Source organism: Streptomyces endocoffeicus (genome assembly GCF_016741935.1).
GTDB classification, from domain to species: Bacteria; Actinomycetota; Actinomycetes; order Streptomycetales; family Streptomycetaceae; genus Streptomyces; species Streptomyces endocoffeicus.
Genome location: NZ_JAERRG010000014.1, coordinates 1 through 56,888 on the forward strand (window position 1 = coordinate 1; position 56,888 = coordinate 56,888).

A 56,888-nucleotide genomic window follows, 5' to 3' on the forward strand; every position below is an offset into this window, starting at 1 on the left:
GAGCGATCTCGAAGCCGAGTGGGCAGACCTGGAGGAGTGAGAGCCGCTCAGGGCCGGGGCGTGGCGGCCCGGGGCGCCACGCCCCGGCGTGCTACGGCCGCTCGAGCCGCCGAGCGACGACGGGGCCGATGTGATCCAGTGCCCGCCGCGTCATCAGGTGGTCGTGAGTACTGGGCACATCGTGGGTCCGGATATCTCCCTCGACGTAGGGCGCCCAGGAATCGGGCGTACGCCATGCGGCGCTCCGGTGGTCGGTGGGTTCCTCCGTCGCGATGAAGAGGTCCATCTCCCCGTGGAACCGCCGAGGCCGGTGTTCCTTGGCGGCTCGCTCATGCTGGGCGTGGCTGTGGCACAGCGCCGTCAGAATCTCCTCATCCAGGGAGTACGCCTCGTCCGCCAGGACGTCGAGGAACATGCCCCGGATGTCGCGGTCTCCCGCCTCTGGCAGCGATTCCGCCGCAGGCACGGCCGCCAGGGGGTAGGTGTCGAGCACCGCCAGCAAGGCCACCTCCTCACCCTCCTCCTGAAGCCGGGTCGCGATCGCGTGGGCGACGATGCCGCCGAAGGACCAGCCGAGGAGGTGGTACGGGCCGTGTGGCCGTACGGTCCGGATCTGGCGCAGATAGTCCGCCGCGATTTCCTCGACCGTGGCGTGCGGTGTCTCCGTACCGGCCAGCCCCCGGGCCTGGAGACCGTAGACGGGGTGGTCGGCGTCGATATGGCGCAGCAGTCCGGAATAGGGCCAGCTGATCCCGCCGGCCGGGTGGACGCAGAAGAGCGGTGCACGGCTGCCGTGTGGCCGCAGCGGTAGCAGGACGTCGAAGCCCTCCCCACCGTCGAGGCCCTTCCCACCGTTTCCGCTCTCCAGCCTGCTGGCCAGCGCGGCCACCGTCGGGTCCTCGAACACCGCCCCTACCGGCAGCTCCACCCCCAGCTCAGACCGCAACCGCGACACCAACCGCGTCGCCAACATCGCGGCGAGGGCAACGTTCTCGCAACGTGGCGAGGGGTTCGCTGGGCCGGACCTCTGACCGCTCGGTGAGCATGACCAGCATGACGGAGAGGGATCGCCCATGGACCGTATCGCGCTGACACCGGCCGCGGCCGAGCTGATCCGCAAGCTGCGGGCGGATCACGGGCCGCTGATGTTCCACCAGTCGGGCGGCTGCTGCGACGGCAGCGCGCCGATGTGCTATCCGCTCGGCGAGTTCCGTACGGGTGGGTCGGATGTGCTGCTCGGGGAGCTGGTGGTGGACGGGGTCGAGGAGCCGGTGGGCTTCTGGATGTCGGCCTCGCAGTTCGAGCTGTGGGCCCATACGCATCTCACGGTGGACGTGGTGCCGGGCCGTGGCAGCGGCTTCTCCCTGGAGGCGCCGGAGGGTGTGCGCTTCCTGATCCGCTCACGGCTGCTGAACGACACGGCTGGCTGAGCACGGCGAACCGCGCCCGGCGCGCCGCCGGATGGGCGCGAGGGGAACACCACCTCCTTGCGCCCTCAGCCGACCGCACCCTCAGCCCCGGCCGCACCCTCAGCCGGCCGAGCTCTCAGCCCCGGCCGCGCTGCTCTCAGCCGACCGTGCCCTCAGCTCGCGTCGGCCAGCGCCAGGGTGTGCAGCCGCTCGGGCGGGCCCGGCCGTGCGTAGTACCAGCCCTGGGCGGTGTCGCAGCCCAGCCCCCGCAGATGCTCGGCCTGTACGGCCGTCTCCACGCCCTCGACCGTCACCGCGAGGTCCAGCGTGTGCGCGAGCGAGACGATCCCCTCGACGATCTTGACGTCGACCGGATCGGCCGGGGCCCGCTGCATGCCCCGGGTGAAGGAACGGTCCAGTTTGAGCTGGGAGACCGGGAGCCGGCGCAGATACGACAGGTTGGAGTAGCCGGTGCCGAAGTCGTCCAGGGCGATGTCCACGCCGAGGTCGGCGAGTTGCCGCAGCGGCCGCAGGGCGGTCTCGTCGGCGCCGATGAGGTCGTTCTCGGTGACCTCCAGGCACAGCGCGCTGGGGCACAGCCCGGCGTTCTCCAGGACCGCCACCGTGTCGGAGACCAGCGTGGGATGGCTCAGCTGGCACGGCGAGAGGTTGACGTTGACGCGCAGCGACTCGTCGTCCTCGGCGGCGTCGCGCCACTCACGCGCCTGCCGGGCCGCCTGCTCCAGGACCCAGCGGCCGAGCGGGACGATCAGCCCGGTGTCCTCGGCGAGCGGGATGAACTGGTCGGGGCCGAGCACTCCGTGCAGCGGGTGCAGCCAGCGTACGAGCGCCTCGGCGCCGCGTACGGTGCCGTCGGTGAGCCGTACCAGCGGCTGGTACTCGATGAAGAACTCGCCCTTCTCCAGGGCGGAGGGCAGGCCGTTGGTGAGGCTGTGACGGGCGATCACCCGGGCGTTGGAGTCGGCGTCGGCGATCTCAAAGCGATTGCCGCCCGCGGCCTTGGCCCGGTACATGGTGATGTCGGCGCTGCGCAGCACCTCGGCCCGGCCGATCTCCCCGGCCCGGCCGTCGACCACGCCGATGCTGGCCCGTACCCGCAGCTCACGGCCCTCGATCCGGACGGGTTCGGCGAGCGCGGCGAGCATCCGGCGGGCCAGCCCGGCGCCGTCGGTCTGCGCGGCGGGGCCGGTGACCAGGGCGAGGAACTCGTCGCCGCCGACCCGGGCGAGCAGCTCGGTGGGAGCCTTCACACAGCGCTGGAGGCGTTCGGCCACGGCCGTGAGCAGCCGGTCGCCGACGACGTGCCCGAGGCTGTCGTTGACGGCCTTGAAACCGTCCAGGTCCAGGTAGCACACGCCGAACCGCTCGGCGTCGGCGTCGGCGGCCAGCACCTGGTCCAGCCGCTCCAGGAACAGGGTGCGGTTGGGCAGTCCGGTCAGCTCGTCGTGGGTGGCCTCGTAGCGCAGCCGTTCCCGGAGCTGCCGGTGCTCGGTGATGTCCTCGGCGAGGGCGAGCTGGTACTGCGGGGCGCCGCTGGAGTCGCGCAGCAGGGTGACCGTCAGATTGGTCCACAGCTCGCTGCCGTCGTCGCGGTAGTGCGGCTTCTCGATGCGGAAGTGGTCGCGCTCCCCGTTGACCAGCTCGCGGTAGAGCTCATGGGCGCCGGGGACGTCGTCGGGGTGGACGAACTCGGTGACGTTGCGGCCGGGGCGGAAGAAGTCCATCCCGCCGAACATCCGGGCCATGGCGTCGTTGACGACGAGCACCTCGCCGTCGAGCCCGGCGATGCCCACGCCGATGACCGCGCCCTCGAAGACGGCCTGGAACTTGGCCTCGCTCGCGTGCAGCGCCTTCTCGGCCTCGGTCCGGGCGGCCATCGCGGCCCGCGAGATGGCCTCCTGCTCATCGCGCTCACGCTCGCGCAGCTCGCGGACGAAGCCGGCGGCGAGGGCGTGCTGCAGCCGCACACAGCGGGCGCGCGCCTCCTCGTCGGCGAGGGGCTCGTGGGAGGGCTCGTCGGACGGGCCTGAGAACGATTCACCCGATGGCCCGGGGAATGATTCACCGGATGGCCCGGGGAACGATTCACCGGATGGCCGAGAGAAGGGCACTCCGGGCGACGAGCAGGACACCAGATGTGCGTCGATGACGCCCAGGATGGCGGGCAGCGCGTCGGGCTCGGTGCACTGGGCGTCCACCAGCGCGGCCCCGACCTCGTACGCGGCCTCGGTGTCGAAGGGGGAGGAACGCAGGGCGGCGCTCAACCGCTGGGCCAGCGGCAGCAGATAGCCCTCGAACTCCTCGGCGGTCATCGTGGTGGCGGCCAGCGGGTGGACGGCCCGGCACCAGATGCCCGCGAATCGCCTCAGCTGATCGTTTTCTCTGGGGGCGGGGTGCCCGGCGGCGTCCCCGGCGCCGCGGTCACATCTCGGCCCGCCCGATTCGGAAGTCATATCGTGCGCTCCCCGGGGCAGCCGCCATGGGCTGTGTCCCTGTAGCCTGCCGCGTCCTCGCCTGTGGCGTCGATGCCCTCCGGCCGCCAGTCCACGTCCTGCACTTCCTTCGCCCTCTTCCGGCTTCCGGGGCCGCCCTCGGGTCGTCCGCGTCCTCGGGGAAGTGGAGCACGACGAAGAGCGGCACGGCAACCCGCTGCTGAGGCGAGATTACTGATCAACCGTTCGATGAGGAAAGGAAAAACGGAAAACTTCAATCCGGATCTGATCATGGTGGCGGGCGCCGCCGGGGGCTGTCGAGCACCTGTCAGAGGCATCTGCCAGCGGCCCAAACCCCCTGCTGACCTCGGCCCTCCACAGGGCGGGCCTTTGAAAGCGCCTCGCCCAAACCCGTTCGGGAGAGCCCGTTCTGGCGGTGCGCCAACCCCGCGCGTGAGCAGTCGAATTAGGAAATCCCTCACGTCCGCCGCACGTGAACATCACACCGGGTCTCGGCGGCCGAGGCAGCCGTACCCGGGCCCGTACGCCCGCCCCCGCACCCCGCGGAACGAAATCGGGGCAGCCTTTTCGCCCCCATGCGGTGAATTGCCATGAATAGGGGTACTCGGCCGCCGGATCCCCACAAGGAGGCAAGCCGGATCTCCACAAGGAGGCAACGAGACACAAGGAGGTACGTCTCCTCGTGGAGGCACGACGACGCACCGGACACATAAGGACGCACGGAGTGACCCCATGGCCCCACCAGGTGTCGCCCAGGATCTGCTGCCGCACCGCTGTCTGACCCTGTTCACCGGCTTCGACGGGATCGACGGCGAGGACGAGGCGGGGATACTGCGCCGGGCGATGACCCAGGTCAGCACGGTCGGCACCGGCTGCGCCGAGGCGGGCTACCTACGGCTCGGCGAGGGCCTGGTCCGCTGTCCGTACGACGGTCAGCGGGCCGGGCTCGCGGCCGCCGCCGAGGACCGGTTCGGCAACCTCAGGGCCTGGGCGGGTCCGGGCCGCCCGGACCCCTACCCCAAGCCCGACCCGGAGCGGCGCGAGGAACTGCTGCGGGAGGCCGCCCGCCGGCCGCGTCCGGTGCGGGTGCGGGACCGGCTGGTCGCGGTGGCCGATCCGCGCGGTGAGGTGCTGGGCGCGCTGTCCCTGGTGGATCCGGAGGGCCGGGCCGATGAGCGGGCCGTTCGCGCGCTGGACCACGCCGCGACCTCGCTGGGCCTGGAGCTGGCCCACGTGCGCGAGCTGGCCGAGGTGGAGCTGCGGCTGCGGCGGGAGCTGGTGGACGATCTGCTCTCGGGCGCGGGCGACGGCAGTGCGGCGGCCGACACCAGTGCGGTGGGCGGCGGCAGCACGGCGGGCGACACCCGTGCCGCGGACGACGGCAGCGTGGCGATCAGGGTGGGCGCTTCCTGCGACACCCCGCACGAGGTGCCCCGCTCGTACCAGGAGGCGCTGCGGGCGCTGGAGGTGCGCCGCCGTTCGCCCAGCCCGTACGGCATGACGTGCTACGACGATCTGGGTCTTTGCCGGATCCTGCCCACCGGGAACGGGCACCGGGAGGTCGAGCGGTTCGTGCGGGAGCCGACGCGACGGCACCACACCACGAGGCGGGATGGGCAATGAGCGACAAGGACAGGAGTGTGGCGCGTGCCCTGCTCGACCAGCAGGGCACGACCTTCGCCGCCGAGGCAGGGATCAAGCTCCGCGACACCCCCGGCCCGCTCTACCAGCTGCTGGTGCTCGCGCATCTGCTGTCCGCGCGGATCGGTTCCGGCATCGCCGTCGCCGCCGCCCGCGCCCTGTTCGACGCCGGGATGCGCGACCCGCGGCGCATGGCGGAGGCCACTTGGCAGCAGCGGGTGGACGCGCTGGGCGAGGGCGGCTACCGGCGTTACGACGAGCGGACCTCCAGCCAGCTGGGCGAGGCGGCCGAGCTGGTGAACCGGGAGTACGGGGGCGATCTGCGGCGGATGCGCGAGGCCGGGGACGTGAAGAAGCTGCTGCGGGGGGTCAAGGGCATCGGGCCGGCCGGGGTGAACATCTTCCTGCGCGAGGTGCAGGGCGTCTGGCCCGAGTTCGCCCCGTACTTCGACGGCAAGGCGCTGGACGGCGCCGAGCGGGTCGGGCTGCCGAGGAGCGCGCGGTCGCTGGAGGGGCTGGTGGCCGAGAGGGACCTTCCCCGGCTGGCCGCCGCCCTGGTCCGGGTCGCGCTCCACGCGGACGCCGCGCGGGAGGTGCGCGCCGCGGCATGACGCGGTCGGGCGGCAACGCGGTCGGGCGGCAAGACGGTCAGGTGAGGCGGCGTAACGCGTTCACGTGAGGAACTGCGAGCACTGGTAGGGGCCGTACGTCCGCTCGCCGTCGTCCAGGGAGACCCGGACGTCGTCCGGCCGGATGGCCTCGTCCCGGTGCAGGAAGGACTGGGCGCGGGCCAGGGTGCACACCAGCTGGCCGTTGGGCAGCCGGTCGCTCGGGCTGTCGAAGGAGGCGCCGGGCGAGTGCAGGGTGATCCGGTGGCCCGTGCCGCTGGTCCAGTACGACCCGAGCCGGACGAGATTGACGAGCCCGCGCTCCTCGCCCCAGGCCGGCATGTCCGCCAGCAACTTGAGGGCACCGACGGGTTCCTCGATGGAGGTGTCGGGGCGGGTGACGCCCTGGAGCGCGGAGCCGCGGACGTAGTAGATCCGCAGATCCCTGGTGAGCCCCTTCGCGGGCTCGCCGCCGTCCACCACTCCGGTGGGCCGCACCCCGCAGCCGGCCGCCACCAGGGCGAGGAGCACGGCAACCGCCGCCGTACGCGGGCGGTTCATCCCACCCTTCATCGTGCCCCTCCGTCCGCCGCTACTGCCCGCGCGCCGAAGTCCTGCCCGGCGGAATCCCGCCCGGCGCGTTGCCGCGGGTGGCGGGGCAGCCTCAGGGTGAACACGGCGCCGCCGCCCTCCTCGGCGGGCCGGTTGGCCGCCTCGATCGTGCCGCCGTGCAGCCGTGCGTTCTCCAGCGCGATGGCGGTGCCGAGGCCGCTGCCCTCCGAGCGGGTCCGGGCGCTGTCCGCCTTGTAGAAGCGGTCGAAGACCTGGCCGACGGCGTCCGGTGGCAGCCCCGGCCCCCGGTCCGTGACCTCCACTGTCACCCGGTCCGCGTCGGCGGACAGCGTCACGGTCACCGGCCACTCACCGTGGCGGAGGGCGTTGCCCACGAGGTTGGCCACGGCCACGTCCACCCGCCGCCGGTCCACCACCGCCCGTATCCCCTCCGGGAGCCGCGCCGCCACCTGGCCGGTCCAGCCGCGCAGCTCCAGCGTGCCGTGGATGATGCGCGCGAGATCGGTCTCCGCCGCGTCGAGCCGGGCCGCCCCCGAGTCGAAGCGGGACATCTCCATCAGGTCCTCCACCAGCCGGGCCAGCCGCGCCGTCTCGTCGCTGACGGTACGGGCGGCGCGGGCGGCGTCCGTGGGCAGCTGCGCCGCGTCCTCGTCCAGCACGGTCGTCACCATCGTCATGGCGGTCAGCGGGGTGCGCAGCTCGTGCGAGACATCGGCGACGAACCGCCGTGCCCTGGCCTCCTGGTCCCGCAGGTCGGTCACCGAACGCTGCAGCGCGTCGGCCGTGGTGTTGAAGTCCGCGGCGAGCCGGGCGAGTTCATCACGGCCCCTGACCTCCACCCGTGAGTCGAGGTCGCCCTCGGCCAGCCGCCGGGTGGCCCGCCCCAGCTCGCGCACCGGCCGTAGCACGGTCCCGGCGGCGAGCAGGGCGAGCACCGCGGCGAGGCCGAGCACCGGGAGCAGTCCGCCGCGCACCGAGTCCAGCAGGGCGGCGGTGTGCTCCTCCTCCGCCCGCAGGGAGGTGACGGCGAACACCTCGAGCCCGGAGGCCCGGCCGCCCTCGTAGGAGACGGGGGTGCCGACCACCAGATACGGCCGGCCCCGGTACTCCACGCGCTGGAAGCGGGTACGGCCCGAGGAGCGGACCGAGGCGCGCAGTTCGGGGGTGATCCGGGTGCGGTCGGCCAGGCCGTCGGAGGACGCGGTGAGGTCCTGGTAGCGGGTGACGACGAGCGGGGCGCCGGAGAGCCCGGAGGAGACCGAGTCGGCCAGCGCGGTCAGCGTGCGCATGTCGGGGGGCATGTCGAAGTCGGGGGCGACGCTGTCGACGCGCTCGCGGAGGTCGGCCTGGAAGGCGTCCTGGGTGCGCTGGAGCACGGCGCTGCGGGATTCCCGGTAGGCGAGCGCGGTGGCAGTGACGGTGCTGATCAGCGCGACGAGGACGAAGGCGATGACCAGCCGGGTGCGCAAGCCCCCAAGACGCGGCCGGAAGCGTTTCATATCGGACCGAATCGATAGCCGAAGCCGCGCACGGTCTGGATATAGCGGGGCCGGGCGGGCACCTCCTCGATCTTCGCGCGCAGCCGTCCGACCGCGGCGTCGACCAGGCGCGAGTCCCCGAGGAAGGAGTGGTCCCACACCGAGGCGAGCAGCTGCTCCCGGCTGAAGACCCGGCCCGGCGAGGCGGACAGCTCCAGCAGCAGCCGCAGTTCGGTGGGTGGCAGCGGGACGGGGGCGCCGTCGCGGCTGACGGTGAGCCCCGCCCGGTCGATGAACAGCCCGGCGTAGACCTCGCCGGGCCGCCGGGGTACGGGGTCGGCGCGCCGCAGCGCCGCCTTGATCCGCGCCTCCAGGACGGGTGCGGTGACCGGCTTGACCACATAGTCATCGGCCCCGGCTTCCAGGCCGCCGACGATGTCCGGATCGTCGCCGCGCGCGGTCAGCATGATCACGGGCATGGTGGAGCGGGCCCGGATCCGGCGACAGACCTCGAAGCCGTCCATGCCGGGCAGCATCAGGTCGAGCACCGCGAGTTCGACGGCCGTCTCGGCGGGGGCGTCGAGCAGCGCGAGGGCCTCCTCGCCGGTGGCGGCGACCGACACCTGATAGCCGTGGCGGCGCAGCACGAGCTCCATGCCATCGCGTACGGAGGCGTCGTCCTCGATGAGCAGTACATGCGGCATACGGTCGAGTATTACCCATGAAATCGTCGGAATCTGCTGGTCAGGCCGAAGAATCAAAGGCAGACGGGCTTTGTTACACATCCATCATATGGTCATGGACGGACCATCATGTGATCGCCGAAAGGTGGTCGCCATGACACGGCACACCACTTCCCGCGCCTCCTTCAGGCGCACCCTGGCCGCCCTCGCCGCACTGCCCGTCCTGACCCTCGCGGTGGGCTGCGGCGGTGACGGCGACTCGGCCCGGGTGGAGGGGGTCGCCTCCGCGCCGGGCGAGAACACCGGGGGCTCCGGCGGCTCGGACGACTCCGGCGGCTCCGGCGGCTCCTCGAAGGACACCGGCGGCGGTTCCGGCAAGGGCAAGAGCGCCTTCTACGACGCGCAGATGGACTATGTGCGCTGTATGCGCGCCAAGGGCGGGGCCAAGGACTTCCCCGACCCCAAGCTCAGCGGCTATCTCGACTGGGACAAGATCAATCAGCTGGAGGACCCCAGCGGCACGGGCGAGGTGACGAAGGGCGGCAAGGACGGGGCCTGTGCCGATGAGCTGCGGAAGGCGATGACGCTCGAGCCCGAGCGGGACGCCCAGAAGGACTACGAATCGATGCTCGCGCACGCCACGTGCATGCGCGACCACGGCGTATCGGAGTTCCAGAACCCCACCATGTCCGCGGGCAACGCGGTGCCCGGCGGCGAGCCGGACCCGACGGACCCCCATATCGACCCCGACTCCTCGGTGTACAAGCAGGCCCGTGAGGCGTGCGAGGGCAAGCTGCTCGACGGTCTGGACGGTATGCAGTGAGGCGGAGCACCGCGTGGATCGCGGGTGGCGCGCTTGCCGCCGCCGCGACCGGGGCCGGGGTGGCGGCCCTGGTCCTGGGCGGCGGGGACGGGGCGGACGCCTCGTCCCGGGACGGTGACCGGCCGCCCGCCACGGCCAAGGTCGTGCGCACCGATCTGGTCCAGAGCAAGACCGTCGACGGACAACTTGACTACGCCCAGCGGCGCACGGTGTCCTCCGCCGTCGACGGCACCGTGACCGTGGCGGCCGACGCGGGCGGCACGGTCACCCAGGGGCAGGCGCTGTACGAGCTGAACGACAAGCCCGTCACGCTGCTGTACGGGCAGATCCCGATGTTCCGCGCCATGAAGCCCGGGGACCGCGGCTCCGATGTCCTCCAGCTGGAGCGGAATCTGCGGGATTTGGGGTTCGGGGCCGGGCTGTACATCGATCCGCGCTACGACGCGGCCACCAAGGCGGCGGTCAAGAGCTGGCAGGAGTCGCTCAACCGCACCCCCACCGGCACGGTGGGCAAGGGGGACGTGGTCTTCCAGCCCGACCGAGTGAAGGTCGTCTCGGCGGACGCCGCGGCCGCGGACCAGGTGGGCCCGGACACCACGGTGCTCACCGTCGCCTCCACCAAGCCGGTGGTCCGGGCCCAGCTGGATCAGCAGGATGTGTCGCTCACCGCGAAGGGAACCACGGTGAAGGTGACACTGCCCGGCGGACGGACCGTACGGGGCGAGGTGTCGGGCACCGTCCGCCCGGAGTCCTCCGATGACGACCCGTCGGCCGCGGCGCGGGACGGCATCACCGTGGAGGTGACCCTGGACGGCGGCCGTTCGGCCGTGTCCGGGGAGGACGCCAAGGCGACGGTGAACGTGTCGTTCGTCAGCGAGAGCCGCCAGAACGTGCTGGCCGTCCCGGTCGAGGCGGTGGTGGCGCTGCGCGGTGAGCACGGCGGCTACGGCCTGGAGCTGGTGAAGGGCGACACCACCCGGATGGTGCGGGTGGAGACCGGGATGACGGCCGACGGGCGGATCGAGGTCAGCGGGGTGGGGCTGCGCGAGGGCATGACGGTGGGAGTGGCCGAGCGGTGATCGCCAGCGCACCACCGCCCCGCCCGGCGGCCGTGATCGAGCTGGTGGGGGCCACCAAGACCTATCCGGGCGCGGTCCATGCCCTGCGCGGGGTGGATCTGACCGTGGTCTCCGGTGAACTCCTGGCGATCGTCGGCCCGTCCGGTTCCGGGAAGTCGACCATGCTGAACATCATCGGCACCCTGGACCGCCCCACCACGGGCACGGTCCGGGTGGCCGGGCACGATGTGAACACGCTCTCCGACGCCCGGCTGTCCGCCCTCCGCGCCCGTCACATCGGCTTCGTCTTCCAGCACTTCCACCTCTCCCCCGGCCGGGACGCGGTGGACAACGTGGCGGACGGGCTGCTGTACGCGGGGGTGGGCGCGCGCGAGCGCCGGGCGCTGGCCCGTACGGCGCTGGAGCGAGTGCGCCTCGGCCACCGGCTGGACCACCGGCCGCATGAGCTGTCCGGCGGTGAGAAGCAGCGCGTGGCCATCGCGCGGGCACTGGTCGGCGAGCCCGATCTGCTGCTCGCGGACGAGCCGACCGGCGCACTGGACTCGGCGTCGGGCGAGGTGGTGATGGAACTGCTTCGGGAACTGAACGCGGCGGGCACCACGGTGTGCGTCATCACCCATGACCACGAGATCGCGGACGCGCTGCCACGGCGGGTCCGCTTCCGCGACGGCGAGGTCGTCGCCGACTCGAACGAGGTGAGGTCATGACCGAGCGGAAGACCGCGGCGGGGGCGCCCCCTGCCGGCCGCGGGCTGAAGCCCTCCCGGCTGACCGCCGGTGACATCCTCCGCGTGGGCGCCGTCGGGCTGCGGGCCCGCCGGACCCGGGTGGTGCTGTCCGCCCTCGGCATCGCGATCGGCATCGCCACGATGGTGGCGGTGGTGGGGCTCTCCACCTCCAGCCGGGCTGATCTGATGGCCCGGCTGGACCGGCTGGGCACCAATCTGCTCACCGCGGAGGCTGGTGAGGACGCGATGGGGAAGGACATCGTGCTGCCCAAGAACGCCGTCGCGATGGTCGAACGCATCGGCCCGGTGCGGCACGCCACGGCGACCGGCGAGGTGGACACCCGCATCCGGCGCAGCGATGTGGTGCCGGAGGAGCGGACTGCCGGGGTCACCACCCAGGCCGCCCGGCCCGATCTGCTGGAGACGCTCGGCGCCGAGGTGGACCGGGGCGTCTGGCTGAACCCCGCCAATGAGCGGCTGCCGGTGACCGTGCTGGGCTCGATCGCCGCGAAGCGGCTGGGGATCACCGAGCCCGGTGAGAAGATCATGGTCAATGACCGCTACGTGGTCGTCGTGGGCATTCTCCGGCCGATCGAGCTGGTGCCCACGCTGGACCGGGTGGCGATGGTCGGATTCCCGGCCGCCGAGCGGTACTTCGGCTTCAACGGCCACCCGACCACGATCTTCGAGCGCTCCACTGACGCGTCGGTGGAGGACGTGGCGGCGGTGCTGGCCCGCAGCGTCAACCCCGGCCAGGAGGGCACCGTCAAGGTCTCACGGCCGTCGGACGCCCTGGCGGCGAAGGCCACCACCGACGAGGGGCTGACGGCGCTGATGCTCGGGCTCGGGGCCGTGGCGCTCCTGGTGGGCGGGGTCGGCGTGGCCAACACCATGGTGATCTCGGTGTTGGAGCGCCGCCAGGAGATCGGTCTGCGGCGGGCGATCGGCGCCACCCGCAACGCCATCCGGCTGCAATTCCTCACCGAGTCACTGCTGTTGTCGGCCCTCGGCGGGTTGGCCGGGGTGGCTCTCGGCTCGGTGGCCACCTGGGCGTTCGCCCTGGCCCAGGGCTGGACGACGGTCATCCCGCCCCGGGCACTGGCCGGCGGCTTCGGCGCCACGCTGGGGATCGGCATGCTCGCGGGGCTCTACCCGGCCATCCGCGCCTCTCGCCTCCACCCCACCGTGGCGCTCAACGCCTCCTGAGCCCTCTCAACGGATGCCGAGCTCCTTCAGCACCCGCCGCTGGGCGGCGGTGGGCTTGGCCGGGAAGTAGAGGTAGCAGACGCCGCCGGTGCCCGAGACCACCTTGCCGTCGGCGTTGTACCGCTTCGTCCGCAGCCAGATGTTCTCCCACTGCCGTCGCTTGTAGACGTGGCGGACCGCATCGTTGCTGGCCGAGGCCGGGTCGTTGGCGATGACGTCGCCGTCCGCCGTGAAGCCGATGACGGTCATCAGATGGCCCGAGGTGCCGTACCCCGCGCCGTCCAGCTCGGTCTTGAGGAAGGACTGCGAGGTGATCAGCGGAATGCCGACCTCGATCAGCTTCTCGGCGTCGGTGAGCGAGCCGAGCCGGGTGACCACGCCCTGGAGATCGCGGTAGGTGGCGGCGTAGGCGGCGTTGAACGGCCAGTTGCCGCAGCCCTCGTACTGGTAGTCGAAGGTGGACCGGGCGGCGTGGCAGACCTGCGGATCGGCGTAGTCCGGGTTGACCCAGGCGAGGTCCTTCGCGGAGGGCTTGCGGCCCCAGTACTCGATGATCATCTGCGAGGAGGTGGGGCTGCACCACGCCTCGCCGCCATTGTCGTACTCCGGGTACTGGCCCTTGTGGATCTCCTGCGAATAGCGCGGTACGACGAGTTCGCGCCCCTTGGCCAGGCTCGGCGTGGAGGCGGGCACCTCGAACCGGTCGGGGACGTCCGAGCCCATCGCGCCGACCCGCCACACCGTGGGGGTGAGCGTGGTGCCGGGCTTGCGGTGGAGGGTGAGCCGCACCTGGTACTTCGCGAGCCGCAGCCCGCTCGCCGGGTCGTCGATGGAGAAGGTGTCGGTCCACACCGAGCTCTTGTCGTCGCTCTGGTCGTCCACCGAGGTGCGCCGGATGGAGGAGGCGCCGTCGTCGGAGGCCCAGCGGCCCATCACGTACCAGGGGGTCGCGGAGCCGTCGGTGTAGGTGCCCTTGAGCTCGATCTGGACCCAGGTGCCGGCCGGGGTGCGGGCGTTCCAGGAGACGATGGCCTCGGTCGCGGGCACGGAGAGGGTGCGCACCGGGGAGGTCCAGGTGGCGTACTCCCAGGCGGCCTTGGTGCCGGTGTGCGGATCGGTGTAGTCCACGCTGCCCAGCGGGCGGGAGATGACGATGCCGGGGCGGGCCCCGGCATCGGCGCGGACGCCCTTGGCGGCACCGGCCAGCCAGTCGGCGTGGCTGGTCCAGCCGTGGTACTCCGCGATCGGCTCGGCCTTCGAGCCCGCCGGGGCCGCGGCGTCCTCAGGGGCTTGTTTCACGGCGGGGGCCGGGCGGGCCGTTCCGGCGGCCGCGACGGCTGTCGTGGTGACGGCGGCGGCGCCCGCGACGCCGAGTGCGGCGGCGAGCACGGAGCGGCGGGGCGTGGATCCAGATCTGGTCATGCGGGGTTCCCCCAGTCGTCGTCCGGTCCAGTGGGCGGCGGGTGCGCGACAGTCGCACAACTATGGCCGCTGCGGGTGGTCTCAGGCCAGTGATTCCCCCAGCGCCCGCTCCATCAATATTGGTGTGAACCAATGGAGTGAACGAGCCCAAAGGGCCGTATGGTGGTCCCCGATGCGAACTTACCGACCGCTTGGCGGCCTGGACGCGCTGGCGCGGCGCCTGCGTGCGCTGCCGCCGTCCTGCGGGCCGGTCCGGCTGGTCGCGGTGGACGGCCACGCGGGCTCCGGGAAGACCACCTTCGCCGGGCATCTGGCCGAGGCGCTCGGCGGCGCCCCCGTACTGCACACGGACGACTTCGCCACCCATGAGGAGCTCTTCGGCTGGGCCGGGCGGCTGCACACCCACGTCCTCGCCCCGCTGACCCGGGGCGCGGCCGCGGCTTACGCCCCGTACGACTGGGTGGAGCGCCGCTTCGCCACCGCCCGGCGGCGGCTGGACCCCGCGCCGGTGGTGCTGCTGGAGGGCGTGGGCAGCGGCCGCCGCGCGATGCGCCCGCGGCTGGCGCAGCTGTTGTGGATGGATCTGCCCGAGTGGGACTCCTGGCGGCGCGGACAGCTGCGGGACGGCCCGGGGATGTCCGCATTCTGGGACGGATGGCTGCCCGCCGAGCGTGCGCATTTCGCCGCCGACCCGTCCCGTCCGTACGCGGGAGCCTTGGTACAGCAGCGGAAGGAGGGGTATGAGGTGCTACCGGGATCCGCCGCGACCGGGGGAAACACCCCCTGGCCTCACACAGCGTGAGCCGATGCCCCCGACCGGACCTGACGCCGCCGCCCGAGGCATGACGCGTACCCCAACTCGGCTTGACCTGGGGCCCATACAGGTCTTACGTTCTCAATGTGCGACTCGTACGAGTCGTCCCACAACGCGAAGCCCCCGGTTGTTCCCCCGTGATCGGGGGCTTCGTCCTGTCTGGCGCCGGTTTTCCGCTGCTTTGCGCGGCCGCTTCATCACCCTGGGTGACGACCCGCCTCAGACCTTGTGCGCCCCCTACACGCCCCCGCGCACACCCGCCCGGCCTTGTGTGATTGCGACGAACAACAGTGCGGCACCCTCGGCCCATGCGAGTTGCGCAGGTACGATGCGAAAGGGGCAGTCGCCCCTGCGGCATCCACGGGGGCAGCGGTTGTGGGGGACGTGATGAATTTCGGCACGCAGGGTTCGCACGCCCCGGCCGACCTCGCCTGGCTGCGAGCCGTCGATGCCTACACGATGGGCGCGTACGCACAGGCCGAGGAGGAGTTCCGGGCCGCCACCCGGCTCGATCCGGGAATGGCCGACGCCTGGCTCGGGCTGCACGCGCTGCGGGCCGACACGGCGGCGGCGCTGCTGCGGATGTACCGGCACCGCGACCGCTTCGGCGAGCAGCGCTCCCGGCACCGCCGCACCCTCAACTCCTGGTACTGGCTGGGCTGGTGGGTCCAGCCGGTGCTGGAGACCAGCCGGGACCTGCTGCTCGCCCACGCCTCCCACTGGCTCGACGGCCGCCATGTGCCCGAGCTGGACCGGGCGCTGGCCGGCTGCCCCCCGGTCGAGGCCGATCCGCAGGCCCGCTTCCTGCATGCCTGCCGCGCCTATCTGGTCAAGGACTGGGAGCAGCTGGTGCGCCACACCGAGCCGCTGCTGGACGATCCGTTCCTGGGCATCGAGGCCGGTCTGTTCGCCGGGATGGCGCGGGTCCGGCTGGAGATGTACAGCCAGGCCGAGCCGCTGCTCGCCGCCGCCTTGATGCGCTGTCGCAGCGAACAGCCCCAGCGCAAGGAGCTGCGCTACTGGCTCGCCCGCGCCCATGAGGGCACCGGGCGCAGCGCCGCCGCGCTCCCCCTCTACCGCGCGGTGCACCGCATCGATTCCACCTTCATGGACACCTCGGCGCGGCTTGCGGCGATAGCCGAGTCCGACGGGCTGGACGAGCCCGCGGACCTCGCCGCCGTATCGCTGGCCGGGGCCGGTGGCCAGGACACCACGGACGGCCGGGACGCCACCGCCGCCGACCCCGCCGACACGCTGTCCGACGGCCGCGATCCGCGCGCCGCGGCCGAGGGCCCCGAGGGTCCGCCGCTGATGGGCCCCGCCGTGATGGGCGCGGGCGGCACGCGCGACCGGGCCGGACTGCCGTCCCAGCCCGGCCCCTCCGATCCGGTGCTGCTGGAGAGCGCGCTCCAGGAGCTGGAGCGCATGGTCGGCCTGGAACCGGTCAAGCGGCAGGTGCGGGCGCTGTCGGCGCAGCTCCACATGGCGCGGCTGCGCGCCGGGCAGGGCCTGCCGGTCCAGCCGCCCAAGCGGCACTTCGTGTTCTCCGGGCCCTCCGGCACCGGCAAGACCACCGTGGCCCGCATCCTCGGCCGGGTCTTCTACGCCCTCGGGCTGCTCGGTGGCGACCATCTGGTGGAGGCCGGGCGCGCCGACCTGGTCGGCGAGTATCTGGGCCAGACGGCGGTGAAGGCCAATGAGCTGATCGACTCGGCGCTCGGCGGGGTGCTCTTCGTCGACGAGGCGTACAGCCTGTCCAACTCGGGCTACAGCAAGGGCGACGCGTACGGCGACGAGGCGCTTCAGGTGCTGCTCAAGCGGGCCGAGGACAACCGCGACCGGCTCGTGGTGATCCTCGCCGGCTACCCCGAGGGCATGGACCGGCTGCTGGCCGCCAACCCCGGCCTCGGCTCGCGCTTCACCACCCGTGTCGACTTCCCCAGCTACCGCCCGCTGGAGCTCACCCGGATCGGTGAGGTGCTGGCGGCGGAGAACGGGGACGTGTGGGACGAGGAGGCCGTGGACGAGCTGCGCAGCATCAGCGGCCATGTGGTGGACCAGGGCTGGATCGACGAGCTGGGGAACGGGCGGTTTCTGCGCACGCTGTACGAGAAGAGCTGCGCTTACCGGGATCTGCGGCTGTCGGGGTGGAGCGGTACGCCGAACCGGGATGACCTCGCGACGCTGCGGCTGCCGGATCTGATGCAGGCGTACGGGGAGGTCCTGTCGGGTCGCGGTCCCATGTACCGCGACCCGCAGGACCCGCCGCTGGGGTAGCGCGCATACGGTCGCGCCTGCGGTTGCGCGCCTGCGGTGGTCAGCCGACCATCGCCCGCTCCTCCTCGGAGAGCGCGGGCGCAGCCTCGCCCCTGGGCTCGGCCACCCGGTCCCGGGTCCCACCCCGGTGGGAGGGGTCGTGGACCTCGCCGACCAGCTTCTCCAGGACGTCCTCCAGGGCCACCAGCCCCAGCACCGTGCCCGACGCGTCGGCGACGGCCGCCAGATGGGAGGCGGCCCGGCGCATCGCGGTGAGGGCGTCGTCCAGCGGAAGCTCCGCCCGGAGCGTCTCGATCGGATGCCAGACCCGCTGCGGCACGGCCCGCTCCGGGAACTCCAGCTCCAGGACATCCTTCACATGCAGATAGCCCATGAAGGCGCCGCCGGGGCCGCGCACCGGGAAGCGCGAGTAGCCGGTGCGCACGGTCAGCTCCTCGATCTGCCGGGGGGTGACCGAGGGATCGACCGTGACCAGGCCCGCCGGGTCCAGGAGGACGTCGGTGACCGGGCGGCTGCCCAGCTCCAGGGCGTCCGCGAGCCGCTCCTGCTCCTCGGGGTCGAGCAGCCCGGCCTGCCGGGAGTCCTCGACCAGATGGGTCAGCTGCTCGCTGGTGAAGACGGCCTCGATCTCGTCCTTGGGCTCCACCCGGAACAGCCGCAGCACCAGCCGGGCGCACGCGCCCAGCAGCGCGGTGACCGGCCGGCACAGCCGCGCGAAGGCGACCAGCCCGGGGCCCAGCCACAGCGCGGTCCGGTCCGGAGCCGCCATGGCCAGGTTCTTCGGCACCATCTCGCCGATGACCAGATGGAGGAAGACCACCAGGGCGAGCGCGATGGCGTAGCCGAGTGGATGGATCAGCTGCTCGGGCAGATGGACGGCGTGGAAGACCGGTTCCAGCAGCTCGGCGACGGTCGGTTCGGCGACCGCGCCGAGGGTCAGCGAGCAGATGGTGATGCCGAACTGGGCGGCCGCCATCATCTGCGGCAGGTTCTCCAGGCCGGTGAGCACCGTACGGGCGCGTCCGGAGCCCTCGGCCGCGCGCGGCTCGATCTGACTGCGGCGCACCGAGACCAGGGCGAACTCGGCGCCCACGAAGAAGCCGTTGGCGAGGACCAGCAGAACGGCGAAGAGAAGCTGTACCAGACTCATCGTCCGTCCGCCTTCCCGGCCACGGCAGGGGCACTCATCTGCACGGGCGGCGTACTCGTACGGACGATGCGCACCAGTTCCGCCCGGTGGTGGCCGACCTGCCGGACGGCCAGCTTCCAGCCGGGCAGCTCGGCGATGTCGCCGGGGGCGGGGATCCGCGCCAGCAGATCGGCCACCAGCCCGGCCACGGTCTCGTACGGCCCGTCGGGCGCGTCGAGGCCGATCCGGCGCAGGGTGTCGACGCGGCAGCCGCCGTCGGCGTCCCATACGGTGCGGCCGTCCTCGGTGAGGGTCTGCACCAGGTCGGGGTGGTCCGCGGCCTCGTCGTCGTGCTCGTCGCGCACCTCGCCGACCAGTTCCTCGACGATGTCCTCCAGCGTGACCACCCCGGCCGTGCCGCCGTACTCGTCGACGACCACGGCTATCGGCTGCTCGCTGCGCAGCCGCTCCAGCAGCGGCTGGACCGGCAGCGTCTCGGGGACCAGCACCGGGGACTGGGCGATCCGGCTGACGGGGGTGCGCAGCCGGTCGTCGGACGGCACCGCGAGGGCGTCCTTGAGGTGCACCATCCCGATGACCTCGTCCAGCCGGTCGCGGTAGACGGGGAAGCGGGACAGCCCGGTGGCCCGGGTGAGATTGAGCACATCCACGGCGGTCGCCGTGGAGTGCAGCGCGCTGACCCGCACCCGCGGTGTCATCACATGCTGGGCGGTCAGCTCGCCCAGCGAGAGGGTGCGGACGAACAGATCGGCCGTGTCCTGCTCGAGCGCGCCGGCCCGCGCCGAGTGGCGGGCGAGCGAGACCAGCTCACCGGGGGTGCGGGCGGAGGCCAGCTCCTCGGTGGGCTCCACGCCCAGCGCCCGCACCAGCCGGTTGGCCACGGTGTTGAGCAGGGCGATCACGGGCCGGAAGAAGCGGGCGAAGGCGTACTGCGGGCCCGCGACGAAGCGGGCGACCTGCAGCGGCCGGGAGACCGCCCAGTTCTTGGGCACCAGCTCACCGATGACCATCTGGACGGCGGACGCCAGCAGCATGCCGAGCACGATGGCGACACCGGACACGGCGCCGTGCGGCAGCCCGACCGCCTCCAGCGGCGTGGTCAGCAGATGGCCGAGCGCGGGCTCGGCCAGCATGCCGACGATCAGCGAGGTGATGGTGATGCCGAGCTGGGTGCCGGAGAGCTGGAAGGACAGCTCGCGCAGCGCCTCGACGACGGTACGGGCGCGCTTGTCGCCCTCGTCGGCGGCTCGCTCGGCGTCCGGCCGCTCGACGGTGACCAGGCCGAATTCGGCGGCCACGAAGAAGCCGTTGGCGAGGATCAGGACAAGTGCCGCGGACAGCAGCAGGAGGGAAAGGGTGATGCTCATGCCGCCGCCTCGTGGTCGGCGGCGGCGCAGGTACTACAGGACGATCCGTCCATCTGCTGAGGGAGTCACTCCTCGGGTCGCAGGGGAGCCCGCCAGGGGCGCACGCGGGCGTGCGCGCTGCAGAGGCGGGGCGGGGCACTGTTCGGCCCCGGCAACAGAGTAATCAAGGATGGGGCATGACGGGCAGGCCCCTCACGCCGTTGGAGTGCCGATCCGCTCGTCGGCCGGTTCGTGGGGCCCACCCGGCAGGGGGCGGAAGCGGACGTAAAGGGGCTGCTCAACACCGCCGGGGCCGCGCGGTGCGGCCGGGTGGCTCAGTCCGCGGCACGGCCCGTCCCGTGCCGCTCGGCGAGGGCGCGCAGGGCCCGCGCGTCGCTGATGGCGTGCGCCTTGGCGATGCCCGGCTGGATGCCCATCGCGGGCAGGCTGGTGCCGTCGGCGAGGTCCAGATAGACCCAGGGGTCACCGGGGCGCAGATTGACCCGGAGCACCTCCGCCCACTCCAGCCGGCGCTTGGTGGTGAGGTTGACCACCGTCACACCGCCCTCCTCGGCCACCACCTTGGGGCGGCTGAGCAGCGTCAGCACCCCGAAGAACAGCAGTCCGGTGAGGATGAAGCTGGCCCGCTCCCCCGGCCCCAGCCGCTCCAACAGCAGGGCGACGGCCGTGAGGACGACCAGGACGGCGACACCGACGGTCATCAGGACGGCCCGGGTCCTGGTCGGCCGGAAGGTGACGGGCAGGGCGGGGGTGGGCGCGGCGGCGGACACGTGGTCGGCCTCTCGGATGGGAGGGAACGGGATGGGGGCGGGGACGGGGCCGGCTGTCAGAGGCGGCAGGCGTGGATGCCGGTGGTGAGGATGGCCCGTGCCCCCAGGTCGTAGAGCTCGTCCATGATCCGCTGGGCGTCCTTGGCGGGGACCATCGAGCGGACCGCGACCCAGCCCTCGTGGTGCAGCGGGGAGACGGTGGGCGACTCCAGGCCCGGGGTGAGCGCCACGGCGCGCTCCACCTGCTCCACCCGGATGTCGTAGTCCATCATCACGTAGCGCCGGGCCACCAGGACGCCCTGCATCCGGCGGAGGAACTGCTGGACCTTGGGGTCGTCGCTGGGGTCGCCGGTGCGGCGGATGACGACCGCCTCGGACTCCAGGATGGGCTTGCCGATGATCTCCAGCCCGGCGTTGCGCAGAGTGGTGCCGGTCTCGACCACATCCGCGATGACCTCGGCGACACCGAGCTGGATGGCGGTCTCGACGGCGCCGTCGAGGTGGACCACGGCGGCGTCCACACCGTTGTCGGCGAGGTGCTTGGTGACCAGTCCGGCGAAAGACGTGGCCACGGTCATCCCGCCGAACTCGCTGACGTCCTTGGCCGTGCCGGGACGGGTGGCGTAGCGGAAGGTGGACCCGGCGAAGCCGAGCTGCATGATCTCCTCGGCCTGGGAGCCGGAGTCCAGCAGCAGATCGCGGCCGGTGATGCCGATGTCGAGCCGGCCGGAGCCCACGTAGACGGCGATGTCGCGGGGGCGGAGGAAGAAGAACTCCACCTCGTTCTCCGCGTCGACCAGTACCAGCTCCCGGCGGTCCTTGCGCTGCCGGTAGCCCGCCTCATGGAGCATCGCCGACGCAGGCTCGGACAGTGAACCCTTGTTGGGGACGGCGATGCGCAGCATGAGTGCTCTTTCCTTCGGTGGCTCGGTGGCTCGGTGACTCGGTGGCTCGGCTAGCTCGGTAGCGGCGAGAGTCGGAGGGTGAGGGTGGTTGACGGGGGTGTTCAGAGGTGGGCGTAGACGTCGTCGAGGGTCAGCCCCTTGGCGACCATCATCACCTGAAGGTGGTACAGGAGCTGGGAGATCTCCTCGGCGGTCGCCTCGTCGCTCTCGTACTCGGCGGCCATCCACACCTCGGCGGCCTCCTCCACGACCTTCTTGCCGATGGCGTGCACACCGGAGTGGACCAGCTCGGCGGTGCGGGAAGTGGCGGGGTCGGCCGTGGCGGCCTTCTTCTGGAGCTCGGCGAAGAGCTCCTCGAACGTCTTCTTGGGCATCGTGTCCGTCATCCTACTTGGGTCGTGCGACGCCCCTCAGCGCCAGGGTTCGGCGACCGAGCGCAGGGTGGTGGCGGTGGCGACGGCCGCGGTGACCGCCTCGTGGCCCTTGTCCTCGCTGGAGCCCGCGAGCCCGGCCCGGTCCAGGGCCTGCTCGTCGGTGTCGCAGGTCAGCACGCCGAAGCCGATGGGCACGCCGGTGTCCACGCTGACCTGGGTCAGCCCCTGGGTGACGCCCTGGCACACATAGTCGAAGTGCGGGGTGCCGCCACGGATGACGACGCCCAGGGCCACGATCGCGTCATAGCCGCGGCCCGCGAGCACCTTGGCGACGACCGGCAACTCGAAGCTGCCCGGCACCCGCAGCACGGTGGGCTCGTCGATGCCGAGCTCGCCCAACGCGCGCAGGGCGCCGTCGAGCAGCCCGTCCATCACCTTCTCGTGCCACTGTGCGGCGATGACGGCGACGCGCAGGTCCCCGCAGTTCTTCACGGACAGTTCGGGGGCGCCCTTACCGCTCACGTCTCTCCTCGGTGTTTCTGATTTTCCGATGTTCTGGTGCTTCTGGTGCTTCTGATGCTTCTGTGGTGGTGCGTGGGTGTGCGTCCGTACGGCTACCGGTTCTGTGCGGCTACTGGTTGCCGCAAGCCGATATGGGCTCGGCGCGGTCGCCGTCCAGCCAGGGCAGGTCATGCCCCATCCGGTCCCGCTTGGTGCGGAGGTAGCGGAGGTTGTGCTCCCCCGCCTGGACGGGCATCGGCTCCCGGCCGGTGACCCGCAGCCCGTGCCGGACCAGCGCCGTGGTCTTCTCGGGGTTGTTGGTCATCAGCCGCAGCGAGTGCACGCCGAGGTCGGCGAGGATCTCCGCGCCCGCGGCGTAGTCCCGCGCGTCGGCGGGCAGGCCGAGCTCCAGATTGGCGTCCAGGGTGTCCCGGCCCAGCTCCTGGAGCTCGTACGCGCGCAGCTTGGACAGCAGTCCGATCCCGCGCCCCTCATGGCCACGCAGATACAGGACGATGCCCCGGCCCTCGGCCGTGACCCGCTCCAGCGCGGCGTGCAGCTGGGGGCCGCAGTCGCAGCGCAGCGAGTGGAAGACATCGCCGGTGAGGCATTCGGAGTGGACGCGGACCAGCACGTCCTCGCCGTCCCGGATGTCGCCCTGGACCAGCGCGATGTGCTCGACGCCGTCGGCCGCGCGGTAGCCGTACGCCCGGAAGTCGCCGAAGGCGGTGGGCAGCCGGGTCTCGGCCTCGCGCCGCACCAGCGGCTCGGCGGGCTTGCGGTACGCGATCAGATCGGCGATGGAGACGATCGCCAGGTCGTGCTTGTGGGCGAAGGCGACCAGGTCGGGCAGGCGCAGCATGGCACCGTCCTCCCCCGCGATCTCGCAGATCACGGCCGCCGGGCGCAGTCCGGCCAGCCGGGCGAGGTCGACCCCGGCCTCGGTGTGGCCATCGCGCTCGAGCACCCCGCCGGGGCGGGCGCGCAGCGGGAAGATGTGGCCGGGGCGGACGAGGTCGCCGGGGGTGGTGTCCGGGTCGGCCAGCAGCCGCAGGGTGGTGGCCCGGTCGGCGGCGGAGATACCGGTGCTGACGCCGTGTTCGGCGGTGGCGTCGACCGAGACGGTGAAGGCGGTCCGCATGGACTCGGTGTTCTCCTCGACCATCTGCGGAAGCCGCAGCCGGTCGAGGTCCGCGGCCTCCATGGGCGCGCAGATGAGCCCACGGCACTCGTTCATCATGAAGGCGACGATCTCGGGGCTGATCGTCTCGGCGGCGGCGACGAGGTCGCCCTCGTTCTCCCGGTCCTCGTCGTCCACGACCACCACGGGGCGGCCCGCGGCGATGTCGGCGATGGCGCGCTCGATGGGGTCCAGCGCCAGTTCGTCGGGCCATTGCGTGGCGCGCAGGGACGCGGCCGGGCCACTGCTCGGATGCGGGTCGGTCACCGCGTATGCCTCACTCATGATGTGGCCTCCTGGTCCTGCGTGCCGTTGTCCCGTCCGAGCAGCCGCTCGACGTATTTGGCGAGTACGTCCACCTCGAGGTTGACCGGGTCCCCGGCCTGCTTGACCCCGAGCGTGGTGAGCGCGAGGGTCGTCGGGATGAGGCTGACGGTGAAGTAGTCGGGGCCCGCGTCCACGACGGTGAGGCTGATGCCGTCCACCGTGATGGAGCCCTTCTCGACGACATAGCGGCTGAGTTCGGCGGGCAGCGAGATCTTCACGATCTCCCAGTGCTCGGAGAGCTTGCGGTCCACGATGGCGCCGGTGCCGTCCACATGGCCCTGCACGATGTGGCCGCCGAGCCGCCCGCCCAGCGCCATCGGGCGCTCCAGGTTGACCCGGGAGCCGATGTCGAGCGCGCCGAGACTGGAGCGGTTCAGGGTCTCGGCCATCACGTCGGCGCTGAACCGGGTGCCCTCCGCGTCCTCCATGATGTCGACGACGGTGAGACAGACGCCGTTGACGGCGATGGAGTCGCCGTGCTTCGCCCCTTCGGTGACGAGGGGGCCGCGTACCTGGAAGCGGGACGCGTCGCCCAGGTGCTCGATGGCGACGATCTCACCCAGTTCTTCGACAATTCCGGTGAACACTTCAGTTCTCCTCGGCGAGGGGGGCGGGGACGGCGGGAACGGCGATGGGGGCGGCGGTGACGCGCAGATCGGGACCGAGCCGGGTCACATCGGCCGTCTCCAGGCGCAACGCCTGCGCGATGGTGGTGATTCCGGCGTCGGCGAGAGCGGCGGGGCCCGCGCCCAGCAGGACGGGGGCGAGATAGCCGACGACCTTGTCGACGGCGCCCGCGGCGAGGAACGCCCCGGCGAGGGTGGGCCCGCCCTCCAGCAGGACGGAGCGCACCCCGCGGCCGTGCAGCTCGGCCAGCAGCGCGGGGATCCGGAGGCCGGTTTCCGCGCGCGGCAGCCTTACGGTCTCCACGCCCGGCCGCCGCGGCAGATGCGCGATGCCCGCGTCCTCGGCGACGGCGATGAGCGTGGGCGCGGCGTCGTCCAGGACCCGGGCGCCGGGCTTGATGGTGGCGCCCGTGTCCACGACGACCCGCAGCGGCTGGGTGGCACCCTCCCGGTCCCTTACGGCCAGGTGGGGGTCGTCGGCGCGCAGGGTGCCGGAGCCGACGACGACGGCGTCGGCCTCCGCGCGCAGCCGGTGCACATCGGCACGGGACTCGGCGGAGGTGATCCAGCGGCTGGTGCCGTCGGCGGCGGCGCTGCGGCCGTCCAGGGTCGCGGCGAACTTCCACAGCACGAAGGGGCGGCCGCGGCGCATCGCGGTCAGCCAGGGTTCGTTGACCACCTCGGCCTCGTCGGCCAGCAGCCCGGCGTCGACCTCGACCCCGGCGGCGGCCAGGGTCGCGGCGCCGCCCTTGGCCTGGGCGGTGGGGTCGGCGACGGCGTAGTGGACGCGGGCGATCCCGGCGGCGATCAGGGCCTGCGAGCAGGGGCCGGTGCGGCCGGTGTGGTCGCAGGGTTCGAGGGTGACGACGGCGGTGCCGCCGCGGGCTCGCTCCCCCGCCGCGCGCAGCGCGTGGACCTCGGCGTGCGGACCGCCGGCCCGCTGGTGCCAGCCCTCGCCGACGACGCGGCCACCGGCGTCGAGGATGACGCAACCGACGACGGGGTTGGGGCTGGTGTGGCCGAGGCCGCGGGCGGCGAGCGCGACGGCATGGCGCATCGCTTGGGCTTCGGCTGCGGTGGCCACCGGGTCCTCCTGCCTCTTCGGGCACGGACTCCGGGGCTGTCGAGATGACATGGAAGCGGGAACGCCGCCGCCAGCACGCCGGGGATCGGCGAAGAGTCCGCATCCCGCATACGCGAGGGCGAACCGCCGAGGCGGCGCACCGGTGATGTCGCTACCGCCGCGCACTGCCTCCCATCCGGACTTTCACCGTCGGTCCAGGAATTTCACCTGGTCAACCGGCCGCTGGCGGCGGACGGGTCGCGGACTGTAACCGCCGGTTCGGATTTTCACCGACCCCGGAGTGCGCTGACGTCACTGGTACGGGCCCAGTGTGCCATGGCCATCAGCCCAGCTGGGAGGCCTCCCCCGTGTGGCCTCCCTCACCCCCCCAAGCCCCGGAGGGGACCCCCACCCCGGTCCGGGGGCCGGGGGCCTGCCCCCGGTTCGGGAAAGGGCGTGCCCGTTAGCCCTGGGCGATGCTGTCGAGTTGTTCCACCGCCGGCCGCAGGGCCCACAGGTCGCCGCCGGGCGGGGTCTGGAGCTTGGGCAGCGCCGCACGGGCCTTGCGGTCACCCGCGTCGGCCGCCGCGTGGACGATGTCGCTCGCCGCGTAGGCGCGGAAGTCGAGCTCCGGGTACGGCCAGGGCGCGGCGCCCGTGGCCGCCGGGAGCAGGACGTCGACCGCCTTGAAGAGGCTCCCGCCACCGGGCCCGGTGTAGTGCCACAGGTCAACCCCGACGTGCTTCCCGATGGCGGCCATCCGGGTGTACGCGACCAGGTTGAACGTCGAGTAGTGGAAGCTCCGGGTCCGCTCCAGCTCCTGCGGCTGCGTGCCGTCGGCCGCGATCTGCGTGTCGATGCGCTTGGTGCGGGCGTCGCGGAGCACCTGGCGGGCGCGGTCCCGGTCGCCGACGGCGGTGGCGATGGCGGCGACCTGCATGTCGTAGAAGGTGCCGTGGTTGTTCTCGGCGGCGCCCTCCTCCTTGCCGAAGTCGCTGTTCACCAGCCAGTCCAGGAACTGCTTGTTCCAGGTGCGGAAGCCCGCGTGGTCGCTGTCGGACCAGCCGGGGGCGCCGGTGTCGAGGAGTGCGGCGGCGTCGAGGAGGCTGGTGAAGGCCTGGGAGAAGTCGATGATCCCGATCGAGCGGCCGTCGTACTTGCAGGGGATGAACTGCGCGTGGTTCAGGTTCGGGTTCATCCGGGTCGCCGGGGTGATGAACCAGGTGCGCAGGATGTCCGCGGCGTGCTCGGCGTAGGCCCGCTTACCGGTGTAGTACCAGGCCAGCGAGAGCTCGTAGGCGGACTCGAAGACCTTCCCGACCTCGGGACGGTCCGTCATCTTGTCCACGTCGGGGTTCCGTTGGCCATCCTTCTGAACGTAGGGGCAGCCGTACGGATTGTCCTCGGTCTTGGGCTGGCTGGGCCACCAGTAGGGGGCCTGGCTGAAGTAGTCGTGTTTGTCGCCGCTGGGCGGCAGCTGGTCCTTGTCGGTGACCGTCCAGGGGCCCTGCTTCATCCACTGGTCGGCCTGGGTGGTCAGATCGCGTACGGTCCGCCGCAGATTCCGGTCTCCGAGCTGCAGTTTCAGCTTGGTGAGGGACAGTCGGGGCCCGTCGAGCACCACCGTGCGGGGCACCGGGCCGGAATGCCGGACGCGCTCGGCGCCCTGCGCGGAGGGGGCGGCGGGGATCGCCAGGACGGCCAGGAGGGCAGCGGCGGCGACGATCGCCCGGGCGATCCGCCCGCGTCCCGCTGGAGGTGCACCCATCGAGCACTCCAATCAGATAGCTGAACGCTATTCAGAATTGAGATCGGGCTCAGAGTAAGACGGCTCCATGGGCACGACAAGAGATCGCACAGGAATCCGCTCGCCCCCACCGGGGCGGCCAACCGCCGGGCCACGGCGGCCTACGGAGCGCCGAACAGTTCGTTCTGCGTCGCGTCCAGCGCCGTCAGCACGGCACCCCGCAGCACCCCGCCGCCGCCCACCACCCCTGCCCGCACCCACGTCCGCAGCGGCGACAGCCGGGCCACATGCTCCTCCACCCGCCGGGCGAGCCCCTCGCCCCCGGCCCGGCCGACCTCGCCGCCGAGCACCGCGCACCCCGGGTCGAGCACCGCGCAGATCGCGGCGACGCCCAGCGCGATACGGGCCGCCAGCGCGTCCAGGAACGCCTCGCCCCGCTCCCCCGCTTCCAGGGCCGCGCGGATCACCGCCTCCGCCGCGCCGGAGCCCTCCGCTCCGTCGCCGTGCGAGCCGCCCGCCGCGGCCTCCAGACCGTGCTGCTGGGCGAGTTCACAGACCGCGGCACTGCCCACCAGGGAGTGGAATCCGCCGTCGCAGCCGGTGGCGGAGGGCAGCCCCACGGTGCCGGGCACCGGCAGAAAGCCGATCTCCCCGGTGCCGCCGGACGCACCGCGCCGCAGCACCCGGTCGAGCACCACGGCCGCGCCGATGCCGTGGCCGAGCCACAGCAGCACGAAGGTGTCGCGGTCGCGCACCGCGCCGAGCCGCTGTTCGGCGACGGCCGCGAGATTGACCTCGTTCTCCAGCAGCACCGGTGCCGCGAGGCCGCCGTGCAGCGCGGTGGCCAGCTCCCGGTGCCAGGAGGGCAGCCCGCCGGGCGAGTTGAGCTCCCCGGTGGCGGGGTCGATGAGGCCGGGCATCCCGATCCCGATGTGGTGCAGCCGCGCCGCCCCGGCCCGCTCGGCGGCCCGCTCCACCAGGGCCACCACGGCCGCCACGGTGTGCGCCGGATCCACGTCCGGGGCCACCGGAAGCGACTCCTCGGCAACGGTCCGGCCCAGCAGATCGGCCACACAGACGGCGACGCCGTCCGTACGGACGTCGACCCCGGCCACATGCGCGCTGTCGGCGACGATCCCGTACACCCGGGCGTTGGGCCCCCGGCGCTCCGCCCCCGACTCCCCCACGACCGCCACCAGTCCGGTCTGCCGCAGCCGCTCGACCAGGTCCGCGATGGTGGGACGGGACAGCCCGGTCAGCGACTTGAGCTCCCCCGCGGTCAACGGCCCCTTGTCCTTGAGCAGATGCAGGGCGAGGCGGTCGTTGATGGCCCGCGCCGTACTCGGAGAGGCGGTGCGGCCCGCCACGGACACGCTCGTCGAGGTCATGCGGGGATCCTTCCAGAAGGCAGCGGGAAAAGTTCTATCTATCAGGGACCCTTCCTGATAGTTTCCGGTGGGCCGCGGCACAGGCCGGGCACAAGCACGGGGACAGGTACGGGTACGGGTCGGCGCTACGGGGAGGGTGCGACAAGCATGGGCAGGCTCAAGGAGTCCGGGGCGTCCGAGATGCGCCCGGTAAGGCGGGCACGGATCGCCGTGGCGGCGGTCTTCGCCGTGCACGGCGCGGTGACCGGCAACTTCGCCACCCGTATCCCCTGGATCCAGGAGCGGCTGGACCTGAGCGCCGGTCAACTCGGCCTCGCGCTCGCCTTCCCCGCCATCGGGGCCTCGGTCGCGATGCCCCTGGCCGGGCGGATCAGCCATCGCTTCGGCGCCCGCGCGGCGCTGCGCGGACTGCTCGCCCTGTGGACCGCCTGGCTGGTGATGCCCCCGCTCGCGCCCGGACTGGTCTGGCTGTGCGGTGTGCTGCTCATCTTCGGCGCGACCGCCGGGATGTCCGACGTCGCGATGAACGCCCTCGGTGTGGAGGTCGAGAACCGCCTCGGCCGTTCGATCATGTCCGGGCTGCACGGCATGTGGAGCGTCGGCGCGCTCACCGGCTCGGCGGCGGGCACGGTCGCCGCGCACGCCGAGGCGGACGCCCGGCTGCATCTCGCCATCGCCGCCGGGGTCCTCACGGTGCTCGGCGCGGTGGCCTGCCACTGGGTCCTGGACCTGCGCAGCGCCCCCGAGGAGCACCCGCCGCCCCGCTTCGCCCTGCCGCCCCGCTCCGCGCTGATCATCGGCGCGGTGGGATTCTGCGCGGTCTTCGCGGAGGGGGCGAGCCTGGACTGGTCGGCGGTCTATCTGCGCGACGTCCTGGACACCTCCCCCGGTGTGGCCGCCGCCTGCACCACCGCCTTCTCCTGCACGATGGCCGGTGCCCGGCTCGTCGGGGACGCGGTGGTGGGCCGCTTCGGGCCGGTGCGGACCGTACGGACGGGCGGCGTCCTCGCGGCCGTCGGGGGCATCCTCGTGGTCACCGCTTCCGGGCCCGCCATGGCCATCGCCGGATTCGGCCTGATCGGCCTGGGCATCGCGGTCGTGGTGCCGCTGGCCTTCGCCGCCGCCGCGCGCAGCGGCCCGGCCCCGAGCCAGGCCATCGCGGGCGTCGCCACGATCACCTACACCTCGGGGCTGATCGCTCCGGCGGCGATGGGTTCGATCGCGGACCTGACCTCGCTTACGATCTCCTTCTGCCTGGTCACGACGTTGGCGCTGGGGCTGGTGGCGGGGGCCGGGGTGCTGCGGACTCCGGCGGGGACGGACGCCACGGGCTCCACCCCGCACCCCGACCCGTCGACGTCCCGGGCCACGCTCTCCTGACGGGGGGCGGGGCCGCGCTCTCCTGACGGGGGGGGCGGGGCCGCCGGGGCGATGCACCCTCTCCCTGTGACACCGCCATCGTCCGGCTCCGGCACGGCCACCGTCCGGCTCCGCCACCGCCATCGTTCGGTGAGCGCCGAAAGGATCCGGCCGTACGGTCGGTGATATGAGCGATACGAGCGACGGCCCGGCCCCCGAGCGCCACGCCGCCTTCCGCCGGCTCCACCACGGCGACCGGCCCCTGCTGCTGCCCAACGCGTGGGACCACGCCTCCGCCGCCGCCCTCGTCCGGCGCGGCTTCCCCGCCATCGGCACCACCAGCCTCGGCGTGGCCTCTGCGGCCGGGCTGCCCGACGCGACGGGCGCCGCCCGCGACGGCACCCTCGCCCTCGCCCGGGGCATCGCCCGGCTCCCGGCGCTGGTGACCGTCGACATCGAGGGCGGGTTCGGCAACCGGCCCGAGGAGGTCGCGGCGGTCGCGGCCGAGCTGGACCGGGCCGGGGTGGTCGGCGTGAACATCGAGGACGGGCGCCCCGACGGCACCCTCGCGCCGCTGGCCCGGCAGTACGCGGTGATCGAGGCCGTCAAGGAGCGGGTGCCCCGGCTGTTCGTGAACGCCCGGACCGACACCCACTGGCTCGCCGCGATCGATGGCGGCACCCCGCCCTCGCTGGCCACCACCGCCGAGCGCATCGAGGCGTATGTGCGGGCGGGCGCGGACGGGATCTTCGTGCCCGCGCTCACCGATGAGCAGGACATCGGCGCACTGGCCGACGACCTGGGCGAGACCCCGCTGAACATCCTCTTCACACCCGGCCGCCACACCTATGAGCGGCTGGCGGAGCTCGGGGTGCGGCGGATCAGCTGCGGTTCGCTGCTCTTCCGGGCCGCCCTGGACCACGCCGTGGACCTGGCGTGGTCGATCGCCCACCCGGGCGCCCCCGCCCTTGCGGATCAAGCCGCCGACCTGCCCTCCTACGCCGAGGCGCAGTCACTGGCCGACGACTTCACCGATGACGTCACCACAGCCGATCCCACATAGCTGCACGGCACAGCTGCACGGCGCATATTTTCGGCCAACTAACATTGCTGCGAATCCCCCGTAGCGATGAAGTGGAGCAGTCATGGGCCTCGGCGTGGGCTGGACCCTGCACGGCGATGGGCGCACCCCCGCCCCCGGTGCCGTCGTCAAGCCGGATGAGCGGCTGTCGTGGCCGAGGACGATGGGGCTCGGCGCGCAGCACGTCGTGGCCATGTTCGGGGCCAGCTTCGTCGCCCCGGTGCTGATGGGGCTCGACCCCAACCTCGCGATCATGATGTCCGGGGTCGCGACCATCCTCTTCCTGCTCGCGACCCGCGGCCGGATCCCCAGCTATCTGGGGTGCAGCCTGTCGTTCGTCGGCGTGGCCGCCGCGATCAGGGCGCAGGGCGGCGGGAGCGCCGCCGTCACCGGGGCGATCCTGGTGGTCGGCGGTGTGCTGCTGCTGAGCGGTCTGGCGGTAAGGAGGTTCGGCGCCCGGATCATCCACGCGGCGATGCCGCCGGTGGTGACCGGCGCGGTGGTCATGCTCATCGGGTTCAACCTCGCCCCGGTGACCGCCGGTACGTACTGGCCCGCCGATCAGTGGACCGCGCTGCTGACGATGCTGCTCACCGGGGCGGCGGTGGTCTGTCTGCGGGGCTTCTGGTCGCGTATCGCGATCTTCCTGGGGCTGGTCTTCGGCTATGCGGCCTCCTGGGTCTTCGACCGCGTCTTCGGCAAGATCCACTCCATCGACGGCAGCGGACGGATCACCGATCACTGGCGGCTGGACCTCTCCGGTGTGACCAAGGCGGACTGGATCGGTCTGCCGTCCCTGCACGGGCCCACCTTCCACTGGTCGGCGGTGCTGGTGGCGCTGCCGGTGGTGATCGCGCTGATCGCCGAGAACGCCGGGCATGTGAAGGCGGTCGGCGAGATGATAGGCGATCCGCTCGACGACCAGCTGGGCACGGCGATCGCCGCGGACGGCGCGGCGACCATGATCTCCACCTCGGTCGGCGGCCCGGCCAATACGACGTACTCCGAGAACATCGGGGTCATGGCGGCCACCCGGGTGTACTCCACCGCCGCGTACTGGGCCGCCGCGGGCTTCGCGCTGCTCTTCGGGCTGTGCCCGAAGTTCGGCGCGGTGGTGGCGGCGGTGCCGGGCGGGGTGCTGGGCGGGATCACCGTCATCCTCTACGGCATGATCGGGCTGCTCGGCGCGCAGATCTGGGTGCACAACAAGGTGGATCTGCGCAATCCGGTCAATTTGGTGCCGGTCGCGGCGGGCGTCATCATCGGCGTCGGCGGTGTCAGCCTGAAGGTGGGCCACAACTTCGAGCTGGGCGGGATCGCGCTCGGCACGATCGTGGTGCTGCTCGGCTATCACGTGCTGCGCGCCCTGGCCCCGGCACACCTGAAGGAGCAGGAGCCCCTGCTGGACGCGGGCACCAGCGAATACGACGACGAGCGGCCGGCGTAGGGGGCCGATGGGGCGTGGCGCCTGCGGCGGGCTGTTCCCCTCCCCGCCCCTTCCCGTAACTGGGGCTCCGCCCCAGACCCCGCTCCTCAAACGCCGGAGGGGCTGGAAGGCCGGAGGGGCTGGAAGGCGGGACTAGCCGCCCGGTGAAAACCTCCCGGGGCCTCAGCCTCGCGGGGCGAGGTCCTGCAATCCCACGACCCGCAGCAGCTCCAGCCGCTCGGCGGACTCACTGCCGGGGCGGGCGGTGTGGACGATCAGCCGCTGGGCGTGTTCCGAGCTCAGCAGGACCTCGCAGTCCAGCTCCATCGTCCCCACCACCGGGTGGGTGAACCGCTTGACCGTGGAGTGCCGTATGGCCACCTCATGGTCCTCCCACAGCGCCGCGAACTCCGCGCTCACCGACAGCAGTTCGGCCACGAGCCCCGCCGGGCCGGGGTCGTCGGGGCGGGCGGCGAGCACGGCCCGGAGGGTGGCCACATGCAGCCGGGCGTGCTCCTCGATCTCCTCGCTCGGGAAGATCCCGGGGGTGCCGGAGGCGCCGTCGCGCCGGGTGAAGAAGGACCGGACGATATTGCGGTCGCCGGGCGGCCGCCCCATGATGTCGCCGACCAGCGCCGCCGCCATCGCGTTCTGCGCCAGCACCTCGCCCCAGTCGGTGATCACCTGGGCCGGGGTGTCGTACAGCCGGTCCAGCACCCTGAGCAGACCGGGCCGCACATGCTCCGAGGTGCTGCGGTCGCGCGGCGGCTCCTCCCCCACCAGGTGGAAGAGGTAGTCGCGCTCGTCGTCGGTGAGCCGCAGCGCCCGGGCCAGCGCGGTCAGCATCTGGCGGGACGGGCGCGGGCCGCGGGCCTGCTCCAGCCGGGTGTAGTAGTCCGGGGACATGCCCGCGAGCTGGGCCACCTCCTCCCGGCGCAGCCCTGGCGTACGGCGTCGGGGGCCGGGCGTCAGCCCCACCTCGGCGGGGCCGAGGCGGGCGCGGCAGCGGCGCAGGAAGTCGGCGAGTTCCGTTCGATGCACGCCCCCATCGTCGCCGTGCCCGCGTCCCGTATCCAGGGTCTGCGGATCCCTGGATGAGGAGGTCTCTCCCGGCCCCGCCCCGCCCGCCGCAGGCTGGGGCCGAGCGACGAGACGAAAGGCGGATGCTCATGCCCTTGATTCTGGTGACGGGTGCGACCGGTCAGGTGGGACGGCGGTTCACCAAGCGGCTGCTGGAGCGGCCCGCGGCCGGTACCGAGGTACGGGTGCTGGTGCGCGACGAGGAGCGCGGCGCGCCCTTCGCGGCCCAGGGCGCGCGGCTCATGGTCGGCGATCTGCGCGAGGAGAAGGATCTGCGGAGGGCCATGGAGGGGGTGCACGCGGTGGTCAACATCGCGGCGGCCTTCCGCGGGGTGCCGGACGAGGAGGCGTGGGCGGTCAACCGGGACGCGGCGGTCGCGCTCGGGCGGGCCGCGGTCGAGGCCGGGACGAGCCGGTTCCTCCAGGTCAGCACCAATCTGGTGTACGGCGCCTCGCGCGGCCGGCCGTTCACGGAGGACGACGAGAGCCGGCCCGGCGGTGTGCTGTGGGGCGCGTACCCCGCCTCGAAGGCGGAGGCGGAGCGGGAGTTGCTGGCGCTGCACCGCGAGCACGGCCTCGATCTGCGGATCGGCAGCCTGGCCTTCGTCTACGGGGACGGCGATCCGCATGTGGCGAACTTTCTGCCGCACGCGGAGAGCTGGGCCGGGGACCAGCGGCTCGCCATGATCCACCACGCGGACGCGACGCAGGCGCTGCTGCGGCTGCTGCGCGCACCCGGCGGCACGGCCGGTGGCTCGGTGTCGGGCCGCAAGTACAACATCGTCGACGACGCCCCGCCGACCGTCGTCGAAATCCACCAGCTCATGGGCGCGCCGCTGCCCGAGGGCATGCTCGGGCGGACGGCCGACGACCCCTGGTCCGGGATCACCTCCAACCTCCGGCTGCGCGACGAGCTGGGCTGGCGGCCGCTGTATCCGTCGATGTGGACGGCGCGCGACGCGGGTGTGCTGTGATACGGCGGTTGACGGTGCGTTAGGCCGTCCGGGGGAAGCGGCGGCGTACGGCGGGACCGCGCCCGTCCGGCCTGCCACCCTGGCGTCCATGACGATGCCCACGCCCATGCCCACGCCCGCGCGGCTCGCGCCGCGCACCGTGAGAGGCGTCGTGGCGCGCATGAGCGCGCTCGGCGCGGCGCTGCCGCCCGGGGACGGGGTGGCGGTCTTCAACGGGGTGTATCTGTCGGTCACCGAGGAGGTCGGCCGACGGCTCGCGGACGGGTACTTCCACGACCCGTCCGCCACCGAGGAGCTGGACGTGCGGTTCGCCGAGCGCTATCTGGCGGCGGTCGACGCGGTGACCACCGGCGGGCGACCGCCCGCCTGCTGGCGGCCGCTGTTCCAGCTGCGGTGCCATCCCGGGGTCCGCCCGGTGCAGTTCGCGTTGGCCGGGATCAACGCCCATATCGGCCATGACCTGGCGCTCGCGCTGCTGGACACCTGCCGGGCCCGGGACCTCGAACCGGACGCCCTGGAGGGCGACTTCGACCGGATCGGCGCGCTGCTCACGGAGATGGAGGAGCGGATCCGGGAGGAGCTGATGCCCGGCCCCGACCTGCTGGACGTGGCCGATCCGCTCACCCATCTCGTGGGCTCCTGGAGCCTGGAGAAGGCGCGGGACGCCGCATGGGCGGCGTTCCGCGCGCTGTGGGGGCTGCGCGGGGTGCCGGAGCTGGCGGAGGAGTTCGCGGAGCGCGTCGACGCCACCGTGGGTCTGGTCGGGCGCTTTCTGCTCACCCCGCTGCCACCGTCTCCGCCGTCCGCGCGCTGAACGGCCCCCGGACCGGCTCAGTCCTCGGGGAGCTCGACGGGCGCGATCTCGTCGTACAGATCGCCCGGCCCGGGGTTCTTCGGGTCGGTGAAGCCGCCGAACTGGTGCATGACGCCCCACACCGCGTTGAGCGCGGTCTGGATGGCGCCCTCGGCCCAGCCCGCCGTCCAGGAGATGTCGTCGCCCGCGAGGAAGACGCCGCGCTTGTCGGCGGGCAGCCGGTCCTGCATGAAGTGGGTGAACAGCCGGCGCTGGTAGCGGTAGTGGCCGGGCAGATTGGCCTTGAACGCGCCCATGAAGTACGGCTCGTTCTCCCACGACACGGTGACCGGGCTGCCGATGATGTGCTTGCGGATGTCGACGTGTCGATAGATCTCCGAGAGCGACTTGAGCATGACCTCCATCCGCTCGTTCGCCGACAGCGGCAGCCACTTGAGGCTGTCGTCGCACCAGGTGTAGGAGAGGCAGATGACGGCGGGCCGGTCCGGGCCGTTGTCCAGCAGATAGGTGCCGCGGGTCATCCGGTCGGTGAGCGTCATGCTCATCGTGTCCCGCCCGGTGGCCTCGTCCTTGTCCAGCCAGAACGGCCGGTCCACCGGCACGAAGAGCTTGCTGGACTCCATGTAGTGGGTGCGCTCGATCGCCGTCCAGTGGTCGATCGGGAAGAGCGAGTCATCGCAGTCGATCTGGGAGAGCAGCATCCAGGACTGCGCGGTGAAGACAACTGCCTTGTAAGCGCGGATGTCACCGCTCGCGTCCGTCACCACGACACGGTCGCCCGCGGCACGGTGCAGCCGGGTCACGGCCGGACGGGGCGCACCCTCGTGCAGCGAGGCCAGCGAGGTGCCCTGCGCCCAGTGGACGATCTTCTGCGGCTCGCGCTCCCACAGCCGCAGCGGAAGCTGCTGGCTGCCGCCGACGATGCCGCGGTGGTGGTCGTCGGCCTCGGTGTAGACGACGCGCAGGATCTCCAGGATGGAGTTGGGGAAGTCGGTGTCCCAGCCGCCGGTGCCGAAGCCGACCTGGCCGAAGATCTCCCGGTGGCGGAAGGAGGTGAAGGCCGAGGAGTCGCAGAGGAAACCGTAGAAGGTCTGGTTGTCCAGCTTCTCGACCAGCCGCGCCCAGATCTCCCGGATCCGGGGCACGTCCCGCTCACGGATGGCGCGGTTCATGTCGGAGAAGTCCGCGCCCTCCTCCAGGCAGGCGTTCCAGGCGTCGGCCACCTCGCGGTAGACCGGCGGCAGGTCGTCGATGGTGCGGGCGTAGTGGGACTCGCCCTTGAGGTCGACGACGGTCGAGGGGGTCTCGGGGGCCAGCGGGTTGGGGAACGGCTGGGTCTTCAGGTCCACCAGGTCGATGTAGTGCTGGAGGGCGGTGGAGGACGGCGGGAAGCGCATCGCGCCCATCTCGGCGGTCAGCTCGTCGTCACAGCCGTCGAAGCCGACGGTGCGCAGCCGTCCGCCGATCCGGTCGGCCTCGTAGACCACGGGCCGCAGGCCCATCTTCATCAGCTCGTACGCGGCGACGACACCGGAGAGTCCGCCGCCGACGACCGCGACCTCGGCGCCGTGCTCGGTCGCCGGTATCTGGCCCAGGCCCGCGGGGTGGGCGAGGTAGTCGTCGTAGGCGTAGGGGAAGTCCGGGCCGAACATGGTGACGGCCGGCAGCGCCTCGAGGGCCTGCGTCTCCTGCTCGTCATGGACGGCGGTGGGCACCGTGGACGTCATGGGGTACGGACTCCTTGCTGCTTGGTGCTCAAAAGGGTGGTTCGGGTGCGGCAGGGGCCGGACGGATCAGCTGAGGGAGGTGTAGAGACCGGGGCGGCGGTCGCGCAGATAGGGGTTGATCCGGCGCGAGGTCGTCAGCAGTTTGGGATCGACGTCGCCGAGGAGGAGCTCCTCACCGCGGCCGGCGCGCAGACAGGTGGCGCCGTCGGGTCCGGCCAGGCAGCTCAGCCCGACGAAGTCGAACTCGCCCTCGGGGCCGCTGCGGTTGACGTACGCGATGTACATCTGGCTCTCGAAGGCCCGCACCGGAATCAGGGATTCGGCGACGAACTCGAAGGGGTGCATCTGCGCGGTGGGCACCACCAGCAGATCGGTCCCGGCCAGGGCATGGGCCCGTACGTTCTCGGGGAACTCCACGTCGTAGCAGACCAGGATGCCGACGGTCAGCTCGCCGATGGTGGCCTGGACGACGGGGATCTCCCCCGGGGCGAACGACTTGTGCTCGAAGCAGCCGTAGAGATGGGTCTTGCGGTAGTTGGCCAGCTCGGTGCCGTCCGCGCCCACCAGCCGTGCGGAGTTGTGGACGGCGCCCGCGTGGCTCTCGGGGTAGCCGTAGAGGATGGCGAGGCCGTGCGTCGCGGCGATCTCGGCCACGGCCCGGCCGCTCGGCCCGTCGGCCGGCTCGGCCAGCTCCCGCACACCGCCGCCGATGGCGTAGCCGGTGAGGAACATCTCCGCGGTGACCAGCAGCCCGGCGCCGTCGGCGGCCGCGCGGGCGGCGGCCTCGTCGAGGACCTTGAGGTTACCGGCGGGGTCGCCGGGGTGACCGGAGTTCTGGAGCAGGGCGGTGCGCAGCGGCGGCATGGCAGACCTCGGGAGGAGGAGTACGGGCATAAAAACAGTACGTTGCCTCCGGATCGCCCAACAAGACGACTTCATTGCGTCCGGCGTCGATTCGCGACGTATGGGGATCGGAACACGACGATTCATTGCACACGCGGGGGTCGGACACACGCGGGGCCCCGCACGGACGGGCCCCGAAGGGGCGCGGGGCTGTATCGATGTGCGGCTCCGCCGCGTGGGCGCGACCAGCCACAACGGCGCCGCAGCCGACCACCAACAGCTCATGGCAGACGCCCCACAGGGGCGCGGGGCTGTATCGATGTGCGGCTCCGCCGCGTGGGCGCGACCAGCCACGACGGCGCCGCAGCCGACCAACAGCAGCTCAGGGCAGACGCCCCGAACCGCGCACCCAGCGAAGCGCCTACGTAGGGGCACCCGAACTGAACCGCCGCAGCAAGGGCGACAACACCAGCACAGACTTCGTACGCTCCACAAAGGGCTCCCCCGCAATCCGCTCCAGCACCCGCTCAAAGTGGCGCATGTCCGCGGCGAAGACCTGGACGACGGCGTCCGCGTCACCGGTGACAGTGGACGCGGACACCACCTCGGGGTAGCGCGACAGGCCCCGGCGGATGTCGTCCGGCGAGGTGTTGTGGCGGCAGTAGAGCTCGATGAAGCCCTCGGTCTCCCAGCCCAGCGCCACCGGGTCGACCCGCACCGTGAAGCCGGTGATGGCTCCCTCCGCGCGCAGCCGGTCCACCCGCCGTTTGACGGCGGGCGCGGACAGCCCGACGATTTCGCCGATGTCGGCGTAGGAGCGGCGGGCGTCCTCGGCGAGGGCGTGGACGATGCGTTCGTCGAGATCGTTCAGTCGCACTGGGGGGCAATCACTTCTCTGCTGTGGCCAGTCGGGATCGGCGCATGCCGTATCCGAAGTACAGCACAAGGCCGACGGCCATCCACACGCCGAAGACGACCCAGGTCACGAACTGCAGGCTGCCCATCATCCACAGACACAGCGCGAAGCCGATCACCGGGAAGAGCGGGGAGAGCGGCACCCGGAAGGTCCGGGGCATGTCGGGCCGGGTCCGGCGCAGCATGATCACGGCGATGTTGACCAGCGCGAAGGCGAAGAGCGTGCCGATGCTGGTGGCGTCGGCGAGCTGGCCGAGCGGGATCGCGGCGGCGAGGACACCGCAGAAGAGCGAGACGATGACGGTGTTGGCGCGGGGCACTCCGGTCCGGGCGTGGACCGTGGAGAAGACCCTGGGCACCAGCCCGTCCCGGGACATCGCGAAGAGGATGCGGGTCTGCCCGTAGAGCACGGTCAGCACCACGGAGGCGATCGCGATCACCGCGCCGGCCGCCAGCAGCACGGCCCAGAAGCTCTGTCCGGTGACATCCTTCATGATCGAGGCGAGCGCGGCCTCGGAGCCGGAGAACTTCTTCCACGGCAGGGCGCCCACCGCCACGGCGGCCACCAGGCAGTACAGCGCGGTGACGATGATCAGCGAGAGCATGATCGCGCGGGGCAGGTCGCGCTGGGGGTTCTTGGCCTCCTCACCGGCCGTGGAGGCGGCGTCGAAGCCGATGTAGGAGAAGAAGAGAGTGGCGCCGGCGGCGCTGACGCCCGCCATGCCCAGCGGCATGAACGGGGTGTAGTTGCCGGCCCGGATGCCGGTGAAGGCGACGGCGCAGAAGAGGATCAGCGCCGCGATCTTCACCCCGACCATGATCGTGTTGGCGCGGGCGCTCTCCTTGGCGCCGCCCAGCAGGAACGCCATGGCCAGCAGCACCACGAGCAGCGCGGGCAGATTGAAGATCCCGCCGTCCCCGGGCGGGGCGGCCAGCGCGTCGGGAATGGTGATCCCGAGGGTGCCGTCGAGCAGTTCGTTGAGGTACTCGCCCCAGCCGACGGCCACGGCCGCCACCGAGACGCCGTACTCCAGGATCAGACACCAGCCGCAGACCCAGGCGATCAGCTCGCCCATGGTGGCGTAGGCGTACGAGTAGGAGGAGCCGGAGACCGGGATGGTGCCCGCCAGCTCGGCGTACGACAGCGCCGAGAACAGCGCGGTGAGCCCGGCCATGACGAACGACACGATGACCGCGGGGCCCGCGTCCGGCACCGCCTCGCCGAGCACCACGAAGATGCCGGTGCCCAGGGTGGCGCCGATGCTGATCATGGTGAGCTGCCAGACACCCATCGAGCGCCGGAGGCTTCCGCCCTCGCCCTGGCCGCCCTCGGCGACCAGCCGCTCCACCGGCTTGCGCCGCATCAGCCGGGCGCCCAGCCCGCCGACCGGAGGGTCTGGTTCCGGTTGCTGGGTGGCGGGCGGTGCTGCGCCGTGCTCCAACACTTGGGTGGCTCCTTAATCGCTGCCATCGGGTGGTGGCGACCGGCTGCGGACATACGGGTACCCGGGAAGGAAACCCGCAGGTGGGAATCGCCGAGCAGCCGGTCTCCGCCACTCCACGTCAGCGCAAGACCCTATGAGCCGTCCGCCGACGGCCGTAATGGACCATGGTTGCGCATACGTGTCGCAACGTTGCGCGCGGGGGCGCGCGACGGTGAATCGTTGCGAAACACTGAGCTTGTCAGCGCGCGTTTCACCCGAATGCCGCGATACTGCACCATTTTAGCGGTCGTTGGTGGGGACGTGACCACTGACAGTCTGCAACCACCCGATCACTCCCGCCTAGCTGCCGAACCGGTGTTCCGGCCTCGTGACCAGGGGGGTGACAGCGAGCGCTACCCGCTCGAATACTGCGCGAGAGTGTGGGAGGACTTCATCCGGACGCTGGGCCGGATCGAGGCGGACTTCCTCCAGCGCTCCGATACCACAGAACCGGGCGTCAAGGCATGACGTACACCGAGCCGAGGCCGGGCGGCTACGGGCCCCCTCCCACCGGCCACCGGCACGCCCCCGCGCCCCCTCCCGGGGACCGGTTCGAGGTGGCGGCCGATTATGAGATGAATCCTTTCCCCCTGCCCGACCCGGAGACCATCGAGAGCCGCTGGGACCTGGAGGGGGACCTGGCCCGGCTGCTCCAGACGTCCTCCGCCGAGGAGGCGGTGCACACCACCGGTCCCATCGGACCACCGGTCACCCCCCTGCGAGCCCCCTCCCCCGCGCATGTGCGGGGGCGCGGCAAGCGCCGCCGGGTCCGCTTCCGGCTGCCGACGATGCCGTGGCTGCATGTGATCAGCCTGATCTTCGCGGCGGTCACCACGGTCATCGTCGCCATGCTGAGCGTACTCGGCGGAATGATCTCCTACCGCCCGCTGCGCTATCTGGCCTCCCCGAGCACCTCGGAGTCCATGGCGGCGTGGTGGCCCCTGCTGGTCTACGGACCCTGGCTGGTCGCCTCGCTGTCGGTGCTGCGGGCCGCCCTGCACCGGCGGGGCGCGGCGCACTCCTGGGGCGTGGTGGTGCTCTTCTCCACCATCGCGGTGTTCCTGTGCGTCGCCCACGCCCCGAGGAACGCGCCCAGCATGGCCGTGGCCGGTCTTCCCCCGGTCGCCGCGCTGGTCTCGTTCCACCAGCTGGTGCGGCAGATCACCCTCACCAGCCCGCCACGCCACGCGCTGCCCCGCACCCGGGGTGAGCAGCGTGGAATGGCGAGATGAGACACCGTCACACCACAGCGCCACGGCCCCACTCACCCGAGCCGAGTGGGGCCGTGGCGCTGTTTCGGTCCCCCGAGGCGCCGGCTCAGTCCCAGGAGGCGTGGAGGGGCTGGCCCTCGGCGTAGCCCGCGGCGCTCTGGACGCCGACGACGGCCCGCTCGTGGAACTCCTCGAGCGACCCCGCGCCCGCGTAGGTGCAGGAGCTGCGCACGCCCGCGACGATCGAGTCGATCAGGTCCTCGACGCCCGGCCGGGCCGGGTCCAGGAACATGCGCGAGGTGGAGATGCCCTCCTCGAACAGCCCCTTGCGGGCCCGCTCGTAAGCCGACTCCTCGCTGGTGCGATTGCGCACCGCGCGCGCCGACGCCATGCCGAAGCTCTCCTTGTAGGGGCGGCCGTCGGCGGTGTGCTGGAGGTCGCCGGGTGACTCGTACGTCCCCGCGAACCAGGAGCCGATCATGACGTTGGACGCCCCGGCGGCCAGCGCCATGGCGACGTCGCGCGGGTGGCGGATACCGCCGTCCGCCCAGATGTGCTTGCCGAACTTCCGCGCCTCGGCGGCGCATTCCATCACCGCGGAGAACTGCGGCCGGCCCACGCCGGTCATCATGCGGGTGGTGCACATGGCCCCCGGCCCGACGCCGACCTTGACGATGTCGGCACCGGCCTCGATGAGATCGCGCACCCCCTCGGCGGCGACCACGTTGCCCGCCACCACCGGCACCCGCGGCCCCAGGGCCCGGACCGCCTTGAGCGTGCCGATCATCGACTCCTGGTGACCGTGGGCGGTGTCCACGACGAGGGTGTCCACCCCGGCGTCGAGGAGCGCCTTCGTACGCCCCTCCACATCGCCGTTGACCCCGACGGCGGCCGCGATCCGCAGCCGGCCGGCCGCGTCCACCGCGGGCGTGTAGAGCGTCGCGCGCAGCGCTCCCTTGCGGCTCAGGATGCCCGCCAGCTTTCCGTCCGCGTCCACGGCGGGCGCCAGTTTGCGGTGGGCGGCGTCGAGGCGACTGAACGCCTCCTGGGGGTCGATGCCGGCGTCGAGCACCATCAGCTCCCGCGACATCACCTCGGACAACTGGGTGAAGCGGTCCACCCCGGTCAGGTCGGACTCGGTCACCACACCCACCGGACGCCCGTCCTCGACGACCACGCCCGCGCCGTGTGCCCGCTTGGGCAGCAGTGACAGCGCGTCGGCGACGGTGCCGGTCGGGGCGAGGACGATCGGGGTGTCCAGCACCAGATGGCGGCTCTTGACCCACCGGACCACGTCGGTGACGACGTCGATCGGGATGTCCTGCGGAATGACGACGAGGCCACCGCGCCGGGCGACCGTCTCGGCCATGCGGCGGCCGGCGATCGCGGTCATGTTGGCGACGACGAGCGGGATGGTGGTGCCGGTGCCGTCGGGGGCCGACAGGTCCACTCCCTGGCGGGAGCCGACCGCGGAGCGGCTCGGCACCATGAACACATCGTCGTACGTCAGGTCGTAGGGAGCCGGGGAAGATTCCACACGGCGCCCCGTACCGGGCTCGAGGAAACGCATGAGTCTCACATTTTCACGCGAAACGACGCAGGTCACTCCCACAGCGGCACAACAAAAGACCCCCGCGTTCATAGAGTCCTCCAAAGAGGCGCTGCGGGGGCTGCTCCGGTGCCGGCAGGCAACCTGCCTTACGTCGAAACGTTACCCGAGCGCCCGCGCGAGGGCGAGTGACCGATGGCCCGCGGCCGCCGCCGGGCCATGATCGCCAACGCCTGGACGGCGTTTCGGGCTCTTTGGTGCCGTTGTCCGCCGGTTTCTGGGAGAAGTGCCAGAACGCGCCGTCCGAGCTGCCGAAACCGCAGGTGGATCGCGTACACAGGGTCTGGGCGCCCGTCATGGGCGTCCGGTACGCGAATCCGCGAACGGGAGCCGCGCGTGCCGACCTGGTGAGGTGTGCCCGAGCGGCACTGGGTGCGAACGGCTGCCGTCGCCCCTCCAACGAAGGAGTTGACCATGTCTGTTGCCGTACCGGCCGAGTCGGTCAAGGAGACGTCGGAGTTCGACCTGGACGTGCGTGTCCGGCTCGACGAGCCGACGGCCGTGAAGGGCGCCTCCTATCCCACGGTGTCCATCCTCGCGTGCACCGTCGTCCCGCCGACCTGTGGCTAGTAAGTAGTACCGGACGGGGTCCGGGCCGGTGCCCGGACCCCGTGCGGCCCGCCGACCGCGGAATGCCCGGCGGTGCCGAGCGTGAACGGGAGAGACGACACCATGTCCGGAGACCACGCGATGTTCCACGCGGAGCCCACCGGGATGCTCCGTGTCCCGCTCCTCCCCCACTCGGCCACCGGGACCCGCGCACACATCGACCCGCGCGACCGCGAACAGGTCCGCCGGTACATCGACGCGCTCCTCTCCGACGGACGGGTCGAGGAGGCCCTCGCCGTCTCCAGCCCCTCACTGCACCGGGCCGTGGAGGCGCTGCGCACCGGCGCGCCGATGAAGGCCGGCGCCCTGCGCAAGCTCACGCTCTCGGCGACGCGCTACGTCCTGCGGGGCGCCAGCCGCGCCACCCCCTTCGGGCTCCTGGCGGGCGTCGCCCCGGTGTCCTTCGGCGAGGGCTGCCGGGTCCGGCTGGGCACCCGGCACCGCAAGGCGGCGCGCCCGGACGGCGGCTGGCTTTCCGGCGTCCTCACCGCCTGGGAGGGCGACCTCGAGGTGCTGCGGGCGCTGCGCATCGTGGCGAACGACCTGGGCTTCGCCCGCGGGCAGCGCTGGGTGCTCCCCTGCGGCTACGACGCGAAGGACCCCGCCGACCCCGATGAGCCGGCCGCCGGCGAACGGCGGCGCGAGGGGCGGAGCGCCCAGGAGATCTCCGTACGCCACACGGCGGCCGTGCAGACCATCCTCGCCGCCACCCGGCGCCCCTGCCCGGCCGGGGACCTGCTGAAGGTCCTCGACGAGGCGTACCCGAACGTCCCCGCGTCCGCCAAGGAGGGGCTTCTCGTCGAGCTCGTCCGCCAGGGCTTCCTCCTCACCGAGCTGCGCCCCCCGCTCGGCGAGACCGACCCGTTGCGGTACGCGGTGGAGGTGCTCAAGGCCGTGGGCCGGGCCGGCAAGGCACGCGAACTGGCCGCCATCGGCGACCTGCTGGCGGAGTACGGCGCGGAAAACCTCGGCGCGGGGCTCGGCCGCTGGCAGACGGCCCTGGACGCGATGGGCGGCCTGCGCTCCGATGACCGGCCGATCCAGGTCGACATGCGGCTGGACGCCGAAGTCGCCCTGGACCGGGAGGTGTTACGGGAGGCGGAGCGCGCGGCCACGGCGCTGTGTCTGGCCGCCCCCGACACGGTGCCGACGCCGGAGCTGCGGGAGTACCGTGACGCGTTCGTCGAACGCTATGGCACCGACCGGGCCGTGCCGCTCGCCGACGTGCTCGACCCGCAGACCGGCCTGGGCCCGCCCGCCGGCTACGACCATCCCAGAAGCGAGCGGCGCACGGCGGAACGAGGTGAGCGAAGCGAACGCGACCGGGCCCGGGAGGAGTTCCTGGCCGAGCTGGCCCTCACGGCGATCGCGTCGGGTGACCGCGAGGTGGTGCTCGACGACGCGGCGCTCGACCGGCTGCGCGGCTCCGGGGCACCGCCCCCGGCCGCGATGGAGCTCTGCGCCCATCTGACCGCCCCCTCGCGGCGGTCCCTCGAAGCGGGCGACTTCGCGCTCGTGCTCTCCCCGGCGACGGGATCGCCGGCACCGGGCGCGCTCTTGGGCCGGTTCGCCTATCTCCTCGACGACGTGGCGGCGGTGGGCGAGTTGGCGCGCCGCTCCGCCGACGGTTCGGCCCGGGACGGCGCGCTCCAGGCGCACCTGGACTTCCTGCCCCTGAGCGGGCGCGACGCCAATGTGGCCCGCGTTCGGCCGTTCTGGACCGAGCGGGTCGCGGTGGGCTGCTTCGCGGACCGCGCCTCGCCCGCCGTGCGGGGAATGGGCGATCTGGCGCTGGCCGCCGACCTGGACCGGCTGTATCTCGTGGACGCCTCGACCGGGCAGGAGATCAACCCCCGGGTTCCGACCATGCTCGACCCGCGGCGTGCCCCCGCGGCGGTCCGGCTGCTGCGCGAGGTGCCGGCGATGGGGAGCTGGCCCTTGTGCGTGTGGACATGGGGGCCCCTGTCCACACTTCCCCACCTGCCCCGCGTCCGGTTCGGCAGGACGGTCCTCGCCCCCGCCCGATGGCGGCTGACCGACCCCGGCCTGTTCGACTCCGCCCTCTCCGACGCGGAGTGGGAGCGCCACCTGGACGGCTGGCGGGCGCGCTGGAACGTGCCCGACCGGGTCGCCGTCGGCGGGGGCGACCACCGAGTGGAGATCGATCTGACCGCCCCGCTCCACCGTATGGTGCTGCGCCGCGAGCTCCGCCGGGGCAAGGACGTGACGGCGTACGAGACTCCCGAGGACGCGGGGGCGGGCGGCGGCTGGCTCGCCACCGACGCGGGGGCGTTCAGCAGTGAGCTGGTGATTCCGCTGCTGCCCGCCCGCCCGGCGCCCGGCGATCCCCCGGCCGTCCGGGCTCCGGCGCGGCGGATCCGCCCGGTCGGTCCGCCCGTCCCGCGGCACAGCCGCGCCTGGCTCTACGGCAAGCTCTACACCTACGCGGGCCGCCAGGACGAGGTGCTGACCGAGCAGCTGCCCCGGCTGCTGGCGGCCCTGCCGCCCGCGGTGGACCGCTGGTTCTTCATCCGCTACGCCGATCCGGCCGGCTCCCATCTGCGGCTGCGGTTCCACGGCGACCCCGCCACGCTCCACGGCGAGCTGCTGCCGGGTGTCCTGGACTGGGTGGAGCAGCTGCGCGACCTGCGCCTGGCCGGGGCGTTCGTCATCGACGGCTATGAACCCGAAACCCACCGCTACGGTGGCCACGAGGCCATCGAGGCCGCCGAGACGGTCTTCCACCACGACAGCGTGGCCGCCCTCGAACAGCTCCGCCTGCGGGCGGCCGGCGCGGTCACCGTCGAGCCGCGGGTGCTCGCCGCCGCCAACTACCTCGACCTCGCCCGCCAGGTCCACGGCGACCGGTGGACCGACTGGTGGCTGCGGAACCCGCGGGACGAGGAGCACCACGCCTACTTCCGGGAAGGGCGCGCGGCGGCACTGCGCCTGCTGGACGGCGGACTCCGGGCCGCGTTCCCCGCCGAAGGCGCCGCCGCCGTGCTCGCAGCCCTCGACGCCAGGGCGGCCGCCATGCGTGCCTATGCCTCCGCCGCCGCCGACGGACCGGTGCTGGCGAGCGTGTTGCATATGCACCACAACCGGCTCATCGGCACCTCACACACCTCCGAGGCCCGTTCGCTGGCGGTGGCGCGCGGCCTCGCCCAGGCCGAACACGGACGGCGGAGGCACCTCGGATGACGGCGGCACCAGCCGGACGGTGGGACGCCGGGACCGTGGCGGCCGAGATCGCCGCCCGCGTCCGCGACCACGCCACCGGGGACTTCGCCGCTGCCGGGCTCGGCATGGGCGCCTCGGGGGCGGCACTGTTGCTCAGTGAGCTGAGCAGGGGTGACCCGGGCCTGCGCACGACCGTCCACGCCCTGCTGGCGGCGGAGGCCGGGTTCGCCGGTGCCAAGGGTTCCGGGCTGATCACGGGGCTGGCCGGGCTCGGCTTCGCCGCCAAGCACGCCGCCCGCTCGCCCCGGGACTACGCCACCGTGCGGGGCCGGGTGGACGCGGCCCTGCGGCATCGTCTCGGAAAGGTCCTCGACGCCGAGTACGGCCGGATGGAATCCGGTGCCCCCGGGGCGGACCGGGGCGACTTCGACGTCGTCTCCGGTGTGACCGGCCTCGGCCGGTACTTCCTCGCCGAGCCGTCCGACCCCGAAGCGGTCCACGACGTGCTGCGGTATCTCGTCGCCCTCACCGAGCCCGGCAAGGCCGGGGCCGGGCCGCTGCCCGGCTGGTTCAGCCCCCCGTGGCCCGCCGCGGTGGACCCGCGGCGGCGGGAGTGGGTGCTCGACCTGGGCCTCGCCCACGGCATCGCCGGGCCGCTCGCGCTGCTGTCCCTGTGCTGGACGCGCGGACTGCGCGTCCCCGGCCACGACATGGCCGTCCGCCGTATCGCCCGGTGGCTGATGAGCTGGCGCCAGGAGGACCCGGACGCGGGCCCCGGATGGCCCGGTACGGTCTCCGCCGACCAGGAGTCGGCCCCCACCCGGCCGGCCCTGGAGCCGGGGCGCGCGAGCTGGTGCTACGGCGCTCCGGGAATCGCCCGCGCGCTCCACCTCGCCGGAGTCGCGCTGGGCGAGGACGCCTGGGTGCACGCCGCGGCGGAGGCGATGAGGGCGGTCTTCGCCCGCCCCGGCGGACTGCGGGGGCTGGACGACCCCGGACTGTGCCACGGCCTCGCCGGGCTGGCCCGGATCACCGGGCGGATGGCCGACGAGCTCGACGATCCGTCGCTGTCCGCGCGGGCGGACGAGATCGCCGAGCGGCTGTGCGCCCGCTTCGACCCCGGCGCGGCCTTCGGCTTTCCCACCGCGCCGGTGCCATCGCACCGGCCGGAGCCGCTGGACGCGCCGACGTTCCTGGAGGGCGCGGCGGGCGTCGCCCTCGTCCTGCTCGGCCGGAGCACGCCGCCCGCCGGAACCGCCGAGGGTGATGTGCCATGGGACGCCGCCCTGCTTCTGGTGTGATCCGGCGGGTCGCGGTCAGGAAAACGCGAAGAGTTCCTTGTCCGTCTCCACTCGATCTTCGTCGATTTCGATTCCGAATCCCGGGCGGGTGGGCAGCGGGATCGCCCCGCCCTTCGGGGCGGGAGGTTCGACTTCGAAGTAGTGCTTTTCGGGAGTGAAGCGGTAGAGGTACTCGACAGACGGACAGAGCTGTGGCGATTGGCTTGCCACGATATGCAGCGCGGCGTGAATACCGTGCCCGTGCGGAAAGACCTGAACGCCGAACGGCTCGGCCATGGCGCACATGCGCACCACTTCGGTCACCCCACCGCACCATTCCGGATCGACTTGCACCACGCTCAGCAGCCCCTTCCGCAGGAAGGGCAGGAGATCGTACCGGTCGTACAGGTGCTCACCGGCCGCCAATGGAATAGTGGTCGAGGAACGGAGTTGCTCGAACGACGGGACCGCCGCCGCCGGGAACGGCTCCTCCAGCCAGTCCGGCCGGAGGTGCTCCACCCGGGCGCACCAGGCCCGGGCATAGGGCAGGTCCCAGCTCATAAAGGCATCGAACATCAGGGCGGATCGAAAGCCGACGGCCGCCCGGGTGCGTTCGACCAGCGCGATATTGCGTTCCATTCCTTCGGGGCCCTGCGCGGGCCCCTCGCCGAAGAACCACTTCTGGGCGGTGTAGCCCTCGTCGAGCAGTTCCTCCGCCGTGCGCTCGACTTCGCCCTCGGAATGAAACGTGCCGTGGGTGCTGGCGTAGGCCGGGATCCGCGTGCGACCGGCCCCGCCGAGCAGCTGCCAGACGGGAACGCCGGTCAAACGGCCCCGCAGATCCCACAGCGCGTTGTCCACGGCGCTCATCGCCATCTTGCGGGTTCCGTGGCGTGAGTGCCGGTCGGTGCGCTGCAGCACATCCCAGATATAGCCGTTCGCCATCGGGTTCAGGCCGAGCAATCCGCTCGCCATGCCCTCTGCCAACGGGGCGACCACATCGTGGTCGAGCGGCCCGTACCGGCCGGTCACACCGGCCGTGGTCGCGATCTCGAGGTACCTGGCGGTCCTGCGATGCGGATCGGACAGCAGCACCTGGCCCGCGGATCCGGTGTGGAACGCCGGGTAGATGCTGAGCGGACGAGATTGCGGCGGGGCCGCGCGATGCGGCGAACCGGCCGCGAGCACGGCGCTGACCTCCCTCATCCGTACCGATGAAATCCGCGCGTCGATCATGGGATTGCCTCCGATGCCGGTGTCCATGTGCATGGGTGTGTGTGCCGAGTCCCGGTCACGGCACGAGCCATCCGAGGATCGGGGTCGACTGCAGGTAGACGAGCAGACAGAGCGCGGGCACGAGCACCGCGGACGCGACGAGGACCCGCCGGAGGATTTCGCCCTCGCGCCCCGCCAGACCGACGGCCGCCGCTCCGATGGCCAGGTTCTGCGGGCTCATCATCTTCCCCAGGACCCCGCCGGCGGTGTTGGCGGCCGCGGCGAGGGTCGGCGACATCCCGGTCCCCTGCGCGGCGCTGACCTGCAGCGCGCCGAACAGCGAGTTCGACGACGTATCCGAGCCGGTGACGGCGGTGCCGAACCAGCCGAGCAACGGTGACAGGACGACGAAGAAGCTTCCCGCGGTGGCCAGGAACAGGCCGAGTGTCGCGGTCTGCCCGGACAGGTTCATCACATAGGCCAATGCCAGCACCGCCATGACGGTGCCCGCGGCCTCGCGCAGCTGCGACAGGGTCTGGCCGTAGGCCCGCAGCGCCGAGCGGGTGCTGATCCGCAGCATCATCGCGATGACGACGCCCGCGATGAGCAGCACCGTCCCGGGGGTGGCGAGCCAGTCGAACTTGTAGGTCGCGAGCGCCACCGGCTCGCCCTGTGGTGTCCGTACCGCGAGTCCGGGCCATTCGAACGTCACCGTCGCGGCCTTCAGCACGCCCTTGACGCTCGGGATCACGGACAGGGTGAACAACACGATGATCACCAGGTAGGGCGCGAAGGCGCGGAAGACGTCGACGCGGGACGGCGAGACGCGGGACGGAGCGGTGAGAACGCCGGTCGCGCCGCCGCCAGTTGGCGCCGGGGCTCCACCACCGGGCGCCTCGGCGTCGACTCGGGCCGAGTGGTCCGAGCGGCGCGGTTGCCAGAACCGCGTCAACAGCAGAACGGATCCGGCCGAGGTCAATGCGGCGACTATGTCCACGAGTTGGATCGGGCCGAAGGTCGCGACCGCGTACTGCGGGACGGCGAACGACACACCGGCCACCGCCGCCGCGGGCCACACCTCGCGCACACCCCGGGCGCCGTCGAGCACCACCAGCAGCAACAACGGGACGAAGAGCGCGAGCACCGGAACGAGGTGGGCGGTGGCCTGGCTCAGCGTGTCCGTCGGAATCCCGGTGACCTGACCGAGCGTAATGATCGGCAGCCCGACACCGCCCCACGCCACCGGCACGGTGTTCGCGATCATCGACACCGTCACCGCACGCATGGCCGACAGCCCGAGCGCCACCAACATCACCGAGCAGATCGCCACCGGCGCCCCGAAACCGGCCAGCGCCTCGAGCAGCGCTCCGAAGGAGAACGCGATGATCAGACCCTGGATCCGGCGGTCGTCGCTGACCCGTGAGAACGCCTCGCGCAACCGGTCGAAATCCCCGCTGTCGCGGGTCATCCGGTAGACCCAGATCGCGTTGGCCACGATCCACATGACAGGGAACAGCCCGAAGACGGCCCCCTCCGCCACGCCGGACACCGTGGTGGCGAACGGCATCCCGTACACACCGATCGCCACGGCGGTCGCGACGAGCAACCCGGTGACGGAGGCGATCCACGCCCGGACCCGGAACACGCCCAGAAGCAGGAACAGCAGCAGGAGAGGGATGGCGGCGATCAGGGCCGACCACCCTAGGGATCCGCCCAGAGGGGCGGTGGGCTGGTGATACATGACGGACCTCCGGCAGCGTTGGTGGAGGAGGAACTGGAGTAATCGGTAGGGGCGTTCGGGGCCCGAGCCAGCAGGCGGACCTCACGGCGCATGAGCCGACGGCCGCGCCCGGCGAGCCGTTCGTCGCGACAAATTCCGCTTGTATGGCGTCTTATATTTAAGACGCCGTCTGTTATGTAAGTCGGATTGTGTACGCGGAGGTGAATCACGTCAAGACAGATGACGTTGTTCTTGAGCGCGCCCAGGAGGCGCCGTGTCAGTAGGTTCCGTGCACCACGTTCGGCGGTTCCTCGCCTCGCACGAAGTAGCGCAGCTGCTCCGCCGCGACGTCGTAGGCCCGGGGCATCGTCAGCGGCACACTGGCGGCCACATGCGGGGTGAGCAGCAGACCTGGCACCTTCCACAGGGGGTGCCCCTCGGGCAGCGGCTCCGGGTCGGTGACGTCGATCGCGGCCCGCAGCCGCTCGGAGTCCAGCTCGGCGACCAGCGCGTCGGTGTCACAGACCGGGCCGCGCGCCCCGTTGACCAGCACCGCGCCGTCCGGCATCGCGGCCAGGAACTCCGCGTCGGCCATGCCGCGGGTCTCCTCGGTGAGCGGGACGACCAGCACCGTGGCATCGTGCTCGGGCAGCAGGGCCGGCAGCTCGTCCATTCCGTGCACGCCGTCCCGGGCGCGCCGGCCGACCAGCGTGGTGCTCACCTCGAACCCCGCCAGCCGGCGGACCGTGTTCTCCGCCACGTCACCGGCCCCTACGATGAGGATCTTCTTCCCGGCCAGCTCTTCGGTCCGGTGGTAGTCCCAGCGCCCCTCGTCCTGGGCCCGGCCGAACCGCGGCAGGTGCCGGTACACCGCGAGCAGCGCCGACACCACCCACTCCGCGGTGGCGCCGCCGTGAGCGCCCCGGCAGTCCGAGAGCGCGACCCCCTCGGGCAGCCGGCCGATCCAGGCCTCGGCCCCGGCGGTGAGGAGCTGCACCAGCTCCAGATCCGGCATTCCGTCGGTGAGCGCGGTGATTCCCGGGGTCATCAGAAACGGGGCCACCAGCACCCGCGCCGTGCGCGCCTCGGCGGGCAGCGCGGACCGGGGATCGTAGACGACCGGGCGCAGGCCGGGCACTTCGGCGAGGACCGAGGCGCAGTCGGCGTGGGGTACGAGGACCACGGCAGGATCACTGATAGGCGTTCGCGCGGGTCCGAGCCCCGCCAGGTACGTGGACATGGCGCGGAGGCCGAACTCCCAGGGCGGCAGATCCTCCGTGGGCGCGGTCGTGTTCATGAGCGTGCCGAGGTGCGGGCTGCTGATGGTGACCCGGTCGCCGGGCCGATGAGTGAACCCCATGCCCTCCTCCCCCCGGTCCTGGGTGGGAGCGAAGAGCGTTCCGGTGAAGAGGGCGAAACCGTCCGGATACTGGTGGTGGACCCCGTACGTCGCGCCGACGAGCTCCTCGAATGTCCGGCTGATGCGGGAGAGACTGTTGTGGCCCGCCAGGCGGAAGCCGTCTCGTCCGGCTATCCGGAGGGTGATCTCCTCGTCGCGGAGGACGTCCAGGGTGAAGTCGTCGTCGAGAAGACGGATGAACGGGCCGACGGCGCAGGAGGCGTTGTTGTCCTTGGCCATGCCCAGCAGGAGTGCGCTGCGGCCTTCGACATCGCGCAGGTTCACGTCATTGCCGAGCGTCGCTCCCTTGACGCGCCCGCCGGAGTCGACGACGAGTACCAGCTCCGGCTCCGGATTGTTCCATTCGGAGAAGGACGGGATGCCGATGGCGCTGCCGTGGCCGACGGACGACAGGACGGGGGCCTTGGTGAACACCTCCGGATAGCGGCCCAGGCCTACCTCGAGATACTGCGACCACATGCCCTGTGCGGTCAGCACCTCGATCGCCCGGAGCGCCTCCGGGGACCCCGGCGCCGCCGCGATGCTTCCGCCGAGAGCCTCCATGACCAGGCCGCGGACGGCCGAGGCGCGGCTGAAGTCGCCGCGGCAGCGCTCCTCGATGACCCGCTCGATCAGGCTCTCGGCGAAGGTGATGCCGCATGCCTTGATCACCTGTAGGTCGATGGGCGCGAGCAGCCGCGGGACGTCCGGGTCCGCACCCGCCGACGAGGCGGCGACGTCCTTCAGGGACCAGCGGACCGGTGCCGCGGCCCGCGCGACGGTACGCGCGGGTGCGGCATGCTCCACGAGCCCGGCGACGGTCGGGAACTCGTCGGTGAGGTCCAGGAGTTGGCCCTCGCGGACGGTCACGACCCGGGGGCCTCCCGTCTCGGGGTCCCAGACCCGTCCGACGAGAACGGAACGCGTGGAGTCCGCGGGCAGCAACTGAGCCGTCGCGGCGTCCATCACTTCTCCGTTCCGGGGGTGGTGACGCTGGTGCGTATGACGTTCATGGCTGCTCCTTCACGGGCCTGCCGCCGGCCGTCCGCGGCGCGTTCACTATGGAGCTCGCCGGGCACCCCGCCACGATGTGTTCCGGTCACCGGAACAGGAGGCTGGTGCGGCGATCGCGGGGCTGATCCGGCGATCGCGCGCAACGATTACGGCCCGGCCGCCCCACCGAAGCGGGGGCGGCCGGGCCGTATGAGGTTCCGGACTGTCTCAGTCCGTGGGGCGCGGGTTTCGTCGCGGGGTGCCGCCGCGCTTCACCAGCCGGGCCCGCGCCTGCCCACGTTGCGCGACAGGCCCAGCGCCGTGGCCCGCAGTGTGGGCCAGACCCGCCCCGCGTCGATCTTCGCCGGATGCCCGGCGACCGAGATCGCTCCGACCACCACGCCGCTCGAGTTCCGGACCGGGGCGGCTACGCACGCGACCCCGACAACAGCCTCCTCGCGCTCCTCCGCGAAGCCGCACGCCCGCACGCGCTCGATTTCCGCGCGGAGGGCGACCAGGTCGCGCACTGAGCGTGAGGTCTGCCCGACCAGGCCGCCCGATACCAGGGCATCGAGTCGGCCAGGGAGGCCATGGGCGAGGATGGCCTTGCCGAGTGCCGTGCAGTGCATCGGCAGCCGGCCGCCCACGCGTGGGGGCCGCCGAGGCTCGTCGAGGGCATTGATCTTTTGTATGTAGACCACGTCGGGCCCCTCCGGCACCGCGAGATTCACGGTGGCATGCGTCGCCTCGGAGAGGCAGGCGAGGAACGGCGCCGCGGCGTCGCACAGCGAGCGCTGGACGGAGACGAGCTGGCCCCACTCGAACATCCGCATGCCAAGGCGGTACCCCCGGCGGGTCCGCTCGAGAACCTTCCACTCGCCCAACTCGCCGAGCAACCGGTGCAAGGTGGTCTTGGGGATACCGGTCCGCCGGTGGAGTTCCGCGAGGCTCAGCGATTCATCACCGGGCTCGTAGGCGTTCAGAAGCGCCACGGCCTTCCCGAGAACCGAATTCGGCACGGCTGTCATGGTCGGGCCCCCCGGGGGTTTCGATCTCATCCAGCAGGTGGGCAGGGTGCTGACATTAACCCTGCTCACGGGCCCGCTCAAGCCCTCGGCCCTAGGCGGCGAAACCGCCGTCCACCAGGATGGAGTTGCCGGTGACATGGCGGCCGCCGGGGCCGGCCAGGTAGGCCACCATGCCGGCCACGTCCCGTGCGTGCCCGTAATGGCCGACGGCGATGAATCCGCGGAGGAAGTCGGCGGCGGGTCCCTCGGCCGGGTTCATGTCGGTGTCCGTCGGGCCGGGATCCACCACGACCGCGGTGATTCCGCGCGGGCCCAGATCCCGGGCCAGCCCCTTGGTGAGGCCCTTCAACGCCGACTTGCTCATCGCGTACAGGGTCATTCCCGGGCCGGGCAGCCGTTCGGTCAGGCAGCTGCCGATGTTGATGATCCGGCCTCCGTCGGTCATGTGCCGGGACGCGGTCTGTGACGCGGTGAACACCGTTCGGACGTGGGTGTTCAGGGTGTGGTCGAGTTCCTCCGGCGTCACCTCGTCCAGGGGCCCGGACGGGAACACCCCCGCGTTGTTGACCAGGATGTCGAAGCCGCCGAACTCGGCCGCGGTCGTCTCGATCGCCGCCCGCACCGCCTCGGAGTCCGCGTTGTCCGCCTGGATGGCCAGGGCGCGTCCGCCGTTCGCCCGTATCTCCTTGGCGAGGCCATGCGCTTGGTCCGCCGCGCTGCGATAGGTCAGGCCGACCGCCGCTCCCGCGCCGGCCAGCGTCCGGGCGATCTCCGCCCCGATGCCACGGCTGCCACCGGTCACCAGCGCCACCTTGCCAGACAGGTCACTCACGTGTGCTCCCTCATTTCTGTGTCGATCGACACAGAAATCTAGCAGCCCGCTAGGACCTGTCAACAAGGTTTGTTTTACAATCGACACAGAAATGAGGGGAGCGCTCATGGGGCAGCGGGGCAGACCGCGCGGCTTCGACCGGGACACCGCACTGCGCACGGCGATGGAAGTCTTCTGGAAGTACGGCTACGACGGTGCCTCGATGACCCGCCTCACCACCGCGATGGGCATCGCCTCACCCAGCCTGTACGCCTGCTTCGGCAGCAAGGAGGGCCTGTTCCGAGAGGCCGTGGAGCTGTACGGGTCCACCGTCGGCGCCCCGGCGCAACGTGCCCTGGAAGAGGCGCCGACGGCCTACGAGGGCATCCGCGCGCTGCTGCGCGCCAACATCGTCACCTTCGCCGACCCCGAGCGTCCGCCCGGCTGCATGGTCGTCCTCGCGGCCGCGGCCGGCAGCGCACGGAACGAAGAGGTCAGCGCCTTCGTGACCGAGCGCCGACAGGCCGTGCGCGAGCTTTTCCGGCAACGGCTCGAGCGGGGCGTCGCGGCGGGCGACGTCCCCGCCACCGCGGACCTCGGGACCCTCGCGTCCCTGTACACCACGGTGCTCCACGGGCTGGCTGTCCAAGCCCGCGACGGCGCCACCACCGAGGAACTACAGGCGATCATCGAATCGGCGATGCTCGGCGCCCCAAGAGCCGACCCGTGACCCCCGGGGGCTTACGCCCACCCGGGGGCTTAGGGCCCGTCCGGGGAATTACGGCCCACCCGGGGGGCTTACGGCCCGTCCGGGTCGGCGCGGTCGAGGGCGGGGTGGGCGGCGGGGGTGGTCCCGGCGAGCAGGTAGTCCGCGGCGGCGGTGTCCGTCACCAGGCTGGTGACCAGGCCGGACCTCAGCACCGCCCCGATCGCCTCGGCCTTACGGCGGCCACCGGCGATGGCCACCACCTCGGGGATCCGGCGCAGCCGGTCGGCCTCCACGGTGATGCAGCGCTCGCCCAGGTCGCGGCCGATGCGGCGGCCCTCGGCGTCGAAGAGGTGGGCCGACATCTCGGCGGCGGCGCCCAGGCTCTCGTAGTGGGCCCGCTCCTCCTTCGTCAGCATGTCGTAGACCGTGGAGATCCCGGCCTCCCAGGAGCCGATGGAGACGCAGGCCACGGTGACCTTGTCGAAGTACTCGAAGGCGCGGGCGATACCGGTCTGGCCGCGCAGGGCGTCCGCGGTGGCCGTGTCCGGCAGCAGCATCGGCGCGTAGATGGGATGCGCCTCACCGCCGGAGACGGCGGCGGCGCGGCGCACCGCCTCCACCGAGCCGCGCTCGGCCGTGCCCGCGTCGTACACGCCCGTGAGCTGGACGACGGTGCACGGGGGCAGCCGGTGCAGCGCGGCCGCCATGTGGATCGTGGACCGTCCCCAGGCCAGCCCCAGCACATCCCCCTCGGTCACCAGCTCGCCCAGCAGGTCCGCGGCGACCTCGCCGAGGTTCTCCGGGTCCGG

The 56,888-nt window shown here is 72.1% G+C and carries 49 protein-coding genes and 1 riboswitch (1 of these 50 running past the window's edge); of the genes, 20 read left to right on the forward strand and 29 right to left on the reverse strand.

Annotated elements, in window-relative coordinates; translation table 11 throughout:
• Positions 1 to 91 precede the first annotated feature (91 nt).
• Entirely contained in the window at positions 92 to 1,075 is a 984-nt protein-coding gene (locus JK364_RS30015; RefSeq protein WP_307841422.1) for an alpha/beta fold hydrolase, read from the reverse strand.
• On the opposite strand from JK364_RS30015, the gene JK364_RS30020 reads away from it, so the two are divergent.
• Entirely contained in the window at positions 1,074 to 1,430 is a 357-nt protein-coding gene (locus tag JK364_RS30020) for a DUF779 domain-containing protein (protein WP_201854493.1), read from the forward strand. The genes JK364_RS30015 and JK364_RS30020 overlap by 2 nt on opposite strands.
• Before the next feature lie 152 nt (positions 1,431 to 1,582).
• On the opposite strand, the gene JK364_RS30025 is transcribed toward JK364_RS30020, so the two are convergent.
• The gene (locus JK364_RS30025; RefSeq protein WP_201854494.1) at positions 1,583 to 3,883 is read right to left on the reverse strand and encodes a putative bifunctional diguanylate cyclase/phosphodiesterase; all 2,301 of its coding nucleotides are present in this window, start codon (positions 3,881 to 3,883) and stop codon (positions 1,583 to 1,585) included.
• Positions 3,884 to 4,615: 732 nt separating this feature from the next.
• On the opposite strand from JK364_RS30025, the gene JK364_RS30030 reads away from it, so the two are divergent.
• Positions 4,616 to 5,506: a CdaR family protein gene (locus tag JK364_RS30030; protein WP_201854495.1), complete on the forward strand. Its 891-nt coding sequence runs from the start codon at positions 4,616 to 4,618 to the stop codon at positions 5,504 to 5,506.
• The gene (locus JK364_RS30035) at positions 5,503 to 6,135 is read left to right on the forward strand and encodes an HhH-GDP family DNA glycosylase (RefSeq protein WP_201854496.1); all 633 of its coding nucleotides are present in this window, start codon (positions 5,503 to 5,505) and stop codon (positions 6,133 to 6,135) included. The genes JK364_RS30030 and JK364_RS30035 overlap by 4 nt, the downstream gene beginning before the upstream one ends.
• A 60-nt stretch (positions 6,136 to 6,195) precedes the next feature.
• Here JK364_RS30035 and JK364_RS30040 read toward each other — a convergent pair whose 3' ends face one another.
• The 3 genes from JK364_RS30040 to JK364_RS30050 are packed head-to-tail and all read right to left on the reverse strand — an operon-like array spanning position 6,196 to position 8,887.
• The gene (locus tag JK364_RS30040; RefSeq protein WP_201854497.1) at positions 6,196 to 6,693 is read right to left on the reverse strand and encodes a hypothetical protein; all 498 of its coding nucleotides are present in this window, start codon (positions 6,691 to 6,693) and stop codon (positions 6,196 to 6,198) included.
• Between the two features lie 8 nt (positions 6,694 to 6,701).
• Positions 6,702 to 8,174, reverse strand: coding sequence for an ATP-binding protein (locus JK364_RS30045; protein ID WP_372462013.1), 1,473 nt, complete (start codon positions 8,172 to 8,174; stop codon positions 6,702 to 6,704).
• A gap of 26 nt (positions 8,175 to 8,200) precedes the next feature.
• Entirely contained in the window at positions 8,201 to 8,887 is a 687-nt protein-coding gene (locus tag JK364_RS30050) for a response regulator (protein ID WP_201854499.1), read from the reverse strand.
• A 133-nt stretch (positions 8,888 to 9,020) separates the two neighbouring features.
• Here JK364_RS30050 and JK364_RS30055 point away from each other — a divergent pair, with 133 nt between their 5' ends.
• Genes JK364_RS30055 through JK364_RS30070 form a run of 4 tightly spaced genes read left to right on the forward strand, consistent with a single transcriptional unit; the run spans position 9,021 to position 12,701 of the window.
• On the forward strand, positions 9,021 to 9,689 hold the full coding sequence (locus tag JK364_RS30055; RefSeq protein ID WP_201854500.1) for a hypothetical protein: 669 nt from the start codon (positions 9,021 to 9,023) through the stop codon (positions 9,687 to 9,689).
• Positions 9,686 to 10,768, forward strand: a complete 1,083-nt coding sequence (locus JK364_RS30060) for an efflux RND transporter periplasmic adaptor subunit (protein ID WP_201854501.1) — start codon at positions 9,686 to 9,688, stop codon at positions 10,766 to 10,768. Before JK364_RS30055 ends, JK364_RS30060 begins: the two co-directional genes overlap by 4 nt.
• A complete protein-coding gene (locus JK364_RS30065) occupies positions 10,768 to 11,475 on the forward strand; it encodes an ABC transporter ATP-binding protein (protein ID WP_201854688.1) in 708 nt (235 codons plus the stop codon). Before JK364_RS30060 ends, JK364_RS30065 begins: the two co-directional genes overlap by 1 nt.
• Positions 11,472 to 12,701, forward strand: coding sequence for an ABC transporter permease (locus JK364_RS30070; RefSeq protein WP_201854502.1), 1,230 nt, complete (start codon positions 11,472 to 11,474; stop codon positions 12,699 to 12,701). Before JK364_RS30065 ends, JK364_RS30070 begins: the two co-directional genes overlap by 4 nt.
• A gap of 6 nt (positions 12,702 to 12,707) precedes the next feature.
• Here JK364_RS30070 and JK364_RS30075 read toward each other — a convergent pair whose 3' ends face one another.
• Entirely contained in the window at positions 12,708 to 14,123 is a 1,416-nt protein-coding gene (locus JK364_RS30075) for a C39 family peptidase (protein WP_201854503.1), read from the reverse strand.
• Positions 14,124 to 14,295: 172 nt separating this feature from the next.
• Here JK364_RS30075 and JK364_RS30080 point away from each other — a divergent pair, with 172 nt between their 5' ends.
• Entirely contained in the window at positions 14,296 to 14,925 is a 630-nt protein-coding gene (locus JK364_RS30080; RefSeq protein ID WP_201854504.1) for a uridine kinase family protein, read from the forward strand.
• A gap of 399 nt (positions 14,926 to 15,324) precedes the next feature.
• Positions 15,325 to 17,214: an AAA family ATPase gene (locus tag JK364_RS30085; RefSeq protein WP_201854505.1), complete on the forward strand. Its 1,890-nt coding sequence runs from the start codon at positions 15,325 to 15,327 to the stop codon at positions 17,212 to 17,214.
• A gap of 40 nt (positions 17,215 to 17,254) precedes the next feature.
• Here the strand turns inward: JK364_RS30085 and JK364_RS30090 are convergent, their stop codons facing one another.
• The 11 genes from JK364_RS30090 to JK364_RS30140 form a co-directional block, all read right to left on the reverse strand.
• Positions 17,255 to 18,364, reverse strand: coding sequence for a hemolysin family protein (locus JK364_RS30090; RefSeq protein WP_201854506.1), 1,110 nt, complete (start codon positions 18,362 to 18,364; stop codon positions 17,255 to 17,257).
• Positions 18,361 to 19,725 (reverse strand): hemolysin family protein, encoded by a 1,365-nt coding sequence (locus JK364_RS30095; protein ID WP_201854689.1) that lies wholly within the window; start codon positions 19,723 to 19,725, stop codon positions 18,361 to 18,363. The genes JK364_RS30090 and JK364_RS30095 overlap by 4 nt, the downstream gene beginning before the upstream one ends.
• 320 nt (positions 19,726 to 20,045) lie before the next feature.
• A complete protein-coding gene (locus JK364_RS30100; protein ID WP_201854507.1) occupies positions 20,046 to 20,501 on the reverse strand; it encodes a PH domain-containing protein in 456 nt (151 codons plus the stop codon).
• Positions 20,502 to 20,557: 56 nt separating this feature from the next.
• Positions 20,558 to 21,406 (reverse strand): ATP phosphoribosyltransferase, encoded by an 849-nt coding sequence (gene hisG / locus JK364_RS30105; RefSeq protein ID WP_201854508.1) that lies wholly within the window; start codon positions 21,404 to 21,406, stop codon positions 20,558 to 20,560.
• Positions 21,407 to 21,507: 101 nt separating this feature from the next.
• Complete coding sequence (locus JK364_RS30110; RefSeq protein ID WP_037951821.1) at positions 21,508 to 21,780, reverse strand: phosphoribosyl-ATP diphosphatase; 273 nt, start codon at positions 21,778 to 21,780, stop codon at positions 21,508 to 21,510.
• Between the two features lie 36 nt (positions 21,781 to 21,816).
• Positions 21,817 to 22,302: a 6,7-dimethyl-8-ribityllumazine synthase gene (gene ribH, locus JK364_RS30115; protein WP_020867014.1), complete on the reverse strand. Its 486-nt coding sequence runs from the start codon at positions 22,300 to 22,302 to the stop codon at positions 21,817 to 21,819.
• Between the two features lie 109 nt (positions 22,303 to 22,411).
• The gene (locus JK364_RS30120) at positions 22,412 to 23,746 is read right to left on the reverse strand and encodes a bifunctional 3,4-dihydroxy-2-butanone-4-phosphate synthase/GTP cyclohydrolase II (protein ID WP_230992724.1); all 1,335 of its coding nucleotides are present in this window, start codon (positions 23,744 to 23,746) and stop codon (positions 22,412 to 22,414) included.
• Positions 23,743 to 24,375, reverse strand: coding sequence for a riboflavin synthase (locus tag JK364_RS30125; RefSeq protein WP_201854509.1), 633 nt, complete (start codon positions 24,373 to 24,375; stop codon positions 23,743 to 23,745). Before JK364_RS30125 ends, JK364_RS30120 begins: the two co-directional genes overlap by 4 nt.
• 1 nt (position 24,376) lies before the next feature.
• The gene (gene ribD / locus JK364_RS30130) at positions 24,377 to 25,498 is read right to left on the reverse strand and encodes a bifunctional diaminohydroxyphosphoribosylaminopyrimidine deaminase/5-amino-6-(5-phosphoribosylamino)uracil reductase RibD (protein WP_201854510.1); all 1,122 of its coding nucleotides are present in this window, start codon (positions 25,496 to 25,498) and stop codon (positions 24,377 to 24,379) included.
• Between the two features lie 157 nt (positions 25,499 to 25,655).
• Positions 25,656 to 25,786, reverse strand: a riboswitch (FMN riboswitch).
• A gap of 154 nt (positions 25,787 to 25,940) precedes the next feature.
• Positions 25,941 to 27,245 carry an alginate lyase family protein gene (locus JK364_RS30135; RefSeq protein WP_201854511.1) on the reverse strand — a complete coding sequence of 435 codons (1,305 nt, stop codon included), beginning with the start codon at positions 27,243 to 27,245 and terminating at the stop codon, positions 25,941 to 25,943.
• A gap of 140 nt (positions 27,246 to 27,385) precedes the next feature.
• Positions 27,386 to 28,612, reverse strand: coding sequence for an ROK family transcriptional regulator (locus JK364_RS30140; RefSeq protein ID WP_201854512.1), 1,227 nt, complete (start codon positions 28,610 to 28,612; stop codon positions 27,386 to 27,388).
• Between the two features lie 147 nt (positions 28,613 to 28,759).
• Between JK364_RS30140 and JK364_RS30145 the strand changes: the two genes are divergently transcribed.
• The 3 genes from JK364_RS30145 (at position 28,760) to JK364_RS30155 (ending at position 32,499) form a co-directional block, all read left to right on the forward strand.
• On the forward strand, positions 28,760 to 29,992 hold the full coding sequence (locus JK364_RS30145; RefSeq protein WP_201854513.1) for an MFS transporter: 1,233 nt from the start codon (positions 28,760 to 28,762) through the stop codon (positions 29,990 to 29,992).
• Positions 29,993 to 30,158: 166 nt separating this feature from the next.
• Entirely contained in the window at positions 30,159 to 31,034 is an 876-nt protein-coding gene (locus JK364_RS30150) for an isocitrate lyase/PEP mutase family protein (RefSeq protein ID WP_201854514.1), read from the forward strand.
• Between the two features lie 82 nt (positions 31,035 to 31,116).
• Positions 31,117 to 32,499 carry a uracil-xanthine permease family protein gene (locus JK364_RS30155; protein WP_201854515.1) on the forward strand — a complete coding sequence of 461 codons (1,383 nt, stop codon included), beginning with the start codon at positions 31,117 to 31,119 and terminating at the stop codon, positions 32,497 to 32,499.
• Positions 32,500 to 32,661: 162 nt separating this feature from the next.
• Here JK364_RS30155 and JK364_RS30160 read toward each other — a convergent pair whose 3' ends face one another.
• Positions 32,662 to 33,519: a helix-turn-helix transcriptional regulator gene (locus JK364_RS30160; protein WP_201854516.1), complete on the reverse strand. Its 858-nt coding sequence runs from the start codon at positions 33,517 to 33,519 to the stop codon at positions 32,662 to 32,664.
• Between the two features lie 128 nt (positions 33,520 to 33,647).
• Here JK364_RS30160 and JK364_RS30165 point away from each other — a divergent pair, with 128 nt between their 5' ends.
• Positions 33,648 to 34,532 carry an NAD-dependent epimerase/dehydratase family protein gene (locus tag JK364_RS30165; protein ID WP_201854517.1) on the forward strand — a complete coding sequence of 295 codons (885 nt, stop codon included), beginning with the start codon at positions 33,648 to 33,650 and terminating at the stop codon, positions 34,530 to 34,532.
• Between the two features lie 88 nt (positions 34,533 to 34,620).
• Entirely contained in the window at positions 34,621 to 35,346 is a 726-nt protein-coding gene (locus tag JK364_RS30170; protein WP_230992725.1) for a DUF5995 family protein, read from the forward strand.
• Positions 35,347 to 35,363: 17 nt separating this feature from the next.
• Here the strand turns inward: JK364_RS30170 and JK364_RS30175 are convergent, their stop codons facing one another.
• The 4 genes from JK364_RS30175 to JK364_RS30190 all read right to left on the reverse strand — a co-directional run bounded on the left by JK364_RS30175 (position 35,364) and on the right by JK364_RS30190 (position 40,276).
• Entirely contained in the window at positions 35,364 to 37,073 is a 1,710-nt protein-coding gene (locus JK364_RS30175; protein ID WP_201854518.1) for a flavin monoamine oxidase family protein, read from the reverse strand.
• A 66-nt stretch (positions 37,074 to 37,139) separates the two neighbouring features.
• Positions 37,140 to 37,937, reverse strand: coding sequence for a carbon-nitrogen hydrolase family protein (locus tag JK364_RS30180; protein WP_201854692.1), 798 nt, complete (start codon positions 37,935 to 37,937; stop codon positions 37,140 to 37,142).
• Positions 37,938 to 38,337: 400 nt separating this feature from the next.
• Positions 38,338 to 38,793: an Lrp/AsnC family transcriptional regulator gene (locus tag JK364_RS30185; protein WP_201854519.1), complete on the reverse strand. Its 456-nt coding sequence runs from the start codon at positions 38,791 to 38,793 to the stop codon at positions 38,338 to 38,340.
• A 10-nt stretch (positions 38,794 to 38,803) separates the two neighbouring features.
• Positions 38,804 to 40,276, reverse strand: a complete 1,473-nt coding sequence (locus JK364_RS30190; RefSeq protein WP_201854520.1) for an amino acid permease — start codon at positions 40,274 to 40,276, stop codon at positions 38,804 to 38,806.
• Between the two features lie 300 nt (positions 40,277 to 40,576).
• Here JK364_RS30190 and JK364_RS30195 point away from each other — a divergent pair, with 300 nt between their 5' ends.
• Positions 40,577 to 40,783 carry a hypothetical protein gene (locus JK364_RS30195; protein WP_201854521.1) on the forward strand — a complete coding sequence of 69 codons (207 nt, stop codon included), beginning with the start codon at positions 40,577 to 40,579 and terminating at the stop codon, positions 40,781 to 40,783.
• Entirely contained in the window at positions 40,780 to 41,547 is a 768-nt protein-coding gene (locus JK364_RS30200) for a DUF2637 domain-containing protein (RefSeq protein ID WP_201854522.1), read from the forward strand. Before JK364_RS30195 ends, JK364_RS30200 begins: the two co-directional genes overlap by 4 nt.
• Before the next feature lie 85 nt (positions 41,548 to 41,632).
• On the opposite strand, the gene JK364_RS30205 is transcribed toward JK364_RS30200, so the two are convergent.
• Positions 41,633 to 43,096 carry a GuaB1 family IMP dehydrogenase-related protein gene (locus JK364_RS30205; RefSeq protein WP_201854523.1) on the reverse strand — a complete coding sequence of 488 codons (1,464 nt, stop codon included), beginning with the start codon at positions 43,094 to 43,096 and terminating at the stop codon, positions 41,633 to 41,635.
• A gap of 453 nt (positions 43,097 to 43,549) precedes the next feature.
• Here JK364_RS30205 and JK364_RS30210 point away from each other — a divergent pair, with 453 nt between their 5' ends.
• The 3 genes from JK364_RS30210 (at position 43,550) to JK364_RS30220 (ending at position 48,225) form a co-directional block, all read left to right on the forward strand.
• Positions 43,550 to 43,705 (forward strand): hypothetical protein, encoded by a 156-nt coding sequence (locus JK364_RS30210; RefSeq protein ID WP_201854524.1) that lies wholly within the window; start codon positions 43,550 to 43,552, stop codon positions 43,703 to 43,705.
• 102 nt (positions 43,706 to 43,807) lie between these two features.
• Positions 43,808 to 46,945, forward strand: a complete 3,138-nt coding sequence (locus JK364_RS30215; RefSeq protein WP_201854525.1) for a lantibiotic dehydratase — start codon at positions 43,808 to 43,810, stop codon at positions 46,943 to 46,945.
• Positions 46,942 to 48,225: a lanthionine synthetase C family protein gene (locus JK364_RS30220; protein WP_201854526.1), complete on the forward strand. Its 1,284-nt coding sequence runs from the start codon at positions 46,942 to 46,944 to the stop codon at positions 48,223 to 48,225. Before JK364_RS30215 ends, JK364_RS30220 begins: the two co-directional genes overlap by 4 nt.
• 15 nt (positions 48,226 to 48,240) lie before the next feature.
• On the opposite strand, the gene JK364_RS30225 is transcribed toward JK364_RS30220, so the two are convergent.
• The 5 genes from JK364_RS30225 to JK364_RS30245 form a co-directional block, all read right to left on the reverse strand.
• Positions 48,241 to 49,467 (reverse strand): enolase C-terminal domain-like protein, encoded by a 1,227-nt coding sequence (locus tag JK364_RS30225; RefSeq protein ID WP_201854527.1) that lies wholly within the window; start codon positions 49,465 to 49,467, stop codon positions 48,241 to 48,243.
• Between the two features lie 28 nt (positions 49,468 to 49,495).
• On the reverse strand, positions 49,496 to 51,160 hold the full coding sequence (locus JK364_RS30230) for an L-lactate permease (RefSeq protein WP_201854528.1): 1,665 nt from the start codon (positions 51,158 to 51,160) through the stop codon (positions 49,496 to 49,498).
• Between the two features lie 256 nt (positions 51,161 to 51,416).
• Positions 51,417 to 53,504, reverse strand: coding sequence for an NAD(P)-dependent oxidoreductase (locus JK364_RS57650; protein WP_201854529.1), 2,088 nt, complete (start codon positions 53,502 to 53,504; stop codon positions 51,417 to 51,419).
• Between the two features lie 299 nt (positions 53,505 to 53,803).
• Entirely contained in the window at positions 53,804 to 54,550 is a 747-nt protein-coding gene (locus JK364_RS30240) for an IclR family transcriptional regulator (protein ID WP_201854530.1), read from the reverse strand.
• A 100-nt stretch (positions 54,551 to 54,650) separates the two neighbouring features.
• Positions 54,651 to 55,391 (reverse strand): SDR family NAD(P)-dependent oxidoreductase, encoded by a 741-nt coding sequence (locus JK364_RS30245; RefSeq protein WP_201854531.1) that lies wholly within the window; start codon positions 55,389 to 55,391, stop codon positions 54,651 to 54,653.
• 91 nt (positions 55,392 to 55,482) lie between these two features.
• Here JK364_RS30245 and JK364_RS30250 point away from each other — a divergent pair, with 91 nt between their 5' ends.
• Positions 55,483 to 56,100 (forward strand): TetR/AcrR family transcriptional regulator, encoded by a 618-nt coding sequence (locus JK364_RS30250; RefSeq protein WP_230992727.1) that lies wholly within the window; start codon positions 55,483 to 55,485, stop codon positions 56,098 to 56,100.
• Between the two features lie 68 nt (positions 56,101 to 56,168).
• Here the strand turns inward: JK364_RS30250 and JK364_RS30255 are convergent, their stop codons facing one another.
• Positions 56,169 to 56,888, reverse strand: the 3' portion of a protein-coding gene (locus JK364_RS30255) for a sugar-binding transcriptional regulator (protein WP_201854533.1). It continues 270 nt past the right edge of the window; the window shows 720 of its 990 coding nt (coding positions 271–990); its start codon lies off the right edge, out of view; its stop codon occupies positions 56,169 to 56,171.

Bases quoted from the DNA above. Each gene is read 5' to 3' on its own strand.
- JK364_RS30020 (WP_201854493.1), top strand. From the start codon at position 1,074: ATGGACCGTATCGCGCTGACACCGGCCGCGGCCGAGCTGATCCGCAAG.
- JK364_RS30015 (WP_307841422.1), bottom strand. From the start codon at position 1,075: ATGGGCGATCCCTCTCCGTCATGCTGGTCATGCTCACCGAGCGGTCAG.
- JK364_RS30025 (WP_201854494.1), bottom strand. From the start codon at position 3,883: ATGACTTCCGAATCGGGCGGGCCGAGATGTGACCGCGGCGCCGGGGAC.
- JK364_RS30030 (WP_201854495.1), top strand. From the start codon at position 4,616: ATGGCCCCACCAGGTGTCGCCCAGGATCTGCTGCCGCACCGCTGTCTG.
- JK364_RS30035 (WP_201854496.1), top strand. From the start codon at position 5,503: ATGAGCGACAAGGACAGGAGTGTGGCGCGTGCCCTGCTCGACCAGCAG.
- JK364_RS30040 (WP_201854497.1), bottom strand. From the start codon at position 6,693: ATGAACCGCCCGCGTACGGCGGCGGTTGCCGTGCTCCTCGCCCTGGTG.
- JK364_RS30050 (WP_201854499.1), bottom strand. From the start codon at position 8,887: ATGCCGCATGTACTGCTCATCGAGGACGACGCCTCCGTACGCGATGGC.
- JK364_RS30055 (WP_201854500.1), top strand. From the start codon at position 9,021: ATGACACGGCACACCACTTCCCGCGCCTCCTTCAGGCGCACCCTGGCC.
- JK364_RS30070 (WP_201854502.1), top strand. From the start codon at position 11,472: ATGACCGAGCGGAAGACCGCGGCGGGGGCGCCCCCTGCCGGCCGCGGG.
- JK364_RS30075 (WP_201854503.1), bottom strand. From the start codon at position 14,123: ATGACCAGATCTGGATCCACGCCCCGCCGCTCCGTGCTCGCCGCCGCA.
- JK364_RS30080 (WP_201854504.1), top strand. From the start codon at position 14,296: ATGCGAACTTACCGACCGCTTGGCGGCCTGGACGCGCTGGCGCGGCGC.
- JK364_RS30085 (WP_201854505.1), top strand. From the start codon at position 15,325: ATGAATTTCGGCACGCAGGGTTCGCACGCCCCGGCCGACCTCGCCTGG.
- JK364_RS30090 (WP_201854506.1), bottom strand. From the start codon at position 18,364: ATGAGTCTGGTACAGCTTCTCTTCGCCGTTCTGCTGGTCCTCGCCAAC.
- hisG (WP_201854508.1), bottom strand. From the start codon at position 21,406: ATGCTGCGCATCGCCGTCCCCAACAAGGGTTCACTGTCCGAGCCTGCG.
- JK364_RS30110 (WP_037951821.1), bottom strand. From the start codon at position 21,780: ATGCCCAAGAAGACGTTCGAGGAGCTCTTCGCCGAGCTCCAGAAGAAG.
- JK364_RS30120 (WP_230992724.1), bottom strand. From the start codon at position 23,746: ATGAGTGAGGCATACGCGGTGACCGACCCGCATCCGAGCAGTGGCCCG.
- JK364_RS30135 (WP_201854511.1), bottom strand. From the start codon at position 27,245: ATGGGTGCACCTCCAGCGGGACGCGGGCGGATCGCCCGGGCGATCGTC.
- JK364_RS30140 (WP_201854512.1), bottom strand. From the start codon at position 28,612: ATGACCTCGACGAGCGTGTCCGTGGCGGGCCGCACCGCCTCTCCGAGT.
- JK364_RS30145 (WP_201854513.1), top strand. From the start codon at position 28,760: ATGGGCAGGCTCAAGGAGTCCGGGGCGTCCGAGATGCGCCCGGTAAGG.
- JK364_RS30150 (WP_201854514.1), top strand. From the start codon at position 30,159: ATGAGCGATACGAGCGACGGCCCGGCCCCCGAGCGCCACGCCGCCTTC.
- JK364_RS30155 (WP_201854515.1), top strand. From the start codon at position 31,117: ATGGGCCTCGGCGTGGGCTGGACCCTGCACGGCGATGGGCGCACCCCC.
- JK364_RS30165 (WP_201854517.1), top strand. From the start codon at position 33,648: ATGCCCTTGATTCTGGTGACGGGTGCGACCGGTCAGGTGGGACGGCGG.
- JK364_RS30170 (WP_230992725.1), top strand. From the start codon at position 34,621: ATGACGATGCCCACGCCCATGCCCACGCCCGCGCGGCTCGCGCCGCGC.
- JK364_RS30175 (WP_201854518.1), bottom strand. From the start codon at position 37,073: ATGACGTCCACGGTGCCCACCGCCGTCCATGACGAGCAGGAGACGCAG.
- JK364_RS30180 (WP_201854692.1), bottom strand. From the start codon at position 37,937: ATGCCGCCGCTGCGCACCGCCCTGCTCCAGAACTCCGGTCACCCCGGC.
- JK364_RS30200 (WP_201854522.1), top strand. From the start codon at position 40,780: ATGACGTACACCGAGCCGAGGCCGGGCGGCTACGGGCCCCCTCCCACC.
- JK364_RS30205 (WP_201854523.1), bottom strand. From the start codon at position 43,096: ATGCGTTTCCTCGAGCCCGGTACGGGGCGCCGTGTGGAATCTTCCCCG.
- JK364_RS30210 (WP_201854524.1), top strand. From the start codon at position 43,550: ATGTCTGTTGCCGTACCGGCCGAGTCGGTCAAGGAGACGTCGGAGTTC.
- JK364_RS30215 (WP_201854525.1), top strand. From the start codon at position 43,808: ATGTCCGGAGACCACGCGATGTTCCACGCGGAGCCCACCGGGATGCTC.
- JK364_RS30220 (WP_201854526.1), top strand. From the start codon at position 46,942: ATGACGGCGGCACCAGCCGGACGGTGGGACGCCGGGACCGTGGCGGCC.
- JK364_RS30225 (WP_201854527.1), bottom strand. From the start codon at position 49,467: ATGGACACCGGCATCGGAGGCAATCCCATGATCGACGCGCGGATTTCA.
- JK364_RS30230 (WP_201854528.1), bottom strand. From the start codon at position 51,160: ATGTATCACCAGCCCACCGCCCCTCTGGGCGGATCCCTAGGGTGGTCG.
- JK364_RS57650 (WP_201854529.1), bottom strand. From the start codon at position 53,504: ATGGACGCCGCGACGGCTCAGTTGCTGCCCGCGGACTCCACGCGTTCC.
- JK364_RS30250 (WP_230992727.1), top strand. From the start codon at position 55,483: ATGAGGGGAGCGCTCATGGGGCAGCGGGGCAGACCGCGCGGCTTCGAC.